General features: G+C 57.9%; 51 protein-coding genes and 1 tRNA gene (2 of these 52 only partly in view). 16 read left to right on the top strand and 36 right to left on the bottom strand.

The genetic code is table 11. The features are described from left to right. The 6 genes from GSQ91_RS10735 to GSQ91_RS10710 form a co-directional block, all read right to left on the bottom strand. Positions 1-742, bottom strand: partial view of an ABC transporter ATP-binding protein gene (locus tag GSQ91_RS10735; RefSeq protein ID WP_158821550.1) — the 5' portion only. The gene continues 191 nt to the left of window position 1, outside the view; 742 of the gene's 933 nt are visible here — the first part of the coding sequence; the start codon lies at positions 740-742; its stop codon lies beyond the left edge, outside the window. Beyond that, on the bottom strand, positions 739-1173 hold the full coding sequence (locus tag GSQ91_RS10730) for a GntR family transcriptional regulator (protein ID WP_158821549.1): 435 nt from the start codon (positions 1171-1173) through the stop codon (positions 739-741). The genes GSQ91_RS10735 and GSQ91_RS10730 overlap by 4 nt, the downstream gene beginning before the upstream one ends. A gap of 57 nt (positions 1174-1230) precedes the next feature. Then, on the bottom strand, positions 1231-2061 hold the full coding sequence (locus GSQ91_RS10725) for a hypothetical protein (RefSeq protein WP_158821548.1): 831 nt from the start codon (positions 2059-2061) through the stop codon (positions 1231-1233). 74 nt (positions 2062-2135) lie between these two features. Next, positions 2136-3227: a hypothetical protein gene (locus GSQ91_RS10720; RefSeq protein ID WP_158821547.1), complete on the bottom strand. Its 1092-nt coding sequence runs from the start codon at positions 3225-3227 to the stop codon at positions 2136-2138. Continuing rightward, a complete protein-coding gene (locus tag GSQ91_RS10715; protein WP_158821546.1) occupies positions 3224-4141 on the bottom strand; it encodes an ABC transporter ATP-binding protein in 918 nt (305 codons plus the stop codon). Before GSQ91_RS10715 ends, GSQ91_RS10720 begins: the two co-directional genes overlap by 4 nt. Continuing rightward, on the bottom strand, positions 4138-4572 hold the full coding sequence (locus tag GSQ91_RS10710; RefSeq protein WP_158821545.1) for a GntR family transcriptional regulator: 435 nt from the start codon (positions 4570-4572) through the stop codon (positions 4138-4140). Before GSQ91_RS10710 ends, GSQ91_RS10715 begins: the two co-directional genes overlap by 4 nt. 286 nt (positions 4573-4858) lie before the next feature. On the opposite strand from GSQ91_RS10710, the gene GSQ91_RS10705 reads away from it, so the two are divergent. Continuing rightward, positions 4859-5455, top strand: coding sequence for a YceI family protein (locus GSQ91_RS10705; RefSeq protein WP_158821544.1), 597 nt, complete (start codon positions 4859-4861; stop codon positions 5453-5455). Positions 5456-5568: 113 nt separating this feature from the next. After that, positions 5569-5796, top strand: a complete 228-nt coding sequence (locus GSQ91_RS10700; RefSeq protein WP_158821543.1) for a hypothetical protein — start codon at positions 5569-5571, stop codon at positions 5794-5796. Between the two features lie 277 nt (positions 5797-6073). On the opposite strand, the gene GSQ91_RS10695 is transcribed toward GSQ91_RS10700, so the two are convergent. After that, positions 6074-8917, bottom strand: a complete 2844-nt coding sequence (locus GSQ91_RS10695) for a TonB-dependent receptor (RefSeq protein WP_254064496.1) — start codon at positions 8915-8917, stop codon at positions 6074-6076. Between the two features lie 498 nt (positions 8918-9415). Beyond that, on the bottom strand, positions 9416-10384 hold the full coding sequence (locus tag GSQ91_RS10690; protein ID WP_158821542.1) for a quinone oxidoreductase: 969 nt from the start codon (positions 10382-10384) through the stop codon (positions 9416-9418). 201 nt (positions 10385-10585) lie between these two features. Here GSQ91_RS10690 and GSQ91_RS10685 point away from each other — a divergent pair. Together GSQ91_RS10685 and GSQ91_RS10680 are read left to right on the top strand one after the other, a co-directional pair. Further along, positions 10586-10661, top strand: a tRNA-Ile gene (locus GSQ91_RS10685). Positions 10662-10873: 212 nt separating this feature from the next. Next, positions 10874-11104 (top strand): hypothetical protein, encoded by a 231-nt coding sequence (locus tag GSQ91_RS10680; RefSeq protein WP_158821541.1) that lies wholly within the window; start codon positions 10874-10876, stop codon positions 11102-11104. A 201-nt stretch (positions 11105-11305) separates the two neighbouring features. On the opposite strand, the gene GSQ91_RS10675 is transcribed toward GSQ91_RS10680, so the two are convergent. Further along, positions 11306-11695, bottom strand: coding sequence for a hypothetical protein (locus tag GSQ91_RS10675; RefSeq protein WP_158821540.1), 390 nt, complete (start codon positions 11693-11695; stop codon positions 11306-11308). A gap of 165 nt (positions 11696-11860) precedes the next feature. On the opposite strand from GSQ91_RS10675, the gene GSQ91_RS10670 reads away from it, so the two are divergent. Further along, entirely contained in the window at positions 11861-12748 is an 888-nt protein-coding gene (locus GSQ91_RS10670) for a LysR family transcriptional regulator (RefSeq protein WP_158821539.1), read from the top strand. Positions 12749-12833: 85 nt separating this feature from the next. On the opposite strand, the gene GSQ91_RS10665 is transcribed toward GSQ91_RS10670, so the two are convergent. After that, the gene (locus GSQ91_RS10665; RefSeq protein ID WP_158821538.1) at positions 12834-13172 is read right to left on the bottom strand and encodes a P-II family nitrogen regulator; all 339 of its coding nucleotides are present in this window, start codon (positions 13170-13172) and stop codon (positions 12834-12836) included. 166 nt (positions 13173-13338) lie between these two features. Then, entirely contained in the window at positions 13339-14892 is a 1554-nt protein-coding gene (locus GSQ91_RS10660) for an ammonium transporter (protein ID WP_158821537.1), read from the bottom strand. Between the two features lie 488 nt (positions 14893-15380). On the opposite strand from GSQ91_RS10660, the gene GSQ91_RS10655 reads away from it, so the two are divergent. Next, a complete protein-coding gene (locus GSQ91_RS10655; RefSeq protein ID WP_158821536.1) occupies positions 15381-16625 on the top strand; it encodes a porin in 1245 nt (414 codons plus the stop codon). Between the two features lie 55 nt (positions 16626-16680). On the opposite strand, the gene GSQ91_RS10650 is transcribed toward GSQ91_RS10655, so the two are convergent. Together GSQ91_RS10650 and GSQ91_RS10645 are read right to left on the bottom strand one after the other, a co-directional pair. Further along, positions 16681-17184, bottom strand: coding sequence for a hypothetical protein (locus tag GSQ91_RS10650; RefSeq protein ID WP_158821535.1), 504 nt, complete (start codon positions 17182-17184; stop codon positions 16681-16683). A 24-nt stretch (positions 17185-17208) separates the two neighbouring features. Further along, positions 17209-17700 carry a YraN family protein gene (locus tag GSQ91_RS10645; protein WP_158821534.1) on the bottom strand — a complete coding sequence of 164 codons (492 nt, stop codon included), beginning with the start codon at positions 17698-17700 and terminating at the stop codon, positions 17209-17211. 177 nt (positions 17701-17877) lie between these two features. On the opposite strand from GSQ91_RS10645, the gene GSQ91_RS10640 reads away from it, so the two are divergent. Further along, positions 17878-19518, top strand: a complete 1641-nt coding sequence (locus GSQ91_RS10640) for a CTP synthase (RefSeq protein WP_158821533.1) — start codon at positions 17878-17880, stop codon at positions 19516-19518. On the opposite strand, the gene GSQ91_RS10635 is transcribed toward GSQ91_RS10640, so the two are convergent. Together GSQ91_RS10635 and GSQ91_RS10630 are read right to left on the bottom strand one after the other, a co-directional pair. Continuing rightward, positions 19508-19699 carry a hypothetical protein gene (locus GSQ91_RS10635; RefSeq protein WP_158821532.1) on the bottom strand — a complete coding sequence of 64 codons (192 nt, stop codon included), beginning with the start codon at positions 19697-19699 and terminating at the stop codon, positions 19508-19510. The two genes, GSQ91_RS10640 and GSQ91_RS10635, sit on opposite strands and share 11 nt — an antisense overlap. 221 nt (positions 19700-19920) lie before the next feature. After that, positions 19921-20166, bottom strand: a complete 246-nt coding sequence (locus GSQ91_RS10630) for a hypothetical protein (RefSeq protein ID WP_158821531.1) — start codon at positions 20164-20166, stop codon at positions 19921-19923. Between the two features lie 170 nt (positions 20167-20336). Here GSQ91_RS10630 and GSQ91_RS10625 point away from each other — a divergent pair, with 170 nt between their 5' ends. The 5 genes from GSQ91_RS10625 (at position 20337) to GSQ91_RS10605 (ending at position 29471) form a co-directional block, all read left to right on the top strand. Continuing rightward, a complete protein-coding gene (locus tag GSQ91_RS10625) occupies positions 20337-21152 on the top strand; it encodes a hypothetical protein (RefSeq protein ID WP_158821530.1) in 816 nt (271 codons plus the stop codon). Positions 21153-21249: 97 nt separating this feature from the next. Then, on the top strand, positions 21250-24909 hold the full coding sequence (locus tag GSQ91_RS26055) for a TonB-dependent receptor (RefSeq protein ID WP_256370374.1): 3660 nt from the start codon (positions 21250-21252) through the stop codon (positions 24907-24909). Positions 24910-25004: 95 nt separating this feature from the next. Then, the gene (locus GSQ91_RS10615; protein WP_158821529.1) at positions 25005-27218 is read left to right on the top strand and encodes a VWA domain-containing protein; all 2214 of its coding nucleotides are present in this window, start codon (positions 25005-25007) and stop codon (positions 27216-27218) included. A gap of 187 nt (positions 27219-27405) precedes the next feature. Beyond that, on the top strand, positions 27406-28452 hold the full coding sequence (locus GSQ91_RS10610) for a VWA domain-containing protein (protein WP_254064494.1): 1047 nt from the start codon (positions 27406-27408) through the stop codon (positions 28450-28452). A 113-nt stretch (positions 28453-28565) separates the two neighbouring features. After that, positions 28566-29471, top strand: coding sequence for a tetratricopeptide repeat protein (locus GSQ91_RS10605; RefSeq protein WP_158821528.1), 906 nt, complete (start codon positions 28566-28568; stop codon positions 29469-29471). Between the two features lie 75 nt (positions 29472-29546). On the opposite strand, the gene GSQ91_RS26050 is transcribed toward GSQ91_RS10605, so the two are convergent. The 9 genes from GSQ91_RS26050 to GSQ91_RS10560 all read right to left on the bottom strand — a co-directional run bounded on the left by GSQ91_RS26050 (position 29547) and on the right by GSQ91_RS10560 (position 40133). After that, positions 29547-29738 carry a DUF5522 domain-containing protein gene (locus GSQ91_RS26050; RefSeq protein WP_158821527.1) on the bottom strand — a complete coding sequence of 64 codons (192 nt, stop codon included), beginning with the start codon at positions 29736-29738 and terminating at the stop codon, positions 29547-29549. Beyond that, complete coding sequence (locus tag GSQ91_RS10595) at positions 29735-34387, bottom strand: DEAD/DEAH box helicase (RefSeq protein WP_158821526.1); 4653 nt, start codon at positions 34385-34387, stop codon at positions 29735-29737. The genes GSQ91_RS26050 and GSQ91_RS10595 overlap by 4 nt, the downstream gene beginning before the upstream one ends. A gap of 84 nt (positions 34388-34471) precedes the next feature. Continuing rightward, complete coding sequence (locus GSQ91_RS10590; RefSeq protein ID WP_158821525.1) at positions 34472-36055, bottom strand: sulfatase-like hydrolase/transferase; 1584 nt, start codon at positions 36053-36055, stop codon at positions 34472-34474. Positions 36056-36291: 236 nt separating this feature from the next. Beyond that, positions 36292-36540: a hypothetical protein gene (locus tag GSQ91_RS10585; RefSeq protein ID WP_174240674.1), complete on the bottom strand. Its 249-nt coding sequence runs from the start codon at positions 36538-36540 to the stop codon at positions 36292-36294. Between the two features lie 387 nt (positions 36541-36927). Further along, entirely contained in the window at positions 36928-37122 is a 195-nt protein-coding gene (locus tag GSQ91_RS10580) for a hypothetical protein (RefSeq protein ID WP_158821523.1), read from the bottom strand. Next, positions 37094-37699, bottom strand: coding sequence for an HAD family hydrolase (locus tag GSQ91_RS10575; RefSeq protein WP_158821522.1), 606 nt, complete (start codon positions 37697-37699; stop codon positions 37094-37096). The genes GSQ91_RS10580 and GSQ91_RS10575 overlap by 29 nt, the downstream gene beginning before the upstream one ends. A gap of 111 nt (positions 37700-37810) precedes the next feature. Next, positions 37811-38125, bottom strand: a complete 315-nt coding sequence (locus tag GSQ91_RS10570; protein WP_158821521.1) for a YXWGXW repeat-containing protein — start codon at positions 38123-38125, stop codon at positions 37811-37813. 184 nt (positions 38126-38309) lie between these two features. Continuing rightward, positions 38310-38861 carry a DUF6580 family putative transport protein gene (locus GSQ91_RS10565; protein ID WP_158821520.1) on the bottom strand — a complete coding sequence of 184 codons (552 nt, stop codon included), beginning with the start codon at positions 38859-38861 and terminating at the stop codon, positions 38310-38312. A gap of 93 nt (positions 38862-38954) precedes the next feature. After that, entirely contained in the window at positions 38955-40133 is a 1179-nt protein-coding gene (locus GSQ91_RS10560; protein WP_158821519.1) for a metal-dependent hydrolase, read from the bottom strand. A gap of 77 nt (positions 40134-40210) precedes the next feature. Between GSQ91_RS10560 and GSQ91_RS10555 the strand changes: the two genes are divergently transcribed. Continuing rightward, positions 40211-43111: a ribonuclease R family protein gene (locus GSQ91_RS10555; protein ID WP_158821518.1), complete on the top strand. Its 2901-nt coding sequence runs from the start codon at positions 40211-40213 to the stop codon at positions 43109-43111. A gap of 71 nt (positions 43112-43182) precedes the next feature. Here the strand turns inward: GSQ91_RS10555 and GSQ91_RS25870 are convergent, their stop codons facing one another. The 4 genes from GSQ91_RS25870 to GSQ91_RS10535 all read right to left on the bottom strand — a co-directional run bounded on the left by GSQ91_RS25870 (position 43183) and on the right by GSQ91_RS10535 (position 48587). Next, positions 43183-44568, bottom strand: coding sequence for a TonB family protein (locus tag GSQ91_RS25870; protein ID WP_254064493.1), 1386 nt, complete (start codon positions 44566-44568; stop codon positions 43183-43185). After that, on the bottom strand, positions 44565-44945 hold the full coding sequence (locus GSQ91_RS10545) for a BlaI/MecI/CopY family transcriptional regulator (RefSeq protein WP_158821517.1): 381 nt from the start codon (positions 44943-44945) through the stop codon (positions 44565-44567). Before GSQ91_RS10545 ends, GSQ91_RS25870 begins: the two co-directional genes overlap by 4 nt. A 133-nt stretch (positions 44946-45078) precedes the next feature. Further along, positions 45079-46563, bottom strand: a complete 1485-nt coding sequence (locus GSQ91_RS10540; RefSeq protein WP_254064492.1) for a serine hydrolase — start codon at positions 46561-46563, stop codon at positions 45079-45081. Positions 46564-46613: 50 nt separating this feature from the next. After that, the gene (locus GSQ91_RS10535; RefSeq protein ID WP_158821516.1) at positions 46614-48587 is read right to left on the bottom strand and encodes a 30S ribosomal protein S1; all 1974 of its coding nucleotides are present in this window, start codon (positions 48585-48587) and stop codon (positions 46614-46616) included. A gap of 427 nt (positions 48588-49014) precedes the next feature. Between GSQ91_RS10535 and GSQ91_RS10530 the strand changes: the two genes are divergently transcribed. Then, positions 49015-49593 carry an HIT domain-containing protein gene (locus tag GSQ91_RS10530; protein ID WP_158821515.1) on the top strand — a complete coding sequence of 193 codons (579 nt, stop codon included), beginning with the start codon at positions 49015-49017 and terminating at the stop codon, positions 49591-49593. A gap of 86 nt (positions 49594-49679) precedes the next feature. Further along, the gene (locus tag GSQ91_RS10525; protein ID WP_158821514.1) at positions 49680-50039 is read left to right on the top strand and encodes a hypothetical protein; all 360 of its coding nucleotides are present in this window, start codon (positions 49680-49682) and stop codon (positions 50037-50039) included. Between the two features lie 63 nt (positions 50040-50102). On the opposite strand, the gene GSQ91_RS10520 is transcribed toward GSQ91_RS10525, so the two are convergent. The 5 genes from GSQ91_RS10520 to GSQ91_RS10500 all read right to left on the bottom strand — a co-directional run bounded on the left by GSQ91_RS10520 (position 50103) and on the right by GSQ91_RS10500 (position 54810). Then, complete coding sequence (locus GSQ91_RS10520) at positions 50103-50618, bottom strand: nuclear transport factor 2 family protein (protein ID WP_254064490.1); 516 nt, start codon at positions 50616-50618, stop codon at positions 50103-50105. Positions 50619-50788: 170 nt separating this feature from the next. Next, a complete protein-coding gene (locus GSQ91_RS10515; RefSeq protein ID WP_158821513.1) occupies positions 50789-51076 on the bottom strand; it encodes a putative quinol monooxygenase in 288 nt (95 codons plus the stop codon). A gap of 201 nt (positions 51077-51277) precedes the next feature. Beyond that, the gene (locus GSQ91_RS10510; protein WP_158821512.1) at positions 51278-52603 is read right to left on the bottom strand and encodes an adenylosuccinate synthase; all 1326 of its coding nucleotides are present in this window, start codon (positions 52601-52603) and stop codon (positions 51278-51280) included. A 123-nt stretch (positions 52604-52726) separates the two neighbouring features. Then, on the bottom strand, positions 52727-53245 hold the full coding sequence (locus GSQ91_RS10505) for a DUF1572 family protein (RefSeq protein ID WP_158821511.1): 519 nt from the start codon (positions 53243-53245) through the stop codon (positions 52727-52729). A gap of 26 nt (positions 53246-53271) precedes the next feature. Continuing rightward, complete coding sequence (locus GSQ91_RS10500; protein ID WP_158821510.1) at positions 53272-54810, bottom strand: hypothetical protein; 1539 nt, start codon at positions 54808-54810, stop codon at positions 53272-53274. A 98-nt stretch (positions 54811-54908) separates the two neighbouring features. On the opposite strand from GSQ91_RS10500, the gene mutM reads away from it, so the two are divergent. Beyond that, positions 54909-55769 carry a bifunctional DNA-formamidopyrimidine glycosylase/DNA-(apurinic or apyrimidinic site) lyase gene (gene mutM, locus GSQ91_RS10495; RefSeq protein WP_158821509.1) on the top strand — a complete coding sequence of 287 codons (861 nt, stop codon included), beginning with the start codon at positions 54909-54911 and terminating at the stop codon, positions 55767-55769. 1 nt (position 55770) lies between these two features. Here mutM and GSQ91_RS10490 read toward each other — a convergent pair whose 3' ends face one another. The 3 genes in view from GSQ91_RS10490 to GSQ91_RS10480 are tightly spaced (at most 33 nt apart) and all read right to left on the bottom strand, a layout consistent with a single transcriptional unit that may run on beyond the window. Next, on the bottom strand, positions 55771-56097 hold the full coding sequence (locus tag GSQ91_RS10490) for a HigA family addiction module antitoxin (protein ID WP_158821508.1): 327 nt from the start codon (positions 56095-56097) through the stop codon (positions 55771-55773). 15 nt (positions 56098-56112) lie between these two features. Next, entirely contained in the window at positions 56113-56403 is a 291-nt protein-coding gene (locus tag GSQ91_RS10485) for a type II toxin-antitoxin system RelE/ParE family toxin (RefSeq protein WP_158821507.1), read from the bottom strand. 33 nt (positions 56404-56436) lie between these two features. Continuing rightward, positions 56437-57088, bottom strand: partial view of an ROK family protein gene (locus GSQ91_RS10480; protein WP_174240676.1) — the 3' portion only. It continues 293 nt past the right edge of the window; the window shows 652 of its 945 coding nt (coding positions 294-945); its start codon lies off the right edge, out of view — the gene reads right to left on this strand; it ends in the stop codon at positions 56437-56439.

Below are 57088 nucleotides of genomic sequence, written 5' to 3'. Positions count from 1 at the left end.
AGCTTGCAGGGAGATTCAAGGGAGCCGGAGAAGTGCCCGAGGGTGAGAGCGAGACCGTCACTTCACGGAAGCGGGCGGTGAGGGTGTCCAGAGGCTCGGTAAAGAGCAATCTGCCCTGATGCAGGAAGATGACGTGCGAGGCGAACGATTCGATCTCACCGAGATCGTGCGAAGAGATCAGGACGGTGGTGCCAAGGGGATCGCTGTTGTCGTTGATGCGGTCGAGCAGGGTTTCGATGAGCTGGTCGCGAACGAGAGGGTCGAGGCCGGAGAAAGGCTCGTCCATGACGATGAGCTGAGGACGGAAGGCAAGGATGCTGGCGAGAGCCGCCTTCATGCGCATGCCGCGGGAGAGATGCTTGAGCTTCCGGTCGGGCGGGAGATCGAGATCGGCGAGGAGATTCTTGTCATTCCAGGTGGGATAGAAGGGACCGAGGTAATCCATGAAGCCCTGCACCGTCATCCATTCGGGCATCTCCTGGTTCTCCGACACGTAACCGATGCGCGTGAACGAAGCACCGGTAAGCGCAGAGGCGGACTCACCGAGGACGGTTGCGCTGCCGCTCGTCGGCGGGAGGATGTTCAACAGCAGCTTGATGAGCGTGGTCTTGCCGGCGCCGTTGTGCCCAACAAGGGCGCAGACACTGCCCCTCGGCACGCTGAGGGAGATGGGATACAGTACCTGGGTCTTGCCGTAGGTCTTGGCGAGGGCCGTGGTTTCAATGGCAGAGGCTACGGTCATGACTTGGTGTCTCCTGTGATGAGCTGGAGTTCGGGAGTGGATTCTGGCGCGCGTTGGGAGAGGCGATCCCAATGGTTGGAGATAGCTTCGAGAATGTCTTCGCGGCGCAAGCCGAGGTGTTTGGCTTCGACTACCAGCGGCTCGACCTGCCGCTCCAGCAACTCACGGCGGGCGCGCAGAGTGGAGCTCTGCGGAGAAGCGACCACGGTGCCGACTCCGGGATGCGATTCCAGAAGGCCTTCGGCGAGCAACGCGGCGATGACCTTGTGCGCGGTGTTGGGGTTGATATGCTGTTCGCGGCTGAGGACTCGCACCGAAGGAAAGGGGTCTCCCGCGCAGAGCTGGCCGGAGACGATCGCACGCTTGGCTGCGTAGACGATCTGCTCGAAGACAGGAATGCCGGGCCGAAGTTGGATGTGGAAGGGCGTCACAGCTGTACTATTACAGATAGTACAGCTGGAGGACAAGAGAAATTTGCAACGTATGAATCAGAGTTCAACGCGCTGAAGGAGTTTCCAGGAGCCGTACAGCAGGACACCAGCGAGGGCGAAGTGGAGCATGATGCCGAGGTTCGACGGTAGATAGCTGAGGCTGCTGCCGGGCGGAGACCAAAGCAGGATCGCCATAGAAACGCTGCGGCTGACGATATGCCAAGCTGGAGTTACGATCACCATGAACACCAGGAACTGGAGAGAGCCTAGCACTCGCAGGCGCGGGCTAGGGTTGAGCAGAAGCCAGCGCTGCGCGGCAAAGAAGGCGTAGAAGCTCAGCTCAACGGAGAAGGCGGCGAGATAGCGGCGTCCCATGTTCAGGGCCAGCAGAAGCGCAAGGAATGATGGATGCGGGCCAAGATGGGAGGCCGACGGAACTATCTGGGCCAGAGCCGCGAGGTATCCGAGCGAAGGTGCGTGCACCATCTTCAACCAGCCGAGCAGAACGAGCCATCCTAGCGCGGGGAGAATCGCGAGTGCGCAGGCGACGACCAGGAGCGGCTGAAGGATAAGAGATCGGCGCGGCTGCGGGCGTGTCAGGAGGAAGAGAACATTCCCTTGAAGTCCGGGGGTTCTGGCCCCTGCAGCTCCAACAGACATGCCAAGAATGATGGAAAGAAAAAGAGAGGTGACGTTGAAAGACCCGACAAGCATGCCAGCGTTGCGAGGGTAAAGGGGACAGCCGCAAACATGGTGCCAGAGAACGCCGATATGGGTGAGGCTATCGGCAGATGTAATAAAGAGCACGAGGATAGCGCACAACACAGAGGCTATCGCGGCGACGATGAGGCGTTTGCGGTAGATCAGGAGATACGAACGGAGGAGCATGGACAATCCCCATACAGGTGGTTGCTTCGTGACGGAAGCCGCTTCGGGCAGGATCGTGGGCACGCGCGGCGCGATCAGGTTTCGAGACGTGTGGCCTGGAACTGTGCGAGGCAAAGGAACGCGATCGAGAGAAGGAGCGGAATAAGCGCGAAGGCATAGGGCGGTGGCGAACCGGGACTCGCATACAAGAACAAAGTTCGTGCCAAACGGGGTGAGGTTAAGCCCCCAATCATGACGGATGCTTCGAAGAAAAGCACGAGACACCAGACAAACATTATGGTGATGAGCTTGATGCGCTGAAAATGGCCACGCAATGTGATCAGTACTGCAACGATGCTGAAGATAAGTAGCGTAGTGGTAATCCCGGAGAGAAACAGGCGAAGCGGCGAGGTTTGGAGAGAGGCAACGAGGTGCATCGCCTGAATATGTCCGTGGCTACCGAGAAACACCATCTTCGTGCCAGCGTGTTGGACTGAGGTAGAGAGGATTACAGGGGCAAAGTTGGAATGCGCGATGTGTTGGACTGGAGGAGCCAGGGCTACGGGAACAGAGTTGGAATTCTCGAAGAGATGCTTCCATACCGGGCCGTAAAGGGCTAACAGCAAAAGGAAAGAGCAAGCTGCAGCAATAATGAGAGCGGCGAGAAGCGAGGCCAGTGCAGGACCGATCCTGGCCCAGAACAGGAAGCGGAGGGTCAGTGGACGTGTGCGAATAAAACTTGCCGAGGAGATCGATACCAAGTTTGAAAGCGCTATAAATGACGTGACGAGAGCGATGATACCGCAGACACCACCGACCGTCGCGAAATCGGAAAGATAGCTGAACCACACACGCTGTGGGAGACTTTGATCTATTCCGTAGCGGTCTACAGATTGGGGAAGCAGGCCGCAACTTAGAAGAACGAAGAAGATCCATGCAGCATAAAGCCCTCCGAAGCGAGCGGTTGCACGCTGCGCGCGGAGGTAAACGCGCTGAGCCTGATTGAAGCGACGGAGGAAGATGCCGGGCGGTGGTTCGGATGCGGGCTCAAAGGGCGGTGGTGGAACATCACCTTCCAGTTCCTGCTGACGGTTCTTGCGCCGGACTTTCAGATTGCTGACGATTATGAAGATAAAGATCGGAGCGAAGATTGCGAACACGAGGATGAGCTGAGACGAGAAACTCATACGAGCACCTCATCCCTGCTCTCGGCAGTGCGGCAGAGTTCGAGGAAGATCTCGTTGAGCGAGAGCGGCGAGGAGTCGACGATGGTTGCGCCGTTGCGAATGAGATCCTCGGTAAAAGCTTCAGGGTCGCGCTGGATGACATATTGCGTGGCGTGGGTTTCTCGCTTCGTGCTGAGAATCGATGGGCTACTGGTGGGCAGGGCCGATCCAGTGACGGTGAGGCGGCGGAAGTTGGCGCGGATGTCGTCGAGTGGGCCTTCGAGGAGGATTTTTCCGCGGTCCATGATGCCGATGTGATCGGCAATCTGTTCGATCTCGGCTAGCTGATGACTGGAGAGGAAGATGGTGCGGCCTTCGGCGGTGCAGTCTTCTACGAGCAGCCGGAGCAAGGCGTCGAGCGCGACTGGATCGAGGCCGGTGGTGGGTTCGTCGAGGATGAGCAGGCGCGAGCGCTGGGCAATGGCGCAGGCGAGAATGGCCTTAGTTTTATTGCCGAGTGAGAGCTTTATGGAGGGCGTGTCGAGTGGAAGCTCGAGACGCCTGACGACCTTACGGGCAAGGTCGTCGGACCAGGTATCGGGATAGAAGCTGCGGTTGAGTTCGAGCAGCTTGCGCGCTGTGCCACCTGCGGACGCCTTGCCTTCCGGCACATAGCCCACCTGCTGGAGCACGGTGACTCGCTCGGGATCTTTTGCCGGGTTGAGGCCGAAGACCTCGATGCTGCCCGAGGTAGGCCGGGCAAGGCCCATCGCCATGCGGATGGTGGTGGTCTTGCCGGCGCTGTTGCGGCCGAGCAGGCCGTAGATGGAGCCTTCGGGCACGTTGAGCGAAAGACCGTCGACAGCACGAATCTGCTTGCGGCCGAGACCGTAGGTTTTGACGAGGGAGTGGGTCTGCAGGGCGAAGGTTGTCATTGGTCTCCTTTTGTGTCGTCGGAAGTATGGGTGCGACGGGACTTCTCGAGTTCGTGGAGCGCGGACTCGAGAAGCTTATGGAGGTCGGCGGGAGCGAAACGCAACTGAGAAGCTTCGACAGCAAGCTGCGTCGCGAGAGGGCGCAGGCGACGAAGCTTTTCGGCCTTCAATAAGCCTGGGCCAAGAGCGGCGAGGTTTGCGACGAAGGTCCCGCCGCCAGGTACGGTACGAATGACCCCTTCGCGCTCGAGGTTCTGAAAGGCCCGGGCTACGGTGTTGGGGTTGATGCGAAGGTCGGCGGCGGTGCGGCGCGTGGAAGGCAGCGGGTCGCCAGCGCAGAGAACTCCTGAGGCGATGGCGTGCTTGATCTGCTGCTCGAGCTGCAGGTAGACAGGGACACCAGAACTCGCGGAGATGCGCAGCGACAGCATTACTGTACTAATACAACAGTACGGTAACCCTGGCAATCGATTTTTCACGCCGGGAGGTCACAGGCCGATTGTGTATAGAACGGTTCGCCGTTCGCATAAGGCTTCCTTCGACAGTTCCCCCCATTTGCCGACTCCGTTATGGCAGCAAAACACGGCAGGGACGAAATTAATCGACCAAGGGACAAACTTCTGTAACTCTTGGGTTGGAGACGCATCCAACTCAAGAAAGGCAACAAGTGTTGTATAAATACCAAGTGTCGCCTAATTACAGGGAGAGATAGAGATTATGAAGAGTTTTGGAGTGATGGGTTTGACCGCAGCAATCGTGCTGGCGGTGAGTGCGGGTTCGATGAGCGCGCAGACGACGTGGAAGATCGATGCGGCGCACTCGGAAGCCGATTTCGCGATTAAGCATATGGCCATCAGCACAGTGCATGGCTCGTTCCGCGGAGTTGCGGGAACGGTAGTACTGGATGAGAAGAACCTGACGAAGTCGAGCGTAGAGGCCACCATCGATATTGCGACCGTGGATACCGGCGTGGCGCAGCGCGACGGCCACCTGAAGAGCCCGGACTTCTTCGACGTAGCGAAGTTCCCCGCCATGACCTTCAAGAGCACGGGTGTCACCAAGGCCGGCGACCACTATGACGTTGCAGGGTTATTGACGCTCCATGGCGTGACCAAGCCGGTCGTGCTGGCGCTTGAGACGCCGGGAGCAGCTCAGAGTATGGATGGCAAGAGCTTGCACCATGGATTTACCGCGACCACGACCATCAACCGTCAAGACTTCGGCCTGACGTGGAACGGCACGCTGAAGAGTGGTGACAGTGTGTTGGGGAACGACGTGAAGATCGAACTGGATATTGAAGCTGTGCAGCAGTAAGAGATATTCAACTCAAGAGGGCAGATGCTTCGGCATCTGCCCTTTCTGTTTCAGGCGGCATGAGGGGTGGCGACGGCATCGTATGAGGCAGGCCTTTGGCCGGGAGGTTCGTTATGGGCACTGCTGATGAGACGAAAGAACAGCTGGGAGGAAAGACTCTGCAGGGCGATGGCGGAGACATGAAGGCGCAACAGTCGGGGCCTCGTGGGGATAACCCAGCCACCTCTGGATCCAAGGAGACACAAGTGACCTCGAAGACTCCTGAGAGTGCGGAGGGAGAGATCAATCCTTCGGCGCCGGGAGAGACTGGAACGACTCCGGGGACGAATGGGAAGAGATAGTTTGAAAACCGAGCTATTGGTTTCGGAGTAGCAAGGCCTTTTGCCTATGCCGACGAAAAGCTCAACTAATGCTGGTCACAGTTCCGCGGCCTAAGGCCGCTGCTACTCCCAAAAGCAACAGAAAAAACAACTGCAACGAAACGACTGCAAAGAAGGAGCGACTGCAAAACAGTTAGCCGCCTTTGGACTGGTTCTTATAGACCTATAACGCAAAGAGAAACCCCTCTTCATCGCACCATAAAGCTGTGCCATGAAGAGGGGTTTCCTGCTGGCCGGGTTAGTTATGCCTGGGCGAGAATCCGAAGATCACCGAGAACATAACGCTGCGACCGGGCAAGATGCTGACGGCATCCTGTCCATTGATAGGTGTGGGCCCAGCGGTGTTGAGCTGGTCGGGATAGGTAGTTCCATTCGCCACGAGGTTTGCTGCGGGAACTGCCTTACCGGCATACGAAATACCCGTGACATTGTGCTCGTCGAAGAGGTTATTGAAGCTCACGCGAAGCTTAGTCTGATCAAAGCGGCCGCCTGTGCGAAGGGTGTAGTTGATGAAAGCGTTGGTCAGGCTGAAAGGATCAACCGTTCCCTGATTGTGATAGGCGCCGTTGTCCAAATAAAAGGTGCCCACACGCTTGTTGAAGAGACCGAGGTCCCAAGCTTTGCGCTGATAGGTGAGAGCTTCCGTCTCAGTATCGGAGGACGTCTGCTGCACCCAGAACGTGTGGTTGGGGACGGGTTGGATTAGCTGCGGGGTTGAGCTACTGCAGGCGGGCGCTTTGCCGTTGCAGAGGTCGTACTCGTTGCCGGTGTAGTAGGCCCTGGCAACAGTGGCATTGAGATAGAGGCTGATGCCGTTGAAGAGATAGATATTGCTCTCAGCCTCAAAGCCCTTGGTAATGGAGGGAGGTTGAAGGAAGTAGACCTCGGCGTTGGCGTCGTCCTGATCGCTGCCGGAAGAGTAACTGTTGTCAAAGCGGACATGGTAGAAGTCCGCATCGAAGGTAGCACGCTTCAGCTTGAGGACCGTGCCGGTCTGGTAGGTGGTGGACTTCTGCTGCTTGGGCAGCGTCTCGACGGGGATAAAAGCAGCGCCGGGAACGGTCGATTGGGCATAGTCGAAGGTACTGCTGGGCGGAACGATGCTGCCTGTAGCGACCTGACCATAGACAGACCAGTTATTCAGGATGCGGAAGTTTCCGTCGAGCGCGGGGAGCGTCTTGTAATAGTTTCCGCCGTTGATGATGAAGGCGTTTGGATTGCCGGTGCCGGGCGTGCCGGGTGTGGGCCCAGTACCGAGGTTGCCGATCGTCTTGCCGTCATCGGCATACTGCTTGGTGGAGACGGTGTAGTAAGAGAATTTGGTGCCGGCAGTGATATCGAGACGTTTGGTAACGTGGAACTCATACTCGACATAGGGCTGATAGGAGTTGGTCACGAACTTCTCGTTGAAGTTAGAGAGCGCCTGATCGGACCAGTTGTTGAGCGGATCGGAGGGAAACTGGTGGCGGTTGGTGTTAGCCCACTCGTACCAGGCGCCAGCGCGGAAGATGCCGAACTTCGAAGTCTGACTCACCTGCCCAACTTCGCCGTACTTGCGATAGCTGTTGTACTTGTCGACGCCGCAGGGCAGTTTGCCTTTGACCTGCACGTTGCAGGGCGCGACGGCGATTCCGTACCAGGTCTTCGAATTTGGGTTGCCGTTGTAAGCAACTGTGGTGGACTCCGTAATCGGCGTGACGTTGGTGTACTTCTCAGAGTTGTCGTAGTCGTAGGTGTAGGGCTTGAAGTCGAGCACAATACTGTGGCCGAAGGTCTTGTTCACATCGACGTATTCGAAGTCGGTGGGCACATGGTAGTAGTTGTACTTGTAGTCGAGGTAGTCCACAGGGTCGGAGTTATTGGCGTTGAGGAACTTGATGCCCGCACCGGTGTAAGGGAGTAGCGTCGGATCGCTGGTCGAGGCCGAGCAACTATAAGTATTGGTTGTCGAGACACCGTACATCTGGCAGCGTGTGGCACTGAAGTTCGGGGTATTGGCATCGAGCCAGATCACGCCGGAAAAACCGGTGATGACCATGCTGTCGGAAGGCCGGTACTGCACCTGGATGGCTCCGGCGTTGCGGGTCTGATAGTTGAAGGTCTCATAGCCATCCGATTGCAGATGATGGACGTCAACCATCACATTGAACTTGTGGCCAGGACCAAATTGTCCGCTGTCATACTCCCCGTCATAGAGAAAGGTGTGGAAAGAGCCGCCGGAGAAAGAGCCGCGAATATTCTGAATGGGATCAAACGGCTTGGAGAGCAGGTGGATGGAGCCGCCGAAGGGCGTGGGCCCGATGGTGGAGGCTGTGCCGGGGCTGCGATCGAAGTCGATGCCGCCGAGCCACTGCGATGGAAAGAACGCCCAGGAGTGGTGGGTAGGGGTGTTGGTGTCGTAAAACGGAATGCCATCGAAGTCGATGTCGTAGAAACCATCGGGAAAGCCGCGGAAGTAGGTCTTCGACTGACCAAGGCCGACACCGTTGCCGTTGGTGGTGAAGGTACCGGGAGCCATCTCAACAGCCTCGCCAAAGTCGGCGACCGGCGACATGAAGTTCTGGATCGTGGCTTCGGTGATCTCAGTGCGGGCGGAGTGCTCGTCGAGCTTTGCATCCATAGGAGCAAGCGCAGCGGCGATGGAGCCGGTGGAGTCGGCGTCGACCGTGACCTCGGCGGTTGCAGATCCTATTTGAAGCGTGAGATCAACATCGTCTGCGTGGTCAGCGGTAACCTGTACTGCCTTGCGCGACACAAGCGCAAAGCCCGGAGCGGAGGCCGAGACCGTGTAGCTGCCAACATGCAGACCGGGGACGGAGAAATGACCCAGCGCGTCGGCGGTAACGGTTGAGCTGTGACCGGTGGTCTCGTTGCGGACGATGACCGTCGCGTTGGCGATCAGACCTCCTTTGGTGTCGGAGATGATTCCCTGCAGGGTCGCGCTGGTGGTCTGGGCGATGGCCGGAGTGAGCATCAGTACAGCGGCGAGCACGAACAGACAGGCGGTAACGGCGATCCGCAGAACTCGACTACGGAATTTGTTCGGCGTACTGGCTTCAAAATTGGCTTCAAAAACTTTCACGTGTTTTTCCTTCCACGGTTTATGGGTAAGTCAATTGGGACCCGGTTGGCGTTACGGCGGGCAACGGTGGGTACGGGATACGCTCGTTTCCTATGCGGGAATGCTGGAGACCGGAAGATGCACACAGCTCTGCCTGCATTCATGTCCGCAGACACGAATCTCTCCGAACCAACTAGCCTTGTTTCACTATTGAGAGTGAGTCCGCCGCGTGAATGACGCGTTAAGGGATCATGAATCTGCGTTGAATACGAGCCGCATGTCGCTGAAAATAAACAGTTTTCTCTTAAGAAAAACTTAAGGTTCGCTACCTATAATGCGATGAGCTTTGGAAGATTTTGAGGCCGTAGCGGACAGACCTGTAGCTTGCCTATGTAATATCACCTGCGCGGATAAACTGCAGGTCTCTCCACTCCGCATGACGATAAAACCATCATGCTACGGTCGAGATGACAGTTCTGTGGTGGTTCATCCTTACAGCACACTATTCGTGAAAATGCTCTAAGGCACTAGCAGGATCTTCCCTGTTGTTTTACGGCCCTCAAGATCGCGATGAGCCTGTGCGGCCTCAGCCAACGGATAGGTATGTTCCAACCGCAGCTTCAGCGTTCCCTTGGCGATTCCCTGAAGCACATCCGTTGCGCGAGTCTCCAACTCTGCACGGCTTGCCGTGTAAGCCGGCAGGGTTGGACGAGTCACGAACAGTGAACCCAACGATGCCAGCTTCATGACGTCGAACGGCGGCACTGCCCCGCTTGAACCGCCATAGAGCACCATCATCCCACGGGGACGCAATACCGAAAGCGACTGATCGAACGTGGTCTTCCCCACCGAGTCATAGACCGCGTGCAGACCCGCGCTCTGTTTCCGAACCTCCACCGCAAAGTCATCCGTCTGGTAGTTGATCACTACATCCGCGCCAGCTTCCCGCGACAGAGCAGCTTTTTCCTCCGTGGAGACCGTCGTGAAGACCCTCGCCCCCAACGACTTCGCCATCTGCGTCAACAGCAATCCAACGCCGCCTGCACCCGCGTGGATCAAGACCTCGTCGCCCTTACGAATCGGATAGGTTGCGTGGCTAAGATAATGCGCCGTCATCCCCTGCAGCATGGCTGCGGCAGCCTGTTCACTGCTGATCCCCGCCGGTATCGCAACGAGCCGATCCGCAGGAGCGACAGCGTACTCCGCATAGGTTCCGAGCACGCTGCACCAGGCCACACGATCCCCTGCCTTGACCGTTGTCACGCCATCGCCCACCTCGACGACAGTACCTGCGGCTTCCTGCCCTGGAATCAGCGGGAGCTGTGCCGGGTAGCGGCCCTCTCGAACATAGACGTCAATGAAATTTACGCCTGATGCTTCGATTCGAACCAATGCCTGCCCTGGACCGGGAACGGGCTTTGCTACATCACGAAGTACAAGGACATCCGGGCCGCCTGTTGCGGTAATCTCAATCGCTTTAACGCTCATACGCCTCCAACTATATAAGAACCGGGGAGGCGATCAGCTCGGTGCCGGATGAGCGTATCCGATCAATGCCCCAGACAATAGCTCTCGTATCGGGGTGTTCCGCAGCCAATGATTTATACGCTACTTTTTCCATAGAAAGCAGCAGGGGGCGACCTCCTCCGAGGCGCAGGGACAGGAGAACTGCTCTAGAATCTATGAAGCGGGCCTGTAGCTCAACGGTTAGAGCAGGGGACTCATAATCCCTTGGTTGGGGGTTCAAATCCCTCCGGGCCCACCACTGCTGTTTGCCGCGTTTGCGTCGGAGATAAATTCCCTCCGAGGCCGCTGGCCTATTTCTCCTACAACCGCTTCCCTTTTCGGCAACATTTCTTCTGCCGTCTGAGCCTACGAGCCGGACGAAGAGATTCTCTCTAAAATTGCGTCGATCTTTATGCCTTCCTGACAGGGGCGGCGGCACACTAGTGCCTCAAGCTGCTTAGCGAGGAGCCCATGAAGCGTGAGGAGATAGCCGCGTTTTATCGCGAACAACGAGCGTCGACCTTTCTCCGCTCCCTGAATACCTCGGTCGAGGAACTCAATAGGCTACGCACGCTCCATGCTGGGTCCGATATCGATGATCTGCCTGAAGCGCGCACCCTGCAGAGCGCGATCCGCTCGCTGCAAAAGCTGGTAAAGACTTTTGAAGCGCCGGCTGAGACCACGTCGATCAATGCGAAATAGCCCAAGTAACTGTTCGTTGGGCTATTCGGCGAAAGCTTCCTGAAGATTCCCCAGAGCGTAATGCATGGCTATCGGAGCATAAAACTTTAGCCGTCAACCCGGTGAAAAGCCGCGTATTTGCGGGATTTCACCGGGTTGACGGCGGGAGCCAACGAACTGTCAATTTCTACTTGCAGCGAGACGTTCTGAACGCCTCTCCTATCAACGTGTCTGCGCTGCGGCGCGGGCTTCGTACTCGGCTGCAGTCTTCGACATTTGATCTGCCTTCTGACTGTAGTAGTCGTAGAGGTAGTGCGCCGAATCGACGGGCCGCGGATACTTCTCAGCGATGCTTACCGTGATTTGCTGGCGACGCTCCCACTCAGCTTTTTCTTCAGCGGCCTTGGTCTTGTAAACCTGCTCTTGTTCGTGAAAACGCACGGCCAAGGCACGATAGTCGCTTGCGCTATGGGCCTGCTTCATCTGTTGGGCCAGGTCTGTCTGGACCATGACCGCATCGGGCGATCCAGTCATGGGGCTGGCGTAAGCCGAACAGAGCGGCATAACAGCAGATCCCACGAGAAGCACGACAGTAACTGCAATGGATTTCATAAGATACCTCCTCAATACAAACTCTATTTTTGCCCCGGAGGCACAAAGAAGGCATAAAGGCCATTTTGCGAAGACAGGCTCGGATGCCATGACTGAGAAGAGAGATGTAGGATGGATGGGCCGGATATCGGACAGAGACTCAAGCGGTGAACCGGCGGCTGGATCATGGATTTCGATCAACTGAAAACATTTTTAGAAGTATGGCGGCAGAAGAGCTTTTCGCGCGCGGCGGAGCAATTGCGTATTACGCAACCAGCCGTGTCGGCACAGATACGATCCCTGGAGCGCGAAATAGGCGAGCAACTGTTCGACCGCAAGGGCGGCAAAGTAACGTTCACAGCCACGGGGCGAGTCTTTGAGCCGTTCGCGGAGAATGCTTTGGCGACGCAGCGGCACATGCTGATGATGGTCGCCGAACAGCGTCATGCGGCCCGCGGCGAGATCGCGATCAGCTCGCAGGAGTCTGTCAGCCTGTATGTGCTGCCCAAAGTATTCACGGAATTCAAAGATCAGTATCCGAAAGTGGGCTTGAAGATCGTTCGCGCGGAAAAGTCCCGCACTCTTGAGGCCTTACTGAATCGAGAGGTGGACTTTGGGGTGGTTTCGCTGCCGGTGAAAGACCCAAGATTGGTAGTGGAGACCCTCCATCGCGATGAGATTGTGCTGGCGGTCCCCAAGGGACATCCGCTAACCCTGGCAACAAAGGCTGAACCAGCGGATATCGTAAAGTATTCCTTTTTATTGCCGAAGCAGGGCAAACAGCGTGATCTTCTGCTGAATATCTTCCGAATGCACGATGTCTATCCGAAGACGGTGATGGAAGTCGAGAGCCGCGAGTTGATGAAGCGGTTCATTGTGGCGGGCCTGGGCATCGGCTTTTTGCCGTCTATCAATATCGCAGAGGAGTTGGCTGCAGGGACCGTGCAAACTGTTCCAGTACTCGCTATTCGGACATGCCGCGATCTTGGATTGATTTACCTGAAAGACAAGGTCCTGACGCGCGCTCTCAAAGGATTTCTCGATGTCACCTTGCGGAGCGCGACAACGTCATAGAATCTGCGATGCGTTCAAGAGCTGAAAGGCCCGTCGAGAGAACTCTCGACGGGCCTTTGCTTTGGGGTGTTCGACACACGCTGACTCAAATAGCGATTTCACCGCGCTCCTGATTTCGGATACGGATAGCGTCCTCGGCTTTGAAGAGGAATATCTTTCCATCTCCGATCTGCCCTGTAGCCGCGGCGGCAATGATGGCGGCAACGATCGCTTCGACGCGATCGTCCATCACAACGAGTTCGACACGAAGTTTCGGAATCAGGCTGATCTCGTATTCGCGCCCGCGGTAGTTTTCGGTATGGCCCTTCTGTCGCCCATGGCCTCGTGCTTCAGAGACCGTCATACCTTCAACGCCTAGATCTGAAAGAGCTTCTTTGACTGCTTCGAACCGATTTGGCCTGATGATCGCTTCAATCTTTGTCATGATGTCCTTTCGTGCTTTCTCCGGTTGAATTGCAGGAGCTTCCAATCATCCGTGGTGGATAGCGAGGAAGCGCCGACTGACACTTCCCCGCTCTTTTAGAGCTGTTCCCCTATCGCTATCCCCAGAAAGATGAACACCGCTTTTCCTGGGAGGATAGGAGAACGCTTTAGTCCTTTGAGCCAGGGATACCGAGTGCGGAGATGACGTACTCGGGGTACGCGGAGATGCCGTGCTCGTGGAGATCGAGTCCATACAGCTCGCCTTCTTTCGACACGCGAAGCGTCCCAGTGAGGTTGACCAGCCACATGACCAGCATCGCGACCGCGAAGGTGGAGACTGTAATGATGGCGCTGCCGATGAACTGGGCCTTCAGCAGAGTGATGCCGCCGCCATAGAACAGACCTTTCAATGGAGCACTATTGTCAGGAGCGAGCGGTCCGGTAGCACCGTACTTGCCGACCGCGAACAGGCCCAGCGACAGCGTTCCCCAGATACCGCAGATTCCGTGAACAGGAACAGCGCCGATAGGATCGTCGATGCGGAGATATTCGAGCAACTCTACACCGGCGACGACGATGACACCGGCAATTGCGCCGAGGATGATAGAACCGGTTGGGCTAACCCAGTAGCAGGGGCAGGTAATCGCGACCAGGCCGGCCAGGAAGCCGTTGACCGTGAAGCTGATATCCCACTTCCTGCTCATGAAGTAAGCGGTGAACATGGCAGTGAGAGCGGCAGCGCAGGCTGCAAGCGTGGTGTTCGCAGAGATGCGGCCAATCCCCTCAAAGTCCATGGCGGAGAGCGTGCTGCCGGGATTGAACCCGTACCAGCCAAACCACAGGATCAAACCGCCGGCGGTCGCCATGGTGAGATCGTGAGGCAGCATCGGTCCACCACCATCACGCTTGAACTTGCGGCCGAGCCGCGGTCCAAGAACGAGAGAGCCGGCCAAAGCGATGAAACCACCGATGGTATGAACGACGGTCGAACCGGCGAAGTCGTGGAAGCTTTGACCGAGGTTGGGAAGGAAGTATCCGGGAGCACCCATGGTGGCGAGGAAGCCGTCCGGACCCCATGCCCAGTGACCGATGATGGGATAGATGAAACCGGAGACGGCGAGCGAGTAGAGCAGATCGCCTACGAACCCGGTACGACCGATCATGGCTCCCGAGGTGATGGTCGAGCAGGTATCCGCAAACGCGAACTGGAATATCCAGAAGGCGAGGAAGCTTACGCCGGTGGCCTCATATGTCGCGGGAATGTCGCGCAGGAAGAACCAGTGATACCCGATCCATCCGTTACCGTGGCTGAACATGAACGAAAAGCCGATGGCATAAAAAAGCAGGCCGCAAAGAGCGGTATCTACGACGCACTCCATCAGTACGTTGACCGTCTCTCGGGATCGACAAAAACCAGCTTCCAGCATGGTGAAACCAACCTGCATACCGAACACCAGGAAGGCTGCAATCAACGTCCACGCTGTGTTGACCGGATTGACGATGTCGGCGGCCTTAACCCCTGGCGTATCGGCTGCATGCACAGTCGTAAAGAGCAGTTGCGTCAGGAAGGCTGTAATCATCAGCACGCCAACTACGCCTAAGACCTTTCCTCCAAGCAGCGTAAATCCGTAGCGGCGCCATTGCGCGTCTTTGAGCCGGCTACCGAGCCGGTTGAACTTCTGCGAGAACGATAGCGTTGATCCATCCACTGTTCGTGCCATTCAGAGGAACTCCTTATTGGACATGTTGAGCGTCGCGGAGGCGACGGGAGGACAAGTCATGCCGAAAACAGGTACACGCCCACGGCGCCACGTATGTCTTGGCATGAAAGAGTGCCCGATTGCTATTGCGGTAGTTGTACGGTACACAGCCGGGCGGGAAGCATCAAGCATCGATTGCGGGTAAAACAAATATTTATCCGCCGCATCAGCATTTCCTAGTCGGCGCGGCTGCATTGACATTCCAGCCACTCACAGCTTGAGGTCGAAGCAGCAGCGCGCATAGCGTTCTTTCATGCTGTCTATCAAATCTGTTGATGCATGTCTTTCGCACTAGGAAAGGCATATGTCCGGATGCTATACCCCAGATACACCACAACCTGGTTCGACTTATTCGCTCCACTCCATGACCTTCGGGCCACAGGAACACCTGCGTCGCAACGAGAGGGATATCTGCATTTCCACACAATCCCATCTGAAAGGAACACTTAATGACTGTTGTCCGCAATAGCTCTGTGAAGATCAGCCTGCTCCTCCTGGGATGCTGTGCAGCATGCTTTGTCAGATGCCAGGCACAGACTCAGGAAGGAACGTCGCCAACTCCTTCGTCAAGTTCCACGACTGCGGCTACGCCAGCAGTACCTGCTGCGACCACACCGGCAGCAACACCGGCTGCATCACCCACAGCCTCTGTGTGGAGTGTCGGACCCATCGACTTCAGTGGACTGGTAGATGGCTACTACAACTTCAACGCGAACCATCCGGCGGTCAGTTCCGACGGCAATCAGTTGCGTAACTTCGATTACGATGCGAACACCTTCAGCCTGAATATGGCGAAGTTGACCATGTCGCACGATCCCGATCCTGTTGGGTTCCGCATCGATCTGGGATTTGGCAAGACCTTCAACACCATCATGGCGAGCGAGCCGAACTTCAAACACCTGGAGCAGGCCTTCGTAAGTTGGAAGCCCACCAAGGCCAAAGGATTTGAAGCCGACTTCGGTGAATTTGTAACTTCAGCCGGCGCTGAAGTAATCGAGACTAAAGACAACTGGAACTACTCACGTTCCCTATTATTTTCCCTGGCAATCCCGTACTACCATGTAGGTCTGCGAACCTCGATGCCAGTGACCAAGACCTTTACCGGCGGTGTGCAAGTAGTGAATGGCTGGAATAACTTCTCGGACAATAACAGCGGAAAGACCGTTGGTTTTACCGGTGTCTACACCAAGACCAAATACACATGGTCGGGAAACTTATACACCGGGCCGGAGAATACAGGCACGAATAAGGGCTTCCGCAACTTACTCGACACAACCTTGCTATTGACGCCGACTGCGAAGTTCAACGCCTATATCAACTACGACTACCTTCAGAATCGCAACGCGGTTCTTGTAGCTCCATCGATCTACACGACGGGCAGCCTTGACCACTTACAAGGCATCGCCGTAGCAGCACACTATCAGGCTACGGGGACGCTCGCGGTTGCAGGCCGGTATGAATATCTTGCAGACGGCACGAGCACAGGATCCGCTATTGGGACGGGTATACATCAGAAGCTGAACGAGTTCACGGCGACCGGTGAATATAAGATTCCCGAAGGCCTGCTGGCGCGACTGGAATATCGTCGCGATGGATCCGATCAACCTTACTTCCACAAAGGGACCTCAAAGCTGGTCGAAGGCCAATCCACTGTCGAGGTTGGTGTGGTGGCCTTCTTCGGTCCAAAGCGCTAGATCCCTGCACTTGGGCCAGGGTGGGCGATCTCGCATCGAGATCGCCCACCTTGGCTTAGTTATCAGAACCGTATCTGAGTTCGTGCGGAGCGGGCCAGGTCATGGTGCCATCGGCGCGGGTCACATACATGAAGAGCTTGTGGTCGCCGTTTACCCGCACGGCGACGATGATGCCTGTGCCAAAGTTCCCTGAGCCGTCGGTCTTCGAGATATCGACGTGGTGCGAGACGATGGGCCCTTTCACGGGGCTGTCGATCGTCCAGTCTTCGGTGAAACGCTTAAGGGGATAGCCAGAGTATTTTTCGGGGTGTTGCTGCCAGTCGGCATCATTGTTATAGATGCCGAAGGCCTTGGAGTAGTCCTTCGCCTCGAGAGCGTCGAAGAAGTTATTCACTTTGTGTTCGGCGCCGAGGTTGGAGAAAAGCCATCCGTGACCCAGGAGGTACCCGCCAAGCGTCAGCACGATAGCGAGCACAAGGAACACTCCGCCGGCGATCAAAAGGTTGCGGTTACGGTTGTCGCGGCGTGGATCGTAGGCAGGGGCGTCCATCAGACTCATGGTTCGGTTTCCTCTTCTGGAATATTAGACACCGAAGCGGCGTAATTCGGCTTGGTAGGCGAAGGCATCGCGGAAGTGTTCGAACTCGGCGCCTCCGGGCAGGAGGTAGACCGAGAGTATATCGAAGCGGATGGGGACACGATCGCGATGGTGCTCAGGAATCTGCCGGAGATAGGCTGCAGCCATGCGGCGGAGCGTGCGCTGCTTGTAGAGGTCGACTTGGGTTTCGGCAGCGGCGAGGTCACGGGCGGTGCGGGTCTTGACCTCAAAGACCACGAGCGTATCTCCGTCCCAGGCGACGAGGTCAAGGTCTCCTTTGATGCGATCTGCCCGCCAGCGGCGCGCAACGACCGTGTAACCGAGGGAGCGAAGATGGAAGTAGGCTGCGTCCTCGCCACGTTCGCCAGTGAGGAGGTGCTGAGGTCTGGGGTTTCGGCTGGATCGGCGGTCTGCCAGGTGTTGGAGAATGAAGTAGACGCGGCGTTCCATGGCGAGCGAGAGCTTGGCGAGGCCCATGCGGAGAGAATAGCGTGAGAATAATGTTTATGGGAGCCCAATCTGCCCCCAAACGCTGTAAAACCGACCTCTGCGCCCAATATAACGTCCCCAGGACGAGTCTTGCACAGGATCAACGATATACTTGGACGTGCACACCAAGCACAACCCAAATCACCATTTGAAGAGGTCGCGGCTATGTCAGCAAAGTACATCTTTGTGACCGGCGGTGTTGTGTCATCGCTAGGTAAGGGGCTCGCTGCAGCCTCCATCGGGTGTCTGCTCGAAGCGCGAGGACTACGCATCAACCTGATGAAATTCGACCCGTATCTGAACGTCGATCCGGGCACCATGTCGCCGTTCCAACACGGCGAGGTCTTCGTCACCGACGATGGCGCGGAGACCGATCTCGATCTCGGCCACTATGAGCGGTTCACGCATGCGAAGTTGTCGCGCGACAACAACCTGACCACAGGCCGCATCTACGAGCAGATCATCACCAAGGAACGGCGCGGAGACTACCTGGGCAAGACGGTACAGGTGATTCCGCACGTGACTAACGAGATCAAGAATGCGGCGAAAAAGATCGGCGCGGACTGCGACGTCGCCATCGTCGAAATCGGCGGGACTGTCGGCGATATCGAATCGCTGCCCTTCCTGGAGGCCATTCGTCAGATGCGGCAGGAACTGGGGCGCGACAATACCTGTTTCGTGCATGTCACGCTCATCCCATGGATCGCCGCCGCACAGGAGCTGAAGACCAAGCCGACACAGCACTCCGTGAAGGAGATGCTGAGCATCGGTATCCAGCCGGACATTCTGCTCTGCCGCGCTGACCGAGCTGTGCCGCAGGAGATGCGGTCGAAGATTGCGGCCTTCTGCAATGTGGAAGAGGCCGCTGTGGTGGTCGCGCGTGATGTGCCGTCGATCTATGAGGTACCCCTGAATCTTGCCGCTGAAAATGTCGATACGCTGGCGATGAAGTATCTGCGCCTGGAGACGAAGGTGCCGGACCTTTCGCAGTGGGTCGACATTGTGCATCGGGCCTACCATCCGATAGATGAGGTATCGATCGGCATCGTCGGGAAGTATGTGGAGTATGAGGACAGCTACAAATCGTTGAAGGAAGCGCTGGTCCATGGAGCTCTGGCCGAGAACCTGAAGCTGAAGGTGACGTGGCTCGAAGCCGAAGGCCTGGAAGTTGAGGACTATGCGTCGCAGTTGACGAGCTTCGATGGAATTCTGGTGCCGGGCGGATTCGGCAAACGCGGCATCGAAGGCATGCTGAATGCTATTCGCTATGCGCGAGAGAACAAGGTGCCGTACTTTGGCATCTGCCTGGGCATGCAGACGGCGTGTATCGAGTATGCACGCAATGTGTGTGGTTTGACGGACGCGAACTCCGGCGAATTCGACCCGGCTACGCCGCATCGCATCATCTATAAGCTGCGCGAGTTGATTGGCGTAGAGGAGATGGGTGGAACGATGCGCCTGGGGGCCTGGACCTGCGTGATGGAGAAGGATTCGCTCGCCGCCAAGGCCTATGGCACTACAGAGATCTCAGAACGGCATCGGCATCGCTATGAGTTCAACCGCGAGTACGAGCCCATTCTGACTGGCGCGGGGCTGCGGCTGACAGGAACGACTCCCGATGCGACGTATGTTGAGATTGTGGAGATTCCAGAGCATCCGTTCTTCCTCGGCTGCCAGTTCCACCCGGAGTTTAAGTCGAAGCCGTTGGAGCCACATCCGCTGTTTCATGAGTTTGTGAAGGCCAGCTATGCGAATCGGGGTTTGCTAAAGGCGCAGAGCGTGGTGGAGACAGAGGTCAAGGCCTGAGCAGGATGGATGAGGGCACACGCGCAGCGAGAGCGCTGTCGAAGGTGACAAGGGTGAGATTGGCGGAGAGCGCAAAAGCGGCGAGATAATCGTCGGCCCAGCGTTTGGGTGAGACTTCGTCGCGGAACGAGAGGCGACGAAAGATTTCCTGCAAGCCATCTGGCTCATCAATAAATGTCATTCGCGGATCTGCAAGAAATGCTTCATAAAGAATCCAGGCTTCGGCTTGCGTGAGTCCTGGGGGTACCGGGCACTGCTTGCAATGTTAGGACACGAAGCAGACCGAGTTGAGTCTGGCGACAGAAGGACAGTTGCTCTCGAGGCCCAAGCTGAGCGAGCCACTGCTGAGCCGGGAAATAGTGAGGGTGGGTTTGAAGGGCAAGGCTCACCCATACATTCACATCAAGCAAGTTCATCGTCGGCCGCAAACATGATGTCGTTGAAACCGTCTTCGGGTATCTTCATACTGCCCGGGCGATCACTCTTAATCAGCGGATAGCGGTCTTTCATACGCTGCCTAAACTCCTCATCGGTCTCACTACGGAGGGCCTCTGAGAGCACGACATCAGCTACAGGGCGGTGCTGACGAGCAGCCCGTTCTTCGAACTCACGGTAACGGGCTTCCGGAATGTCGAGAGTCACCTGCATAGTTTGATGTTAACGCAGAATTCGGCTGTCAGGAAGAGATCTGAAGCCACTTCGATCCGAGAACACCCTAGACACGATCACGAATAATTCTGTCCACTCCCGCGTCTTCCGCTGCGGAAACCCGTCTCTATCGATAGGGTTGCCCAAGTAAGAGGCAGGAGGTACGGACAATGCGGCGACAACTGGTCAAGGTGACAGCGTTGGCGATGTTTGTGAGCGGGATGCTCTTCCCTGCCTTTTCGGTACAGGCGCAGGAGTCGGCTGAGCAAGGCGCTGGTGGGGGCCAAAGAGGACAGTTTGCTGGAATGCAGCGGGTCGGAGGCGAGGTAACCGCTGTAGGCGGCACAACAGTAACCGTGAAGGCCGAGGATGGCGGGACGTACCAGATTGTAACTACCGCTAACACTCGGCTGATGAAGGGTCGCGGAGTCACCGTGAAGCTCACCGACGTGAAGGTGGGCGATGGTGTGATGGCAGCCGGTAATCTCGACGCACCCAACAAGACGCTGCACGCAGCGATGTTGTTTGTTACTGATGCTGCCCAATTGAAAGCGCTGAAGGAAAACCTCGGAAAGACCTACATCGCAGGCAAGGTAACAGCAATCGACGCGGACAACGCGAAGATGACGGTGCAGCGGCCCGACGGCGTCGCACAGACCATCGGCTTCGATGAAACAACTTCATTCAAGCGTGGACGCATAGGCCGTGGACCAGGGATGGGTGGCGGAATGGGTGCGGGCGAGGGTACAGGCGGCGCGGCTGCCAGCGCCCCGGCCTCTACGGGAGAGAGCATCACGCTGGCCGACATAAAAGTTGGCGACAATGTGGGCGGATCCGGTTCAGTAAAGGGAGGGGTCTTTGTGCCAGCGCAATTGACGGTGGCCACGCCCGGTCAGGGACATCGACGCAACGGTGAGGGCTCCCCCAACGCCGCACCGGCGGCCAGCCCTTCCCCGGCAGGGACAGCCGGGCCAGGAACCAGGTAGCGTTCGCGCGACAGTCGTCCCACTTGTTGGAGATTAGTTGGCTTGTGATCAGCCGAAGCATTCGGTGGCATAGGGAGTGTACGTGGCGGCTTGGACGATGAAACGACAGACGGCAGTGGGATGTGCGTCACTGATGCTAGTGGCTATGGCGGCCCAGGCACAGAGCACCGCTTCGCCGGCCGCGAACAGCACAAACACCCAGACGATTCCCGCGTCAGCAACGCCCAGCACGACTGCCCCACAGAGCACCGCAACCGCAACACAAAGCACCCCTGCAACGCAGGGAGGAACGATTCACGGGACAGTGGTTGCCGGAACAGCAGGCAAAGTGGGTGGCGTTCCATTGCCAGGAGTCTCTATCACCGCGACCAATACGTTGACGGGGAAGAAGTACACAACAGCGACCGACATCGACGGTGCCTATGCGATGAAGATTCCTCGCAACGGACGCTACGTGGTGCGCGCGGAGTTGGCTGGATTTGCCACGACAACGCTGGAGACCGTGCTGACTGGGGTGGAGACGCAGGCAGCGCAGCAAGGGATCGCCATCGTGGAGAAGCCCACCGACTTCGGCATGGAGTTAGCCAGCCGCGCTGAGGCTGCCGAAGCGAAGCAGGCTGCTGCAACCACAAGTGCAAATAGCACGGGCCTGACGCGCGGAGTACAGAGCCTTAGCCTCAACGCGGGAGAACAGGACACTACGGATGTAACAGCCAGCGGAGGCAACACGGGTACAAACCTGCCAACACTGTCGGGACTGTCGAGCGGCGACAATGGTGTGGCAACGGATTCTGTCACAGTCAGCGGCCAGACTGGGCAGACGAACGGACTCGCGAACTTCAGCGAAGATGAGATTCGGCAGCGTATTCAGAATGCCGTGGCACAGGGCCAGGCCAGTGGATTGATACCGCAAGGAGGCGATCCCACCAACGCTATCGTGGGCATGCTCGGTGGCATGATGGGCGGCCCGGGTGGCGGTGGTGGTGGACGTGGCGGCGGTGGTGGTGGCGGAGGAGGACGCGGTGGTGGCGGAGGAGGGTTTGGGAGTGGAGCGTTTCGCAACTTCAATCCCTCGCAGCCGCACGGCAGCATCTTCTACCAGAGCACTAATCTAGCGCTGAACTCCGCGCAGTGGCAGCCAACACTGTTGCCGCAGACAAACCCGTCGGGATACACCAACAAGTATGGACTGACCATCGGAGGCTCACCCTATATTCCAGGACTGACCCGAGCGAATTCGAAACAGTTTGTCTTCCTCAACCTGACAGGGCAGAAGGACCTGAACGCGTTTATCGGGGGGCCATCACGCGTACCGACGATACAGGAGCGGGATGGAGACTTCTCGCAGTCGACACAAGAGGTCAGCGGCGTGGCCCAACAGGTCGAACTCTATGACCCCAAGACGGGCCAGCCGATCGCCAATAACAATCTGGCGAATGCGAGCGTACCTATATCATCGATCGCGCAGGCGCTGCTGAACTACTATCCCGCCCCTAATATTCCGACGAATGCGCAGGGATATAACTATCAGACGATCTCGAACGAGGGCAGCAACAATGTCGCCATCAACACACGTTACGTGCGAACACTCGGCTCCGCGACGAATACGCCGATAGGCCGCTTCGGGGGTGGGGGTGGGGGTGGGGGCGGAGGAAGACGCAGCGGCAACTCGAATGCACCACCCGCTCTGCGGCAGAACATCAATATCGCGTACAACTACTCGCACACGGCGAACGATCAGCGGAATATCTTTCTACCGCTTGGAGGAAAGACGGAGAGCGATGGCAATTCGTTGAATGCGGGCTATACGGTCGGTTACGGACGGCTCTCCAACAATGCCAGTTTGAACTGGAACAAGTTGAATTCGCTAACACGCAATTACTTTACCGATACTGAAACCGACCCATCGGCCGAGGCCGGACTGAGTATTCCCAATCAGGCCGGCGGCTTTGCCGATCCACGCTTCTATAACGGCCTGGCTTCGTTGAACATTTCAAACTTCGCAGGGCTTTCCAACACGACGCCTAGCCAGACGATCAATCAGACGATCAGCTTCTCTGACTTTGTGGCCTGGCGGCGCAAGAAACACAACATGCGCTATGGGCTGGATATCCGACGTGTGCATACGGACTCCATCGGCGGCAACAATCCACTGGGCTCCTACACCTTTACCGGCTATGCGACGGCGAGTCCCGCCGATCAACTAGCCGGAACCGTAGGACAGACGAGCGGCAACGGCTTCGCAGATTTTCTGCTCGGCCTTCCCGAAAGCACAAGCCTCCAGGCGGGGCTATACAAGACTTATCTGCGCGAGAATGTTTACGACGGATATGTGACCGACGACTTCCGGGCACTAGCGAACGTGACCATCAACTATGGCGTGCGCTATGAGTACTTCGCACCCTACACCGAGAAGAACAACCGGCTCGTAAATCTGGCACATGACGATACGTTCAGTGCGGCCTCGATCCAACCGATAGAACCGGGCGCACCCGGGTATCCCACCAGCCTCGTGAACCCCGACCGGACCATGTTCGCTCCGCGTTTCGGCATTGACTGGAAGCCGAAGTTCACCAAGGACACCGTAGTGCGCGGCGGTTACGGCATCAACTACAACACCGGCCAGTTTGCGACCTTCGCGAAGTCTCTCTCCCAGCAGGTACCGTTTGCCAATACGCAGACGAACGCTGTTCCTACCCCCACTACGACCAACCCGACTCCAAGTCCTACAGGTTGCACCACGCTCACACCATCGACACCAAATCCGACCCTTACTTTGGCAAATGGATTTGGATGCTCGACGGACAACACGATCCAGAACAACTGGGCGGTGGACAAAAATTACCGGCTGGGTATGGTGCAGGTCTATAACCTAAACATTCAGCGCACCTTCCCACTCGGCATTGTGTTCAACCTCGGCTACAACGGATCCAAGGGAAGCAATCTGGATGTCGTTGGCTCTCCGAATGGAACGCCTTCAGGTACCACCACACCGGGTATTGCGCCGTTCGATTATGAAGAGTCGGCTGCTGGGTCGCACTCCAATCAGTTAGTTGTCAGCGCGCAGAAGAGGCAACAGAAAGGCATCGCGCTGGGCTTTACCTATACCTATTCGCATACCATCGACAATGCGTCTGGAGTAGGCGGAGCCGTCGGTCCCCCCGTACAGAACTTCTATCGACTGGATCTTGAAGAGGGCAACTCGAGCTTCGACCAGAGGCACAACCTGACGGGCAACTGGGTCCTTGAACTACCGTTCGGACCCAACCGCGCCTTCTTCAATAAAGGTGGATTGTCGTCCAAACTGCTGGACGGATTTTCGTTGAGCGGCACCTTCACCTTCGCGACGGGAACCTATTTCACGCCGACGTACACCGGCAACCAGGCAGAGGCCTCGTCAGGCAATACCATTACCCTGCGGCCGGATCGCGATTTCACGCAGCCACTGAAAGGCCCGGGAAAGGTTGGTGAGTTCTTCAATACAGCAGCGTTCGTAGCCCCGGCATCAGGCCAGTACGGAAACGCCTCACAGGGATCGATCGAAGGCCCAGGAACGGTTTCGGTAAATACCTCGCTATCGCGTACGGTTCAGCTCGGAGGCACGAGCTCGTTTGAAGCGCGGGTGACGGCGAGCAACGTCTTCAATACGGTGCAGTACAGCGGCATCAACACGACACTGAACAACGCTAACTTTGGCGAGGTTTCAAGCGCCGCGGCTATGCGAGCGCTGCTGGTGCAGGCTCGATACAGATTCTAGGACTAGGAAAGAAATAGTTCGAGGCGAACCCTTTGTTTCGTCAAGTTTTGAGGGATGAGTTAGCGAGTTTTGAGTGGTTGGTTAGGAGTTTCAAGATGCGGCGTCTTGTAGCGGCTTTGACGGTGGTTGTGCTCGGGTTAGGAAACCCGCTGGACGTTGCTGCGCAGAATGCAACGCAGGCCCCGACAGTGCGGGGGCAGGCGGCGAATACTCCGCAGCAAAATGCTCAGGGCCAATACACGATGACAGTGAATGCCAACATCGTTTTGAACAACGTTGTGGTGCGCGACAAGAAGACCGGCGAGTTGGTAAAAGGCTTGAAAGCCAGTGATTTTCACATCGTCGAAGACAAGAAGCCGCAGACCATCATCAGCTTCGACTATCAGAACGTCGACCAGGCCGCAGTGCTCGCGGAGAAGACGACGGCAACAGGCAAGGCATCGATCGCCGACCTGCTCGAGAACAACTTTGCGGCCAGCCCAAAGCAGCTTCGCGACCATCGCCTGATCGTGATCTTCTTCGACCTGAGCTCAATGCAGGATGAGGACATCGACCGCGCGGTCGATGCCGCTACCGACTACGTGAACAAACAGATGCAGCCAGCCGATCTGGTCGCACTGGTAAGCATGTCTACCGGCTTGAACATGGATCAGGACTTCACTAGTGACAAAGCAGCGCTATTGAAGGGACTCGCGAAGTACAACGGCAGCGACGAGACGGGCTTTGCCAATGGCGGCACCGGAACAACCGACGGCACCAGCGACGACACAACGCAGTTCGCGGCCGACGATACCGAATACAACAGCCTGAACACCGATCGCGAACTGTTGGCCATACGCGCTATTTCGAAGAGCCTGGAACGCGTGGACCAGCGCAAATCAATATTGTACTTCTCCGGCGGGCTGACACGCAACGGCATCGAAAACCAGGCAAGCCTGCGCGCGGCCACCAATGAAGCCGCAAAGGCGAATCTCGCGATCTATAGTGTCGACGCGCGAGGACTGCAGGCATTGCCACCGGTTGGCGACGCCAGCAAAGGTAGCCTGCGGGGCAACTCAGCCTACAGTGGCTCTGCGGTAACGGCGCAGTTCAGCGCCAACTTCAATTCGCAGGAGACACTGGCCACACTGAGTACGGACACGGGCGGCAAACCGTTCTTCGACTCCAACGATTTTGCGCCTGCGTTCCAGCAGGTGCAGCACGATACCGAGGCTTACTATATTCTCGGCTTTCACTCGACTAACCAGGCTCACGACGGAACGTTTCGCCACCTGACTGTTACGGTCGACCGCAAAGATGTGAAGATCGATTTCCGCCCGGGGTACTATGCCCCGGCCGACTTCCAGCACCAGAAGACCGAAGACCGCGAGCTCGCGATGACCGAGCAGATGCGCAGCGACCTTCCTGCAACTGATGTTGCGGTCTATCTACAAGCACTGTATTTCCGGCAGAGCGAAAACCTGTTCTTCGTTCCGGTAAGCCTGATCGTTCCGGGATCGCAGATTCCGTTTGTGAAGAATGGCGATCGCGACAAGGCGAGCCTCGATATTCTTGGCCAGGTGCGGGACGCGCAAGGGCTCGCCGTGGGGAATGTGCGCGACACGGTGAAGCTCGCGCTCGACCAATCGCAACAGGTACAGCGGAAGAACATCCAGTACTCGACGGGATTCTCACTCGCACCCGGCAAGTATCACCTAAAGTTTGTGGTGCGCGAGAACCAGAGCGGCAATATGGGCAGCTTTGAGACGGATATCCGCGTACCCGATCTGAAGAAGGTCCCGCTAAAGCTGAGTTCTGTTGTCCTTGCGAGTCAACGCACACCCAACACGGCGAAGAACTCCAATAACCTCTTGGTGCGGGATGGCCTGCAGTGGGTGCCCAATGTCGCGCATGTCTTCCGGCAGGACCAGCACCTGTACTTTCTGTACGAGGTCTATGACCCCTCCAAGCAGAAGGGTGCAGCGGAGCCTGCGACTTCTCCGGGACTAGGGCGGCGCGAGGGCGGCCCGGTGCATGTACTGACCAGCATCGAGTTTTTGAGCGGCGGCACAAAGGTCTATGAGACGCCGCTGGTGACGGCGAATGTCATCAATGTGCCGGACCGCGGAGCCGTGGCGTTCCAGTTCGATGTGCCGCTCGCGCAGTTGAAGGCTGGAACTTACATCTGCCAGGTGAACGTGATTGACGATGCGGATGGAAGCTTTAGTTTCCCGCGGATGGCTCTCCGAGTGACTCCAGCAGCGGTAACGGCGGCTCCAGCGGGGACACCGCAGGCAACTCCGGCTGCCAGCCCGGCACCCACACAGTAGTGTTGGCTAGGGGGTGTCGAGAGCTGTTCTGCCAGCAAAGGCGTTCCAAGGACAGCACATCCGACAGCAGTGAGCATTTTCTTAGAGACTCCACAGCCGCCGATAACGTCTAATTCTTCCAGACCTCGCACGCATCGCACCGCTGAGGCGAATCGATCAGAATATCTTCGGTCGAACGAAGGGATCCATGTTCATCCAATCACGTTCCGGTCTCGTTTTTGTTGCTTCTCTCCTATGCCTGGCAACAGCCTCTGCCCAGCAACTGCAGCCACCTTCCGCCAAACCCGCCAGCCGCACGATCCATCTCGACGTCGTCGTCTCAGCGAAAGGCGGACCGCCGGTCGGCGGCCTTCAGCAACAGGACTTCACGCTTCTGGACAACAAAGCTCCACAGCCAATCACCTCTTTTCGTGCGGTGAGGGAGAACGATGCCCCCGTAGAGATCATCCTTCTGATCGACTCCGTTAATACGACCTACCAGAACGTCTCCTTCATTCGTGACCAGGTCGACAAAGTTCTGCGCGCCAACGCCGGCCATCTCGACCACCCCACCTCGCTCGCCTTCCTATCGGATGATGGAGCCCATATACAGAAGGGCTTCACCAAAGACGGGAACGCACTGAGTGCCGACCTCGATAATTACACTGTCGGACTGCGAAGCATTCGCCGATCCTCTGGGGTATACGGAGCCGAGGAACAATTTCAGATCTCGATCACCGCGTTGCGTCAGCTTACGGCGCATGAAGCAACCCTTCCCGGACGCAAGCTTATTTTGTGGATCTCACCCGGATGGCCGATTCTCTCAGGCCCACGTATCGAACTCGATAACAAACAAGAACAGCAGCTCTTCTCCGAGATCGCGGATCTCTCCACACAGCTTCGTGAAGCCCGCGTTACTCTCTATGCAGTCGATCCGCTCGGGGCTGGCGCGTCCGTCGGCCGGACCAACTATTATGAACAGTTTCTCAAGGGAGTCAGCAAGCCCAGCCAGGTCGAAATTGGCAACCTCAGCCTGCAGGTCCTCGCCGCACAGAGTGGCGGCCTCGTCGTCAACCCCAGCAACGATATCGCCTCCCTGCTCAAGGAGTGCCTCGCGGATACCGCAGCCTACTACGAGATCACCTTCGAAGCGTCGCCGGCGGAACATCGCGACGAATACCACCACATCGAGATCAAGTTGACGAAACCCGGGCTTTTCGCTCGTACTCACGACGGATACTACGCACAACCCTGATTCGGCAGCAGATCGTCCGACTTCAGAGAAATACGCTTTTCTGCAGCAGCCCCTTGACGGATTCCAGATTGCAGGTCCAAAATGGAAGCCGCTAAAAAAGGAGGGGCTCCGTGATGCGTCTGCACACTGTAGCTCTTATTTCTCTCTTGACCGTGATGTGCCCTGCGGCCTACACCCTCGCCCAACAAACTACCCAACTTAGAGATGCGCCTATAGCCTCTCCGGAGCAGCGTGCGTTGATGCACAGCGGGCCGGAATGGGCATTGATTGCACCTCATCTTCCCAACCCTGAAACAGCCAGCGCAGCGTCCCTCGAGACTGCGGGAGATGTGCTGCGTGCTCGACGCTTTCCTGAAGACGCACTGGACTACTACGGCTACGCGATGGCTCGCGGCGGCGACGTAAGCGAGTTGCTCAATAAGATGGGCGTCACGCGGCTGGAACTGCGCCAGAACGCGATGGCGCACGAGATGTTTCTACGCACCGTTCGTCTGCACAAGAAAGACGCCATTGCGTGGAACAACCTCGGCGTAACCGAGTACGTCGTGAAGAACTATATAGCGGCGATCGGGGATTACAAACATGCGTCGAAGCTGGACAGGAAGTCGGCGGTATACCACTCGAACCTTGGGATGGCGTACTTCGGGAGCAGAGACATCGATGGGGCTCGCAGACAGTTTGCGACAGCCATCGAGCTGGACCCGGGGATTATGCTGGAGCGCGATACCGGCGGAACAACCGCGCATATCGTGGGCACAGAGAACTACAGCGAACTATGCTTCGAGATAGCCAAGCTGTATGCGCATGAACACAAGGATGCCGAGACACGGTTGTGGCTGGCTAAAGCCTACGAGAACGGCTACGATGTGCGCGATGGCTTACGCACCGATGTTCTGTTGCAGGCCTATCAGAAAGATCCCCAGATACTCCAGATGTTGAACGACACCGATCAGCTAAAAGCAAAACGAACAGGCACGATTGCACCGAGCCTGAGAGAGACATCGATGAACTTAAATTGATCAACGTCAATCTTTGAAACCGGACGGCACACCACACCCGGAGGGGCATGTATGAAAGCATGCCCCTCCGGGTTTCTATTTGTAGGGACAATGCCGGCAGCTGGAGTTACAGCAGTAGCCACGGCGGAGATGATAAGCCTCCGTAAAGACCATGTACGGGCCCTCCATGTAGAAGTCTTCCGGGCGAAGGAGGTCGTTCTCTGCCGAGGAGTTGGCCGTCTCGAGGGTTCGTTCCGTTTCGAGTTGCGAGTCGCGCGGGTCACTCATGGGAAGAGCCCTGGTGACACTACTACCTGTGCCGTGCGTGCAGGAACAGCGGCAGCGCGAAGCATGTCGGCGATAGAGCGTTTGCGTTTCGGAGAAACGATAGCGGGTATGGATGCTTCGTCTTCGACGACTGCCCCATTGAGGAATTGAACTTCACGGCCGGGAACCGCAGGCACGCGCTCACCGGGAACGGTAATGCCTGCAAGGTTAAGCGGGTCGGCGGCAGCCACGGTAATCGGCGATTCGTTAGCGCGCGTAGCAGCTTCGCGGCGAGCAGCGCGGAGTGAATCAACGGCTTCAGGAAGGGCATACTGCTCGCCGAAGGGGCCGCTCACGAAACGCCCCCCACGGATCTCGCCGCGAGCTTCGAGGCGGCGCAGCACGGGTAAAAGATCGCGCCACTTGGGGGCGTTCGACTCTCGGGTGAGCAAGTCGCGAAAGAGGACTCCGTAACGGCAGAGCAGGATGCGGGCGTGAGCGTCGAGCGCAACGGCATTTTGTTTGGCACGAGCGATAGAAGCTTGCGGCCCAGGATCTATGGGGAGACAATCTATGGGGAGACCAACGGTGGGTTCACAGAGAAGCGACCAACGCCCAGCAGTCGTGCGGGCAGCGGCACGCTTGCGCAGGCTGACTGCCGGTGTCTGCGCGACAGCGGCGGACTTGCGGCGCGGGTCCATCATGGCACGGAGTTGATCGAAGCCGTCGGCGGATGCCAGGCCTGCGGTGGCGAGCTCCCAGAGCGCTGTCGTGGTCTGCAGCTTCGTGAGACCGCTAAGACGTTGCAGGTCGGCGGTAAAGGCTGCACCACGTTCCCCGAGTAGAGTACGAAGTTGCTGCGCTTCGGGCGAAAGAGATTGTGCCAGGACCTTTTCTTCGACACACTTCGCTTCGAGTGCATGATGCAGCCACTCGGCGGACTCGCGCAGAAAGAATGTTATCGGAGCGGCTGTCGTGGGAATTACACGGCGGGGAGCGGATGCGTCGGTCGTTGCAAGCCATGCAGGATGCGGAGAGATGCGTCCCCATCCAATGACGCCGGCGAGACAGAGATTGTCGAGCCAGCGAGGATCGTAGTTTGCGATGCGAGCAGGCAACAGTGTGCGCTCCCACTCGACGGCTGGAGCTTCGAAGCCTTCCAGCTGTTCGATCGCCGAGAGGACTCCTTCTTCACCGGCGAGTTGCGTCTGGGGTGCGAGATGGTGCCAGTCCAGCAGCCAGCGCATGAATATATTGGGAGCAACGGGCTCAACCTGCTTGCGCAGTGTGCCGAGCGTGAGGCGATGGATGCGCTGCAGGATGCGGCGCTCGCACCATTCGATATCGTGCGGTGCCTCGTCCGCAGGTTTCGTGCGTTCGAAGACGCCACGCATCGCAAGGCCCTGCATCTCCATTGCGAGCAGCGCCTGATGCAGCGAGCGCGGATGCAGGTGCAGGAGCGCGGCAAGGTGTGCGGCAGTGGTGGGACCGAGGAGTTGTAGCCAGCCCTGGGTGAGTTGGGTCGTTACAGCATCGCGGGAGTTAGCTGTCTTGATCGCAGCGTTGGTGGAAGACACAAGGTCTGGCCAAAGCAACATGGCATCAGCGAGGCGCTCCGTAGCGATCCATACGGGAGCACTGTCAACTTCGATGACCTGCACGCGGCCCTTTGCGGCAAGACGTTCGAAGTACAGCGGCCAGTGCTGCGCGGTCTGTGGCTTCCCTGCTGTTTCGACAAAGGCAAGAGGAAGCGCGACCAGCGAGAGCAGGAGATCGTGCAGTTCATGCTCGTCCCGGATGTCTGGCCAGAGCTGCTGGCGTACCGTATCGATAGCTGCTTGATCCAAACGTCCTGCACCGTCGGCAACGGTATCAGGCAGCGCCCGGCGCATCATCACAGCTCGCGCGCGACGTTCTTCAATACCTGCGTCGTCAAGGAAAGCGTACGGCATTGCGTTGATGAGTTCGTGGGCGAACTGCGACGGAGCAGGCGTGTCGATGGCGATGCATTGAATCGTCCCCGACTCGATGCCGCGCAGAATCGCAAGCAGGCCTTCGAGGTCCATCGCCTCGCCAAGAGTGTCCTTCATCACCTCGCGAACAAGCGGATGATCGGGGATTTCGATGTCACCGACCATCGTCTCGGGACAGGCTGATGCATGCGGAAAGACGCTCGCCAGAAGATCATCAGAACGCATGCGCTGGATCTGTGGCGCGACGCGCTTCCCTTTCTGCATACGCAGCAGTTGCAGCGAGCGGCCTGCGGCCCAGCGCCAGCGATTCTTGAAGAGTGGCGACGGTATAGCCGCCTGCTCCAATAGCTCTTTGGCCGTGTGCTCGGTGAGGAACTGGAAGACATCCGCGAGTGGGAAGCTGTGCTGCTCGGCGAGCGAGATGTTGATGCCGTTGTCCGTAGCTGCGGCCTGCAGTTCGAAGTTGAAGCCTCGGCAGAAACGCTTGCGCAACGCGAGGCCCCAGGCCTTATTGATGCGGCCACCGAAGGGTGCGTGCAGGATGAGCTGCTGGCCACCCCCTTCGTCGAAGAAGCGCTCAGCAACGATGGTGGTCTTGGTCGGCACAGCGCCCAACGCCGTGCGGCCCGCAACGATGTATGCGGTGAGCTGCAACGCGGCGGAGTCGCTGACGAAGCAGTTCTGCTTGAGCCAGATGATGCAGTCCGCGACTTCTGCGTTTGCAGCGTGTACGGTGCTCGGAGTGACGCCACGGGTGCGCGCATCTATCTCTCCTCGAAGATCGCCGACACCATCGCAGAGAACGGAGGTACGCTGTGGGGCTTCGCCTTCCCAGAACGGGATGCTCGGAGGCGCGCCGTGTGCATCTTCTACCAGCACCTTGCCTGCGGGATCGACGCGCTGGATGCGCCAGCTCGTATTGCCTAACAGCACAACGTCGCCCGGGGATGAGTCGACGGCGAAGTGCTCATCGAGCGTAGCGATCTGCACGTTCTCAGGTTGTAGCATCACGCTGTAGAGCGCGGTATCGGGGATGGCGCCGCCGTTGGAGATGGCAATCATGCGGGCGCCGCGGCGGGCATGGAGTTGGCCCTGCACGCGGTCACGCAGCAGGTATGCGCCATAGCGTCCGCGCGAGCTTTCGATACCGTTATGCAGCAGCCCGAGAAGTTCGTCGTAGTGTTCGCGCGTGAGGTTGCGATATGGCCACGCGCGGCGCACCACATCGTAGAGTGCGGTCTCGTCCCACGACTCGGCACCACACGCCGCGACGATCTGCTGCATGAGCACATCGATGGGAAGCTCGGGAACCTCGAGGCGATCAAGTTCGCCGGCGACCATCTTGCGCAACAGGGCGGCCTGCTCCAGCAAATCATCACGGGTCGTCGCGAAGAAGCGGCCTTTAGGTATGGCTCCTCGCCAGTGACCTGCGCGGCCAACGCGCTGCATCGCGACCGCAACGGCGCGGGTTGTCGCAATCTGGCAGACGAGGTCGACGCTGCCGATGTCGATGCCGAGTTCAAGCGACGCGGTGGCGATGAGGATCTTGATCTCACCGTTCTTAAGGCGCTGCTCTGCATCCAGACGCAGAGCGCGGGATAGGCTTCCATGATGCGCCGCAACAGCCTCTTCGCCGAGACGCTGGGTGAGCTCGAAGCTGATCTTCTCGACGAGCTTACGTGTGTTAACGAAGACCAGCGTCGAGCGATGTTGATTGGCTAAGGCCGCGAGTTTATCGAAGATCTCGCTCCACATCGCTGTGCTGGTAATGGAGCCGAGTTCATCAGACGGCACTTCAAGAGCGAGATCGAGCGTGCGGCGCTGGCCTACCTGGACGATCGTCGCGGGTTTGCGCATTCCCTCAGGGGCTAAAGCCCCTTGCCCTTTGGGCAAGTCAACGGACGGGCTGAAGCCCGTCCCCTTCAAAGCGAAGCCCGAGTTCACATCAGTGCTCGAGTTCACTCCGACTAGAAAGTTCGCGACGAGTTCGATGGGATTCTGCGTCGCCGAAAGACCGATGCGCTGCGGAGCTTTCGGCAAACCGGTTAGAAAGGCTCCGGGCGACAAGCGATTCTCTCCGCAGACCAGCGCGGCCAATCTCTCCAGAGACAATGCGAGATGCGCGCCGCGCTTGTCATCGGCGATGGCGTGAATCTCGTCGACGATGACCGTCTGCACGCGCGTAAGGTTCTGACGAGGCTTGCCTGCAGTAAGCAGAATATAGAGCGACTCGGGCGTGGTGACCAGGATGTGTGGCGGATGCTTGAGCATCGCCGTACGATCTTTCGCCAGCGTGTCGCCCGTACGAACGCCGGTACGGATCTCCGGGCAGAGATAGCCGCGCTGCATGGCCAGTTGCTGAATCTCCGCCAGCGGCCCGTCGAGGTTCTTCTGCACATCATTCGAGAGCGCCTTGAGTGGCGAGACATACACGACCTCCGTCTGTTGCGGGAGGCGGCCTTCGATAGCTTTGCGCAGCAAGGTGTCGATACAAACCAGAAACGCAGCGAGTGTTTTACCAGAGCCGGTGGGTGCTGAGATCAGGGTAGCGTCGCCGCGCAGAATGCTGGGCCAACCCGCAATCTGCGGCTCGGTGGGTGAGCCGAATTTCGTGAGGAACCACTCCTGCACGACCGGATGCGCCCAGGCTAGGGTGTCCTGTGCGAGTTCGGGTTGCGCGAGGGCCCCGGTGTGCATGGGGATATTGTATCTCTTCGCAGTTTGTTCGCTTCGACAAACTCATTGCCCAGCCTTCACGGAGGCTCGCCGGACGGTTGAAACTTAGTGCGCCCGCTGTGCCCAGGTAGATAGATCTTCTGTAGACCGTATGTTTTGTGTGAGTAGGGCGTCCAACAGCTTGCGGGTACCCAATGCGTGGAAGGGTGTGTCTATGCGAGTACCCATATGTTGGCCCGCGAGCTTCACGATGTAGAGTGGGCGATTGTCGAACTGCCCGCCCAAACTTGCGCTCTGTTCCTCAGCTGTCCAGTCAGAGGTGCCATTCCAATCCATGATGCGCCAACTGTGATCTCCCATAATCACCACGGTAGAAGAGTCCCACTGCCCGCTTTGCTCAAGGGTTGATCGAACATGAGCAAGATACTTGTCCGCAAGCGCCAGATTATCAATGTAGGTGGATGAATCCGTAGTCAGTTGGCCAGTCTTCCTGTTGTAGATTCCACTGGGATGAGGAATCGGAAGATGCAGAAAAACAAAACCCGCGGAACGATCAAGAAGCACCTTATCCGCGGCATCCGAAATATTCCTATAGTCCGCAATATGAGGGTTCGTGTCGACGGAGTCTTTTGGCAGAAACTGCTTCAAGGCCCGGGGAAGGCCGTGCGACATCACGACCGAGAGAATCGGCTGCGGCAGGTTGGATGCCAGTGTTCCGCCCGGAAGCATACCATTCTGTGGATTATCCCAAAATGTCCAGAAGCAATGGTCAAGAACCGCAGGCATGAGGCGGCAGTACGGGTTATACCAACCCACGAGAGCAGTACTGTAACCGGCGCCCAGAGCATCCTGGAAGACGGTATCGTGTTGATCGAATGGCTGCCATGCGTCTGCATCCGGAATGTGCATAGACAGTTGTCCTGCCGGCGTCGAGTGCAGAGCGTCCACAGGTTTACCGGTCAGCAGCGAAGGCAATATTTTCTCAGTCCTTATATTCGTATCGATCGGTATGCTGGCGGGTATGGGATGGGTGAACAACGTTGCCTCATTCGCGAGCGCATCGAAGGTGGGAAGCTGAAGGCCCTGGAAGCGGTTCACATATACCTGCTGATACGAAAGCTCATCCAGCACAATCCAGATAATTCGCGGCTTTGTTTCGGCAGTCGGCACAATTTGCGAATGGTGCAGCGGCAACTGGTCATTGAGCGACCTTGCCTGCCAGCCGAACCGCACAAGTTGGAAGAAGAGTATCCCCCCGCTGATTGCCACAAACAGCAGCACCGTCGATGCAAAGCCAATCACGTGCTCGAATCGCTCTGCAAACGCGGGACGCCAAAGCAACATCAGGAGACCATAGGCGACAATTGCAAAGCTGATGAGAGCCAACCGCTCCCAATGGGCCGGCGTAAAAGACGGGAGAAGACCCAGGTCCTCAAGAACAATCGAAGGCGTAAAGAGTATGATCGCGCCCCATACCGCAGCGCGTGTTCTTCCAGGAGTTTGCACCAACAACAGCAGCAGCGTCAGGACTGCCCACACGACAAGAAAATTGAGAACGATCGGGCCGAAGAGAACGAGTGGACGACCGCTCCAGTGATAGATAGCCATATGGTTGGCATCTACAAGAGGATCTACGATCCGTATCACGTAGATCGTCGTCAAACCCAGCGCGACGCCTGCACTTCGCATCAGCCTGTTCATCGGCCCACTGTGTAGGCGGCCATGGTCCATGAGATTTCTTTCGCTGATAGCAGATCCCCTATAGGTACAGCAGAGAGCCACGGTCTACAGACCGTGGCTCATCAAGAAAGAGTGATGTTATTGAATGACACCGAAGATGCGAAGTTAGAGGGTAATGCTATCGCCTGCTCGCACCACATGGGGAGCTACAAGATTTGCCAGGAAAAGATAACCACTCTTTGCTTCTAGCTCAGTTTCTCGTCCATGACAGCTTCCGAAACTTCCGTGGGAGTTTCCGTAGCCTTGTATCGACGGATGATGGCACCCAACCGTCTCCGAAAGTAGTACAGAACCCCTGCAAGAGCGGTACCGATGCTCTGAACTATAAAAAGCCCGGAACCGGGATCGACATACGCATAAGCCCGATGCTCAAAGCTAAGGCCAATTGCAACCAGCAAGGCACACGTGACAAAGAAGCGAACTAGTCGTAGCACAATGACCGCCTTTTTTCGTAACAGGGATATGTATATATGATTATTTTTGTTTTGGCACAACTTTAATTCAAAAGTTTTGGACATTTATAAGAGTCGCCACGTATCAAAGGAGAAAATCAGGAGAACCATGAGCTGTCAGGCAGATATAGACTCTCCTTTCGAGAGTCTTCTCAATGAAAACTCGACCAGCAAAGACAATAAAATCAATAATTTCCGCTCTTGCAATGAATCAAGACGGCCGAAATATCCGGCGTCGACTGATTCTGCTGTCTGGGTAGATGGGGGCAAGGATGTGCGAAAAATTCTAGGCTGTGTCCCGCGCGCCTGAGTTTGAGATTGTCGGCTAGCACACGCCGCGCACCCCTGCAGGAAGTCGCATCCGGGGATTCAGTGTGGATCGATGCCGGAGAGATTCACTGGCATCGATCCGCCCCCGGACGCACCATGGTTCACCTTGCGATCCAGGAGACCGATGAACATGGTGTCGAGGTAGTGTGGATGGAATATGTCGGAGAGCAGCAACGAACAATCAGCAAACAGCGAGACGCGCCAGCTACATGTTGCCAACACCAATGTCGGCACGGCGTGACTCCGGATTGTCGGCATCGAGATACTGCTCAATCGTCTGATCGAGAATACCGCGGGCGTTGAGGATGAAGTCGATGGCATCGCGGCCAGCGCCGAAGCCTCCAGACGTTGGTGTCGTGTAATGCGCGGCTGCCTTTACCTGCGGACGTGCATTGGCTGTTGCGATTGCGAGACCTACTTTACGCATCACAGGCAGGTCGATAATATCGTCGCCCACATAAGCCAGATCATCGAGAGTGCAATCCTCAGCCACGAGGATCTTCTCGACAGCCTCCATCTTGTGAGACTGCCCCTGGTAGAGATGGTCGATCTTGAGATCGCGCGCGCGGATAGCCACAACCTGCGAGTTGCGCTTGGTGACGAAGCCGATCTTCAAACCCGCAAGCCGCGCCAGAGAGATTCCAAGACCGTCATGCGCGGAGAAGCTCTTGACCTCGGTACCTTTGAGCTCTGTGTTTGGCGGCGCGCTGGGAATGATCGTGATTTCGCCGTTGGTGAGGACACCATCGACATCGAAGAGCAGAACTTTGACACGGCGAGCGCGATCTTCAGGGGAGAGTGAAGCAGACATGTGGCGATGATACAAGGAGAGCAAAACAGGAAACAGGAAACAGATAGAGGCTAAATACTCGTTGCTGTTTCCTGTTTCCTGTTTCCTGTTTGCTGTTAACTGTTTCCTGCACTAGTGGCGCCAGTGTCCTTCGACCCAGACATAGCCGCCACCGCGGTTGGCCCAGTGGCCGGGAACCCAGTGGGCATGCTCGTAGGGCGGCTCAACGTAGCTGCCGGGAACCCAGACATACGCGTGGCCATCCCAGCGGTGATAGCCCTCGTGCCAAGCCCAGCCCGGATGCTCATGGGGCACGGGCGGCACAACTTCAACCGGCCGCGGCGGAGGTGGGCCGATACGTACAACAATCTGCGCTCCCGAGGAAAGGGTCGCAGCCAGCATAAGACCGCCGACTGTAGCGAGTAAACACTTCTTAGCCTTGCTCATGTTGAAACTCCCGGCGAGGGATGCCCTCGCTCTTTTCTTCAATCAGACGCCAATGCGCAGGGGAAGTTGCGGAGAGAAAGCGGAATGTTGCGAAGCAGATACGCCCCGTCCCCACCCTAAAGAATTCAAAACGTCCGTCGGAGACTCGACCGTCACCGCGAGAATAGAGTAACTCAGGCTATGCCTAGGCCAGTGGCTGATTCTGACGATGGGATGCGTGCAGCAGCTCCGTCATGCGCGCGGCGAGCACGGGAAGTCCGAACAACGCAGCGGAAACCAAACCTGTCGAGGCAAGATCATTGGCATAGAACGGCAGGCCAGCAGCATAGCAAGCGCTCAGGCCAGCGAGGCTGTGTGCATACATGCCGGAACCGATCCACACCACAAAGTTGCTCAACAGGAAGAAGCTTGATGCTGAAGCGAAGACGCCTGCAACGACACGCAGTGCCGTCACTTTGCGGAGCAGGCCGCAGCCGATGAGGCAGACTGCCGCGTACCACGCCCACGTCACAAGATAGTCGTTGACGTGAAACGGGAGACCGTAGACGACCTTCGTCAGGTAAATATCGGTCAGTGCCATGACTGCGGCGGCGATGCCAGCCTGCCAGCGAGGACGACGCGAACCAAAGAAGAGCAGTCCCGCACCCACAGCTGTGAAGTTCAGCCCCACGCCGTGCATCGCGTGCGGAAGCAATCGACTAAACGCGGCGAGCAAGAGAACGAGGATGGCAAGCATGGTTGACCTTAGGAGAAAGAAGTTGGCCCAAAACAGCCTGTAAATCATTGTAATCCAGCGGTGAACAGCGGAGATCAACTATCTGGAGATCAACTATCTATCGGGCGATTGTTGCACAGGTCCATCCATGGCCTGCTGAATGACGTGGTTGTCTGAGTCGAGTTCGACTGTCGCCGTAAGCGGTGTTGTGGAGTGTTCATGCAGCCATCCCCCCATAAAGCGCGGGTCGCGGAAGGTAACTACCCGCGGCGCACCGGGTTCCGGTGGGCTGGTCTGAACCAGCGGCATCGGCGACCAGTCGATGAAAGCGCGGCCCAGCGTGCTGGACTCTGCCGCCAGCACAGCGGCACTGCGACTGGGCTTGAGCAGCGTATGGTAGGCAGCGCTAACCGACCCATTGCGGGTATCGATCTCCGCAAGCTGGTAGAACGGGCCGTAGTCCGTCGCAACGGACCAGTGAAAAGGGCTTAAGGGGTCGGGACTGGCAAGGACTCGCTGTGGCGTGAGATAGGTTTGTGGCGGAGGCTCGCTCGGTGCAGCAGCGTCAGGGGCAGACGCGTCCTGTGAATCCGAGGGAGGTGCCGAGAGAGCTGCGATACTCTGCGCCTGCGCTAGCTGTATGGCACGGCTATGCTCGACCGCGCGAAGAGTCCAAAGGGCCACGATACCGAGTAGTGCAGCGATGGCCAGACTTCGGCCACGGAACGGCTGACGTCGCGCTCCCACCTCCGAACCGACCAGGCCAAAGATTGCCGGGAGCACGAACGCAGCCAGCAAAAGCAGAAAGATCAAGGGATCGAAGATGAAGACGATAGAGGCTGCATACCAGTGTGGATTGAACGGGAAGAACGGCCGGATACCGTAATTGTTGGTGTAGTCCAACAACAGGTGGCTCAACAGAGCGAGCAGAGTAAAGAGATAGAGCAAGCCCCAACGGACCGGTGCAGCCGTCAAGGGATGCGGCGCAGGAATGTGGTCGTCCTGCGAGTCGTGCGGCAGGGGGACGGCTCGCTGGGCCCTCGCGGTTCGCCAGCGATGCAGACCGTAGATAGCTGCCACCACGAACGCGGCCTCGAAGGGAATGCCTACAAAGGTGTGGGTAATGCCGCGGTGGTGCTGAAAACCAGCGACCGAGCCCCGCAGGCTCCAGAGCGTATCGATGTCGGGAAGTTCAGCGGCGATAGCCATAGCCAGCGTCGTATAGGCAGCTCGGCGGTTGAGGCCGGTGCGCGACAGACAGGCTCCGGTAAGGATGTGGGTGACCGGCTCCATTCGCGAAGTCTATCTTGGTCTCGCTCTCGAGGGAAGAGGCAACATAGAGCCGGCTCCGAGTATGCTCATGGAAGACGATGGCCCGCACCCCTCAACCCCGCAGTGACCGAGATCTGCTCGCCAGGATTAGCCGCTCCGCCGGCGGCAAGGCAGGCTACAAACAGCTCATCCGCGAGCTTGGACTAGGCGGCGGCCGCGAACGCAGACTGCTCGTAGAACAGCTGACGAGCATGGTGGCACGCGGCGAACTGGTGCGGCTCAGCGAAGAGCTGTGGGCTATCCCGAAGCGCGAGAGCACTGCAACGCCCACAGAGCGTCCGGGTTCTCGCGAATCCAGAAGGTGGGACGGGATGGAAGCCGCCGCTCGATCGGGGCGTGATCGCCTGATAAGCGGGCGGCTCGATCTGCATCGCGATGGCTTCGGGTTTGTCCGACAGGAAGCCGGCTCGGGAAGTGTAAAGCTCGAAGACATCTTTATTCCGCCCAATGAGATCAATGGCGCCATGCAGGGTGACCTGGTGCTCGTGGACGAGGCTCCTCCGGGGCGCGATGGACGGCGCTCGGGCCGGATAGCGCGCGTACTCACGCGGCGCAATCCGACCGTGGTGGGGATCTTTCACTACGCACGGCCAGAAGGTCGGCACAGCGGGCGTGGCCATCAGGATTTTGCCGACGCGGGCATGAGTGAGAACTACGTGACGCCACTCGATGAGCGCATCAGCGGGCTGATCGCAATTCCCGACGGCGCTGAAGTAGTAGCGGTGACGGCTGATTCACCCCACAGGATGCTGGGAGATGAGGCACGAAAGCAGGCTCTGGAGTGGAGTGGCGGCAAGGGCGAGAAGCAGATTCCCTCCCATTCGACTGCGCTCAGGGCGAATGACAACAAGAAAAGCAACGGCAATAAAGGTAAGGGCGAGTTCGATGCGCGGTGGCCACTCGAGGGGCTCGCCGTCGATGTCGAGATTACGAGCTTCCCTGCCCCCGGAAGGCCAGCACGAGGACGAGTGATCGAAGTGCTGGGACCTCCCGATGCCTTTGGCGTCGATGTCGAGATCATCATCCGCAAGCACCATCTGCCGCATGCATTTCCCGCAACCGTCCTGGCTGAAGCCACCGAGCGCTCTCAGGAGACAGTTGCGGCTCTGCCCGCTGAAGACCTGGACGTCCGCGAGGATTTTCGCGGCCTGCCCATCGTTACCATCGACGGCGAGACGGCGCGCGACTTCGACGACGCAGTACTGGTGCACGATCTGCCGAATGGCAACACGGAGCTGCAGGTACACATCGCGGACGTGAGCTGGTACGTGCGACCGGGCTCCGCGCTCGACACTGAAGCCCGGCTGCGCGGAACGAGCGTCTACTTCCCTGACCGCGCCGTGCCGATGCTGCCGCATGCGCTTTCGAGCGGCATGTGCAGCCTGCTGCCGAACGAAGATCGCCTCGTCCTGAGCTGTGTCATGGAGATCGACCCACGCGGCGAGATTGTTGGCTATCGCGTGGCGGAGGGAGTCATCCGCAGCGTGCGGCGCATGACCTACACGAGCGTGCAGCACTGCATCAATGCTTCACCTGAGTCTTCGCGCTGGAACGAGGGCAAGCAGATAACGCCGGTAGCTTCAGCAGAAGACATCGCTGAGCGCGAGCGAATCGCGGCTGAGCAGCCGGAGCTTCCAGCAGCCTTTGACGCGATGCTCGAACTCGCTCTCAGACTGAATGCGAAGCGTGTACGGCGGGGATCCATCGACTTCGACTTGCCCGAGCCCGTCGTCGAGTTCGATCCTGACGGCAATATGCAGGCCATCGTTCGCTCGGAACGGGGATGGTCGCACCGGTTGATCGAAGAGTTCATGCTGTCGGCCAACGAGTGCGTCGCAACCTGGCTGGAGCGGCAGGGGATTCCATCGATCTATCGCATCCATGAGATGCCCGATCCCAAACGCATCGTCGAGTTTGAAGAGACGGCTGCTGGGTTTGGGCACTCGCTGGGGCTGGGCAACCTGCCAGTGCGTAAGCTCACCATGAAAGCCGACCGCCGCGATACGCAACGCAAGAGCGCACGCGGTCGCGATTCGCGCTCGCCGCAACAGCACGAGATTCCCGAGAGCATCCCGGTAACGCCGCAGATGTATCAGAAGCTGGTACGACGCATCTCCGGCACGCCGACTGAGCGAATTCTTGCGTACCTGATGCTGCGTTCGCTCAAGCAGGCTCGCTACTCCGAAAAGAACGAAGGCCACTTCGCGCTGGCGTCACCTTCCTATACGCACTTCACATCGCCGATTCGGCGGTACCCGGATTTGATTGTGCATCGGCTGATGCGTGCGATGCTGCGGCGCGGCGCGGATGCTCGGGGAGCAGCGATTACATCGACCGATGCACAGCCCTGGACGACAGAGCTGGAAAGATCGCGGGGAGCAAAGAGCAGATTCCCTGCGGGAATGACAGAAAGAAAAACAAGCGCCGAAGGGCCAATTGCCGCGGAGGAGTTGAACGACATCGCCGTTGAGAGCTCGCAAGCCGAGCGACGGGCCGCCGATGCGGAGCGCGAGCTGATCGAGTGGAAGAAGATGAAGTTCATGGCCGACAAGGTCGGTGAAGACTTCCATGCCGTAATTTTGTCCGTCACGAAGTACGGTTTCTTTGTCGAACTCGACGACATGTTCATCGAGGGATTGGTGCCGCTCGCCTCCCTCGTCGGCGACTTCTATGCCTTCCGCGATACCGATCGCACCATCTGCGGCGCACGCACGGGTCACTGCTTTGCGATTGGGCAGAAGGTCGAGGTGATTCTCGACCGCATCGACCGCCAGCAGCGGCGGCTACAGTTCGCACTGCTACCAGGGACTGAGCCAAAGGTGACCTCGCTGCGTACGCGAGTAAAAGCAGAGCCGAAGGCCGATAGAGCACTGTCGCCGAAGCGGAGTGGCAAAGCAAAGACGCGAGCGCGGAACAAGAAAAATAAGGGACGGCACTAGAGTGCAGATTCAGCGAGGCACTCATGCGCGATGATACGGCGCATGAGTGCTTCACAAGAAAGCAAATCCAGTTACTGGTTCGGAGCTGACCCGGGTTCTGGTGTTGATCCATTCAAATTGAAGTTAACCATGATCGTGGTATCCACTTCGGTTGGCTCACCGTTAAGCAGGTAAGGCTTATAGGTCCATTGCTTGACGGCATCATATGCAGCAGGCGCAAGTTCCTTTGGCCCAGAAACCAGCTGTAGCGCCTGGATACTACCGTCCTTGCCGATGATCGCGTGCAGCACAACCGTACCGCTGATTCCCGCGTCCCTAGCCTCTTGCGGATAGACCGGCGCTACCTTGTTTAAGATGTTGACTGCCATAACACCAGCCGAAATCCGGACTCGAGCGCCAGATGCCGACTGCCCCCCGTCCTGTACTGCAGGCGACGACACCTCCATCCGCAATGCCAGTGCGGAGGCACAGGTTCCAAGCCCAAACACCACACACGCCGCTACCGTTGCTATTCGCCGCGCACCTCGTACTTGCATACTCTTCTCTGTCAGGCTCATAACTCTCCTCTCAAAAATGTTGGCATCGAATATCCCAATGGCGTGAAGTGTCCTGTCCGGCGTCCCCTGCACAAGCATGGATGCAAGCCGCAACAGCGATCGTGCATACTTCTCTCGTCCTGCGACAGCCTCCGCGGCCATCGCATCGCACACGATCTCCCGGCTCTCTGCGATGCGTGCGCGTGTCAGCCATAGCAGAGGATGGTAGGCAATCGGCAACGACAGAGCCTCATACAACAGGTTCTTTGCAAAGTCCCACCGGCGCATGTGCGCGAACTCATGAGCGATCACCGCATCGAAGTCTTCGTCCGACAAGCTCATCTGCAGTTCCATCGGCAGCAGAATCGTCCTGCGACGAATACCCATCGTGATGGGCCCGGAGACATCGCTCGCCACAGCGATGGCTGCGTCATACACGCCGAAGACGCGGCAATATCTCTCCCAACTCCGGCTCGCCTCTCCTGTCAGAGCCAATCGCTCTGCCTGACGCCGCAACAAGTCCGTCCGCAACAATCTCCATCCCAGCCGTCCGGCGAAGTAGACCACGATGCCTCCATACACAATCGTGATTCCGGCCAGCAATTCCAATGGCAGTTTGAGCGCTCCATGCCCATAGCCATCGCCAAACACGACCGCCACTCGGCCCCTGCCATTCGTGGCCTCAGATCCCCAAACCCGAAGCAGTAGTTGCCACATCTCGCGTAACAACTGGACAGGCTGCACGGAACACGCTGGCAAAAAGGTTTCGAGTACCAGAGCGCTTACCCATATGCGGTGCTGCATTGCCACTCCGCTCCGCCGCACCGCGCGTGTTGCAACCCAGGCTGCAGCAAAGATCAGCGGAACCTGCCACGCCGAGTTCAATAGATACGACAGAATCCAGGCTTCCAGATCTTTCATACATCGCCGCCTTTCTCCTCCAGCCTCTTACTCAACTCCGCGACCTTTTTCGCATCGATCTGCCGGCTCTTGATCAGGCTCATCACCAGGTCTTCGCTCGATCCTCCGAACATCCGATCCACTAGATCCTTGACCGCATGACCCAAGGCCTTGGCCTCGGTGACTGTTGCGCTGTACTCAAACGCTCGCCCTCGCAACTCTCGCTTCAGCTTTCCCTTCCGCTCGAGGATGTTGAGCATCGTCTGCACAGTGGTATAGGCGAGGCTCTGCTCCAAGCCTTCCTGAACCGAGCTCACATTACTGGGTCCTCGTTTCCAGATCACCTGCATAATCTGTAGTTCGAGTTTGGTCAGCGCGTTCTTCTCTCGTTTTCCCAAGGTCCATCTCCTAGATGATTAGGACAGTACGCCGCACCGAAAGAACTTGTCAACTAAATTCTTAGGACTTGCAGACATAAGGAAGAGGGCTGTTCGTGGGACAGGAGGTTAGTAGAGGCGGATAGCTCTGGCGCTATAACTTGCCGATAACCAACAGCTGCTCGATCTTGCCATCGGGCTTGAGGTATACGTCGACAAGAAGCGTCGTTCCACCCGAGAATGCCACGCGATATAAGCCGTACGTCATGCCTCCACGCAGCGCGGTACGTTCCGGCATAACAGAGGTGATCGTTCCTAGAGGGGCGAGCGTGGATTGGAAGTCGCTCAGAGCGTCCTTATCAAAGTACGCATTGCAGTTCGAGGTAAAGAGCGAGCGGTCGATCTGGCTGGTCTGGAAGCCGGTGAGGATCGTCTTCAGCGGAGAAGCGAAGGCGGCAACAACATCAGCCGAAGGACCGGGCTTGGCGGTGGACAGCGAATTCGTAAGGATCAGTGGCTCGATGGCGGCGGCAATCTCCGAGGCCGCTGAAGAGGCGACTTGGTTCGTGAGCACCACGACAGCGGCATGATCGTCAGGGTAGACGACGTTCTCTGCGACATAGCCTCCGACTTCACCACTATGCTCGAACTTGAGCCGTCCGTTCTGCGTACGAACGAAGATGCCCAGGCCATAGTGCGAGTCCGTACCATCCTTCAGAGTGAAGGGTGTTTCAAGCTGCTTGTAGCTGGCTGGCGTGAGCAGGCTCTGGTTGACGATGCCAAGATCCCAGGCGAGCAGCGTCGCAGCCGGCATCGCGAGATCGCCGTCTCCGAAGTACCAGCCCGTCGCCTCCAGAGGTTGCACACGCGGGGGCGCCAACGCATTCGACACGTAACCTGTGACCTCCAGCTTTTCGCGCTGCGTATAGGTGTTGAAGACCCCCTCAAGATGCAGTGGGTCGAGCACGCGTTCGCGAATGAACTTGTACAGGGGCTCTCCGCTCACCTTCTGCACGATGAGGCCGAGCAGAACATAGTTGGTGTTCGAGTACTGCCACTGCGTTCCCGGCTCGAAGTCCAACGGCTTCTCCGCCCACTCATGCACGTTCGCGAGTGGGTCGATCGGCTTGTACCACGCGGGGATAATGTAGTCCTGCGGCGCGAAGTCCTCATAGCCTGAGGTCATGGTCATCAGGTTGCGCAGTGTCACGTCATTGGCGCGCGTGAGTTCAGGGAAGTACTTGCCGACCTTGTCATCGAGCGAAAGCTTGCCCTCCTGCTGGAGCAGCAGCGCGGCTGTCGCGGTGAACTGCTTGCTGATCGAGCCGATGGGATATGCGATCTCCGATGTCGCGGGCTTTGCGGGCTGCAGGTTGGCGGATCCGAAGGCGTGGGTGTAGACGACGTGGCCGTTCTGCACGATGCCGACCGAGGCGGATGGAACGCCCGTGTCGTGGAGAATCTTTTCGGCGGCAGCAGCAACCTTGGCTTCGGTATCGGCAGGGAGCTGGGCTTGAGCGGCGGAGGCGAAGAGGAGAGTGGCGGCGAGAAAGAGGCGCATGGCTGGGGGAAGAATAGCAGCCCCACCAACCAACAGCAGATTCCCTAAGGGAATGACAACCAGAAAAACAAAAGCCACGAGAAAGGCCGCCCCGTTGGGCGACCTTTCTTGTGGCTCGATGGTATGAGCTAGTTGTTGTCTTCGTTCTCGGACTGCTTCCACTTGAGGAGGTCGCCGAGGGTTGTGGAGGACGACGAGCCTGAGCTGCTGCTCTGGCTGCTGCCCTTGCCACCCTTGCCCTTGTTCGACTCCTTGTAGCTCTCCACCTCGGCGCGGCTGGCTTCTTCGCCAACTGCCTTGATCGAGAGGCCGACCTTCTTCTCTTCCTGGTTCATCTTGACGATCTTGAACTCGTGCTCGTCGCCGACTTCCAGGTTGATCTGCTTGCCGTGCTCGTCCACCGCTTCGGAGATGTGGCAGAGGCCCTCAACTCCTTCAGCGATCTCAACAAAGGCTCCGAACTGCGCCGTGCGCAGAGTCTTGCCCTTGATGACGTCGCCAACGCGGTGCTGCGCGAAGAAGGTGTCCCAGACGTCCGGCTGAAGCTGCTTGACGCCGAGCGACAGGCGGCGGTTCTCGGGCTCAACACCCAGAACGATCGCCTTGACCTTCTCACCCTTCTTCAGAACCTCGGAGGGGTGCTTGATGCGCTTGGTCCAGCTCAGATTCGAGACGTGAACCAGGCCATCGATACCGTCTTCGATCTCGATGAAGGCGCCAAAGTCGGTCAGGTTGCGGACGCGGCCTTCGATGACAGCACCGATTGGGTACTTGTCCTCGAGAGCTTCCCAGGGATTGTCCTGGAGTTGCTTCATGCCGAGCGAGATGCGGCGGTCATTCGGGTTCACACTCAGGATGATGGTGTCGACCACGTCGCCGGGCTTGACCATCTTCGAGGGGTGCTTCATCCGCTTCGACCAGGTCATCTCCGAGACATGGACCAGGCCTTCGATTCCCTGCTCCAGCTCAACGAACGCGCCGTAGTCGGTGACCGAGAGAACACGACCGCGAACCTGCGCACCGATCGGGTAGCGCTCGGTAGCGTCGAGCCATGGATCAGGCGTGAGCTGCTTGAAGCCAAGCGAGACGCGCTGCTTATCCTTGTCGAACTTGAGGACCTTGACCTGGATCTCGTCGCCTACGTTGACGAGGTCGCGGGGATGGGTGAGCCGGCCCCAGCTCATATCGGTGATGTGCAGCAGGCCATCAAGGCCGCCCATATCGACGAATGCGCCGTAGTCGGTGAGGTTCTTGACCACGCCGGTGAAGACCGAGCCCTCTTCGAGAGTCGAAAGAGTGACAGCCTTCTTGGCGTTCTGGTCTTCCTCGAGCAGTTCCTTGCGGGAGATGACGACGTTGCCGCGCTTCTTGTTGAGCTTGATAACGCGGACTTCGATCTCGGTGCCGATGTAGCCGTCGAGGTTGCGCACGGGGCGCACCTCAACCTGCGAACCGGGCAGGAATGCCTTGATGCCGATATCGACCGTCAGACCACCCTTGACGCGGGCAAGCACCATACCCTTAACGGGAGTCTTGGTGTTTGCGGCTTCTTCGAGCTTGTCCCAGACCTTGTGCCGGAGGGCCTTCTCGTAGCTGACGAGATAGCCGCCTTCCTGCTCTTCGCGCTCGACGACAACCTCAACCTGATCACCGACGTTGAACTTCGGCGTTCCGGTATGGTCCAGCACCTGGTCCAGGGGAATAAGCCCCTCGGACTTGAGTCCGATATCGACAACTGCATGCTTGTCCGTGATCTTGACGATGGTACCGGTAACAACGGCTTCCTCGGCAGTCAGGGACTGGGCAGCGTCTTTTTCGGCTGCCTGTTCGCGGTCGAAGCTCTCGAGCGCGCGGGCAAAGTCCTCAGCATCGTACTCGGGCTCGTCCGTCTCCGCAGGTGCAGCGACAGCAACGGCTGTCGTCTCGGGTACGGTCTGCTCGGTCTGTTCGACCTCAGCGGCAGCCTCTTGATGCTGGACTTCAGGGTTGGGGGTATGGTTGGTTGTGGCCGTCAACTGCTCGGCCGACGTCTCGGGCGCGGTGGGTTCCAATGTGGTGTTCAGGGCTGTACTCTCGGGGTTCGAAGGATTGTGGTCGGACATGGGAATGCGTGTGCTCCGGGATCCAGTGATTCACTTGTCCGGCTTCGCGGCTGGATAGTCGTCAGAGGCGGCGAGTCGCCGTCTACTGGGGACGTATTCCTAGTCGATGATGTCGGATGGAGTGAGGTAAAGCATTTTCAGAAGCCGCCGTGACTGGTTCCCGCACACAGTAGCTCAATTGGAAGTGTAGCAGTCGCACAAGGTGGGGTCAATGAATGATAACGATGATCGGACAATCGTAAGACGTTTGGCCTTCGCCCAGATGAAGTTCTCGTGAATGGACGAGTGGAGTACAGGGAAGAGTTTCAGGATCACCATCGTCTCAGAGGGGCAACAATTTCAGCTTTCGACTGAAACTGAAATTACGCCTTTCCTAAGAGGCGCCAGGAGGCTCCAACACCCAGCTCCGGTCGCCTATACTCTGGAGATGGAAAGGCTCTGGACGCCGTGGCGCTACGCCTACGTCACCGGCAAAGATAAAGGAACGCCCAAAAACGGCGTTCCGGCAGCCCTGGCGGCATGGCCGGGCGAGACGCACTGCGTCTTCTGCAATATGCTCGCGGCCGTAGAATACGGCGTCGCCCATGGCATGCCCCAGGATGAGGCCGACGCCGCAGTCTACATTCTTGAGCGCGGACGCACCTGCTTCCTGGTACTTAACGCCTTTCCTTACAACTCCGGGCATCTCATGGTGCTTCCCTATCAGCATGAGGCGAGCCTGGCGGCTCTGCCAGACGAGACGGCAGCCGAACTCATGACGCTGACGCGGCAGGCCGAGCGGCTTCTGCGCAAGGTGTATCGACCCGATGGATTGAACCTGGGGCTGAATCTGGGCGAGTCAGCTGGAGCGGGCGTGGCTGAACACCTGCACCTTCATGCCGTTCCTCGCTGGTCGGGCGACAACAACTTCATGAGCGTCCTCGGGGAAACGCGAATTCTTCCGGAGATGCTTACGGAGAGCTATCGGCGGCTGCGCGAAGCGCTAGCCACCGAACCTGCAGAGTGATTCGACGAGCAGATTCTTTATACAACCCGCTTTCTGTAACCGTCATCTCACGAGCAGGTGTTACTTCTGCCTGAGGGGTCGTACTAATGAGACGGTCGCTTTCCAGCTTGAAAAACATTGAGATTCCGTGGAGCCGCTTTACCTCTGCGTTTCGGCGCAATGGTCATGGTGGAACTCCCTGGTCCAGAACGATGGAGATGTCCCAGCCGCAGGATCAGGATGATCTGGTTGGAGCACAGACGCGCATTACTGAAATCAGCGCGCGTCTGCATCGCGGACTCGTTGAGACAACCGGCGTTGTTCTGAATGAGCCTGAAGATGCGCATATCACCGGGGGAACAAGGTCTCTGACCCGTCGGCTGACAGGATTGAACGTCCTTCCACGCACAGAGCCAAAGCCCGTTCAGCGAGTTGTACCGGCAGCGAGCCAGTCGCAAGTTGCATAAATAGTTGAAGCGGCGGTGAAAAAGGGGCCTTTGGGTTCCTTTTGTTTTGTGCCGAAAGCAGGATTACTTCGGGCCGGGCGAGTCGCCTTTGTCCGTGGCAGCAGGCATCTCCGCAAATCTCTTCCCCGAGACAATGCGTGTCGCTTCAAAACTCGTAATCTTCCATGTTCCACCGGGCAGCCGCTGATAGACACGCGTGTAGCGGAAGCTGCCGTTCATAGAATGGCCATTAATCGATCCTTCGAGCTGGGCCAAAGAGTTGACGATGGCGATCTGGCCGATCAGCTTGACCTTGATATCGGAGATATCGAGCGAAGTGATTACCATCTCACGCGAGCGCATATGGTCGAGTTGCTGGGCCTTGGTGACCACCTCACCAGTTCCGAGAATGCCCAAATAGTCATCGGAGAGCAGCTTATCCATGGCCGGGATATTGGCATTCAGCTCAGCCACACGCCACTGTTGCTCCAACTCGATGATCTGTTCACGGGTTACGTGCTTGTGTTGGGGCGCAGCTGCCAGTTGCAACGGCATCACTGCCGCGAGAAGCAGGAAGAGTGCAACAGATCGTTTGCGCATGACTTGGCGACGCATGGACGTACCGGATAGTAGACCGGAGATCAGGCAGGAGTCAAAGGTGACGGTGCGCGAAAGCCTCATGAGAGGTTGGACGTGTGCAGTGGGGGTAGCGTGGGAGCCGTTTGATGAAGATTGTTACTGCAGACAAAAAGAGGCCGTGTCAGGTACCGTCAGGCGATAAAGGTCAGGGTCTCGACCTGGCGTTCGAGCATCTTCTGATACAGCCCCCCGATGGCGAACTGCGCAAAGTGCGGCGTCGCACGATGGTGCTCTACTGCGGCCTCGTCGCGGTACTGCTCGTAGATAACAACCGTATTGGCATCCCCATCAACAAAATGAGGAACATAGCTGACACAGCCCGGCTCGAGACGCGATTCGCGCGTAATTTCGCGCAGAACGTTCTCGATATAGTCGTGGTCTTCTGGCAAAAAACGCATACGAACGGTAAAGCTGATCATCTTGTACTCCCAATTGGCCTTCCAACATTGCCAGTTCTCAGTTGTCAGTTCGTGGAGCCTGACAACTGAGAACTGTTTTCTGAGAACGTTAGAGCGGTTTCACAGTTACTGTGATCCAGCAAAGATTGTGCAGTGTGGTTTTCCTTGGGAGAAAACCACGCAAACGCCTTCCGCTCCGCTTACACCCACTATGAACCCGCTCTAGCCGAGCGCTTCGTCGAAACCAGGCTGCGTCATGGTCTGTACGCGATCGGGGCCGGTGGAGATCATGCCAATCTTCGCGCCGCTCTCGCGCTCGACGAACTCCAGGTATTCCTGCGCCAGCTTCGGCAGCTTGTCGTACTCGGTGATGCCTTCGGTCGGAGCCATCCAGCCCTTCAGCGTGGTGTAGATAGGCTCGATCTTCTTGAAACCGCGAACATCTGCCGGGATGATGTCGGTGACCTTGCCGTCGATCTTGTAGCCCGTGCAGACGGGAATCTCAGGGCACTCGTCCATGACGTCCATCTTGGTAACGACAAGCCACTCCGTCGAATTGATCATGTTGGAGTAGCGGAGCAAGGGGAGATCCAGCCAGCCGCAGCGACGGGGACGGCCGGTGACAGCGCCATACTCCTGACCACGGGCACGCAGCAGTTCGCCGGAAGCATCGGAGATCTCGGTTGGGAACGGGCCCTCGCCGACGCGCGTGACGTAGGCTTTCGTGACGCCAATGACTGTGCCAATCTTCGTTGGGCCGACGCCGGTTCCGGTGACGGCGCCGCCGGCGGTAGAGGACGAGCTGGTGACGAAGGGGTAGGTTCCGTGGTCGATGTCGAGCAGCGCACCCTGCGCGCCTTCAAACATCACATTCTGCCCGTGCTCGATGGCGTTGTTAAGCAGATAGGCGGTGTCGGTGACGAAGGGCGCTATCTGTTCCGCCAGGCGGGCATACTCCTCGTACATCTGCCGGGGGTCGAGCGGCTCGGTGCCGAAAAGAGCGTGCGCGATGGTGTTTTTCTCGTGGCAGGCGTTGTTGATGTGTGTGCGCAGTAGCGACGTATTCAGAAGATCGACGACCCTCAGGCCGTTACGGTGGATCTTGTCCTCGTAGGCCGGGCCGATGCCGCGGCGCGTGGTGCCGATGGTCTGGCGGCCGGGAGCAGTCTCCGCCGCGAGTTCGATCATGCGGTGGTACGGCAGAATGACCTGGGCGCGGTTCGAGACGAAGAGCTGGCCGTCGACAGGAAGACCGGCCTCGCGAAGCTTCTTGACCTCGTTGAGGAAGGCTTGCGGGTCGAGCACGACACCGTTCCCGATGACGCCCTTGCAGCCCGGACGCAGCACGCCGCAGGGAATGAGCTGCAGGACGAACTTCTTGCCGTGGATGATGACGGTATGGCCGGCATTATGGCCTCCGGCGTAGCGGGCGACGATATCGAACTTCTCGCTGAGAACATCAACGATCTTGCCCTTACCTTCATCGCCCCACTGGGCTCCTAGAATGACGGCGGACGGACGGCGGCTCTTGCTCTGGGACTGGCTCACGGGGTGGTTGCTCCGGGTGTACTGCTGAGGGGAAGTGCGCGCGCGGGGTTCAGCTCACGCCCATGAGTCATTTTATACCCGTGAGGCCTGGCAGCGGCGAGTTGCCGGCTAAGTGGGCAAGCCTTACCGCTTGCGCGGCATGGAAAGATCGAGATCGCTGGCTAAAAGCTGCTTGGTCAGCAGGATGATCTGACCGGTGTGCAACTGGATGTGCCCGACGACCTGAAAGATCGCCTCCAGGATGGTCGGGTTGCGCAAAGTGCCGCCAGGCTGCGGGTCGATGACCGTAAGCAGCCGTTCCGGGGAATCATGGCGGAGCGCGTCGATCACCGTGCGGACCTCTGCGAGCGTTGCCGCGAACCGCGCGCGGACTTCGGCTACCGCAGCCGTGGGCTGTAGCGAGAACTCGTCGTCCCGCTGCCTTACATCGGGCTGGCCGTCGACGCCGTGTAGTATCCACTGGCGCATATTGCCTTCGAGGTGCAGCAACAGATTGGCGATGGAGTTCTCGTAGTCCCCGCCACGGTGCCATATCTGCTCGGGCGAGAGCTTATCAAGACATCGATCGATGTCCAATTCCGAGAGCCGCATGCGTTTGACGGCGAAGGCGAGAAAGTTTTCAGCTACGGCGTTCGTTTGCATCTTCCCATCTTAGCGACTGCCTAACTTCAGGCGAAGCGCTTGGTGAAACGTCCCATCATGCTGGAGAAGACCTCCCTGACGCGGAAGACCTGCCAGGAGATCCCCCCAATGACCAAGGCAGCGAGGACGGAGATAAGTGCCTGGGTGATCAGTGGCAGTGTTGCAGAATGCCGTAGAACCGCAAAAGTAGCGAATAGCCCTGCGAGGCTGAGGACGGCCAGCCTAGTGATGTAGACCGTGTCGATCTTCTGTATGTGCGCGAAGAGCTTTTGATTCAGCCCGACGAGGCGCACGACCTGCAGGGTCTCGATGGCCAGCCAGGTCCACAGGAAGCCGGTGACGCCGCCGTAACGGATAGTACCCACGGAGACGATATCCATGGCGAGATAGCTCAGGAACATAATCTTCGCCAGCTCAATATGGGTGTTGGTGGAGAACTGAAACTGAAACTTGTGCTCCTTGAGGCTGATCACGATAGAGAGCGCCGAGGACAAGACATAGGGGTATAGCGAGAAGAGATCACTGACGTTGTGGTGCGGTGCGCCCGCGACAGCCTTCTTATGCACCCAGAGCGTAATGATGACCGGCGAAAGCATAAGGACGCTGAGGTTTATCAGCGAGATAAGAAAAAAAACCAGCCGTTCAGAGTAGTCGTAGAGTTGTGAGAGAGCAGGCCAGTCACGGCGCCCGACGAGGTTGGTGATCTCCGGCCCCATGGACTGAGTGAACATCGCCAGCACCTGCCGGCACATGGAGAAGATCGTCCGCATGAGACCAAAAGCAGCGACGGCTTCGGGACCGACAAAGAGGTTCAATAGCAGCGACGGTGCCGAGTAGGTGAGAAATGTGCTCATCTCGATGAGGCCGAAGTAACCGCTACCCTTCAGGATGTCTCTGACCGCAGGACCGTCCCAGTAACGAAGGCTGGGAAAGACCTGGGGGGCGGTGCGACGGAGATCGATGAGCACTCCCATGGAACAGATCAGGAGACACGCGAGCTGTATTCCGGCAAGCGCCGGAAAGGGAGCATGGAACAGCACACCTGCGAGCAGGCCTCCCGAACTGGCTAAAGCTTGTGCATTGTTCCAGTGGGCTCCGCGATGGGCAAGAGCCACCCCCATGAAGATGCCGCTCAGATATCCGAACAGAATCATGAACAACACTTGAAGGGCGAGGAGATAGAGCGTCCACTGCGCGGCAGAGCGCGAGATGTGGAGCTTAAGCCTCACGTCGAAAGGAATGACGAAAAAGATAAGCAGCAGAACCGCCGCCGCAGCGACGACGCCGAGGAGAAGCCGCAGCGCGGTGGACTGGCGAATATGGTATCCCTGGGTCTCGCCTCGCTGAAACCGAACGGCGAGGTCCTGGTTCATGTAGGTCTGGACGCCGAAGTTGAGCATCCCCAGTGCAGTGACCGATCCGGAGAGGACGAGCCACTCGCCATACGCAGCGAGGCCGTAGAGATAAATGAATATAGGGGGGACTATGACCTGTTGAATGATGGAGATGAGCTTGCCAGCGAACATCGCACCCAGATTTTTGAGGATTCGCTGAAATGGACCCATCGGGGTTGAGATCTCCGTCGCTCTTCGGGCAGATCGTGGTTGTACTCAGCCCACGCTAGTTTATCGCGGGAAGTCCGCTGCCGCTTTACTCTGGAGGTATGCCAGAACTACCCGAGGTCGAAACCGTTGCCAATGGTGTGGATGCGCGTGTGCGTGGACAGCGGATCGTGCGCGTCTGGACGAGCGGAAAGCCGCAGACGTTCAAGTCTCCCGAAACTGAGATCGTCGAGACGCTGACCAACGCGCGTATCGAGCGCGTGCGACGGGTGGGCAAGTCGATTGTGATGGATCTGAAGCAGAAGCAGATTCCCTCCGGGAATGACAGAAAGAAAAACAAGAGCAACGACAAAGACCGTCCTGCACAATTTCTCGTCCATCTTGGAATGACCGGGCGGCTGCTGGTGTCGCAGGCGGAAGTTCCGCTACCGCCGCATACGCATGCGGTGCTATCGCTCGCGGATGGGCGCGAGGTTCGGTTTGTCGATCCGCGGCGGTTCGGGCGGCTTTCGGTAGTGACTACGGCGGAAGGCTATACGGGGCCGGGCGTCGAGCCGACGACTGTCAGCGCAGAGGCGTTCGGTGGGCTGTTCAAGGGCCGCAAGCTGGCGATCAAAGCTGCGCTGCTGAACCAGTCGATCCTGCATGGGGTTGGGAATATCTATGCAGATGAAAGCCTGTTCCGAGCGGGTATCCGGCCGCGAAAACAGGCGGGGAAACTAACACGCGCGGAGCTTGGACGCCTGCACGAGGCCCTTCAAAAGGTGCTGGCGCATGCAATCGAGCTGGGCGGATCGTCGGTATCGGATTACGTCGACGCAGATGGCGTGCGCGGGTTCTTTCAACTCGAGCACAAGGTCTATGGACGTGCAGGCGAGGACTGCACAGACTGCGGGACGGGGCTGAAGAAGATTGTGGTGGGTGGACGCACGACGATGTATTGCCCGCACTGCCAGCAATAAATCAAGCCGCTTTTTCGTGATGTCCTTTGGCGTGAAGAGGAAGAGCCCGCGCGATTCGTTCCGCCCTTCTGGGTGTATTCAGGGCCTCCCAAAGGTCGATACGTCGCTGCGTATTCAGCCAGAAGTCCGCAGAGTTGCCAAAGACCTTCGCCAGGATAAGTGCCGTATCGGCCGTAATTGCTCGGCGGTCGCGGCAGAGTTCATTCACATGCTTTCGTGGCAAGCCTGAACGCTCGGCCAACTCGGTCTGGGTAAGACCCAGCGGTTCGAGGAACTCCTCTACAAGCAGTGTCCCCACAGATACCGGCTTCCTCTTCGTCAATAACATCGCTTCTCCACGTCTTTATCTATAGGAATGATCGTCTAGATAGATATCGCGTGCTTCACTACCATTCCATCGAAAAATCAACCGCCATCGTGTGTTTACGCGAATGGAGTGCCACCCCTCGAGCGAACCGCTCAATCGCTCAAAATGATTGCTCGACGGAATACGAAGATCAGCGTCACAGGTCGCATCGTCGATCATCTGTAGTTTGCGAAAAACTCGATCCCGAAGGTCGGGTGGCAGCTTTTTCGCATAGACATCCTGCAGAAAGAAGTCACGAAGCCACTCGTCCCGCCAACTTTCGATCATCGAAATCAGTGTACCACTGTGCGGTACAGCGACCTATCGTCCGACAGCCTGTTCGGCAGCCACCGCTGCTCCAATGACACGGGTCATCTGGTTGTCTTCGACGACCTCCAGCATGTAACCCTGCAGAGGACTCATCTTCACCATCTGGTGCAGATAGTCTTTGAGCATGTTCAGGTCGAGAAAGCGAATGTTGTAGCCGGTGATGAAGAACCTTCCCGGGCCCCTGAAGTGGATCGAGGTGGCCGTCGCCGCAGCCAGAGCCTTGTGCCACAGATGCTTGAACTCGAGGCAGCGCGGATCGGGCTTTTCGCGGCGGTTCGCCGCTTCAAAGACCTCTTCGGGCTCCATATCGAGGAACCGAAGCCGCATGGAGCGATGGCCCATGATGCCTTCCAGATGCCCCCGGCCCCCGCAACCACAGTAATTTTCCTTGGCGTCGAGGGTAACGATCGAGTGCCCGCCCTCCCCGACGCTCTCACTGAACGGATACAACCCGTAGCCAATGCCAGTACCCAGCGTCCAGACGCGAATAAAGTGGTCGAGCTTATCGTGCTGCGAGGCCAGACCTGCGGCCATAGCATCGGCGTCGTTCAAGATGCAGACCGATGCTGAGATGCCGAGTGCAGCAAGCCCGGTCGAAACCCGTTCCTGAATGCGTGCGCCCTTGAGCTGTGGAAGGTTCGGC

It is taken from the genome of Granulicella sp. S156 (assembly GCF_009766105.1).
Classification (GTDB): Bacteria; Acidobacteriota; Terriglobia; order Terriglobales; family Acidobacteriaceae; genus Granulicella.
The sequence above is the reverse complement of the archived record's forward strand: the minus strand, read 5'-3'. Positions and strand labels throughout refer to the sequence as shown.

Bases quoted from the DNA above. Each gene is read 5' to 3' on its own strand.
- GSQ91_RS10630 (WP_158821531.1), bottom strand. From the start codon at position 20,166: ATGCAGGTGACTCTCGACATTCCGGAAGCCCGTTACCGTGAGTTCGAA.
- GSQ91_RS10520 (WP_254064490.1), bottom strand. From the start codon at position 50,618: ATGCGCAAACGATCTGTTGCACTCTTCCTGCTTCTCGCGGCAGTGATG.
- GSQ91_RS10525 (WP_158821514.1), top strand. From the start codon at position 49,680: ATGAGACGGTCGCTTTCCAGCTTGAAAAACATTGAGATTCCGTGGAGC.
- GSQ91_RS10535 (WP_158821516.1), bottom strand. From the start codon at position 48,587: ATGTCCGACCACAATCCTTCGAACCCCGAGAGTACAGCCCTGAACACC.
- GSQ91_RS10490 (WP_158821508.1), bottom strand. From the start codon at position 56,097: ATGTTATTGACGAAGAGGAAGCCGGTATCTGTGGGGACACTGCTTGTA.
- GSQ91_RS10705 (WP_158821544.1), top strand. From the start codon at position 4,859: ATGAAGAGTTTTGGAGTGATGGGTTTGACCGCAGCAATCGTGCTGGCG.
- GSQ91_RS10675 (WP_158821540.1), bottom strand. From the start codon at position 11,695: ATGAAATCCATTGCAGTTACTGTCGTGCTTCTCGTGGGATCTGCTGTT.
- GSQ91_RS10640 (WP_158821533.1), top strand. From the start codon at position 17,878: ATGTCAGCAAAGTACATCTTTGTGACCGGCGGTGTTGTGTCATCGCTA.
- GSQ91_RS10575 (WP_158821522.1), bottom strand. From the start codon at position 37,699: ATGTCTGCTTCACTCTCCCCTGAAGATCGCGCTCGCCGTGTCAAAGTT.
- GSQ91_RS10635 (WP_158821532.1), bottom strand. From the start codon at position 19,699: ATGACATTTATTGATGAGCCAGATGGCTTGCAGGAAATCTTTCGTCGC.
- GSQ91_RS10605 (WP_158821528.1), top strand. From the start codon at position 28,566: ATGCGTCTGCACACTGTAGCTCTTATTTCTCTCTTGACCGTGATGTGC.
- GSQ91_RS10645 (WP_158821534.1), bottom strand. From the start codon at position 17,700: ATGGGCCTCGCCAAGCTCTCGCTCGCCATGGAACGCCGCGTCTACTTC.
- GSQ91_RS10690 (WP_158821542.1), bottom strand. From the start codon at position 10,384: ATGAGCGTTAAAGCGATTGAGATTACCGCAACAGGCGGCCCGGATGTC.
- GSQ91_RS10565 (WP_158821520.1), bottom strand. From the start codon at position 38,861: ATGCTTGCCATCCTCGTTCTCTTGCTCGCCGCGTTTAGTCGATTGCTT.
- GSQ91_RS10610 (WP_254064494.1), top strand. From the start codon at position 27,406: ATGTTCATCCAATCACGTTCCGGTCTCGTTTTTGTTGCTTCTCTCCTA.
- GSQ91_RS10710 (WP_158821545.1), bottom strand. From the start codon at position 4,572: ATGCTGTCGCTGCGCATCTCCGCGAGTTCTGGTGTCCCTGTCTACCTG.
- GSQ91_RS10500 (WP_158821510.1), bottom strand. From the start codon at position 54,810: ATGGGTCCATTTCAGCGAATCCTCAAAAATCTGGGTGCGATGTTCGCT.
- GSQ91_RS10625 (WP_158821530.1), top strand. From the start codon at position 20,337: ATGCGGCGACAACTGGTCAAGGTGACAGCGTTGGCGATGTTTGTGAGC.
- GSQ91_RS10530 (WP_158821515.1), top strand. From the start codon at position 49,015: ATGGAAAGGCTCTGGACGCCGTGGCGCTACGCCTACGTCACCGGCAAA.
- GSQ91_RS10650 (WP_158821535.1), bottom strand. From the start codon at position 17,184: ATGAGTCTGATGGACGCCCCTGCCTACGATCCACGCCGCGACAACCGT.
- GSQ91_RS10615 (WP_158821529.1), top strand. From the start codon at position 25,005: ATGCGGCGTCTTGTAGCGGCTTTGACGGTGGTTGTGCTCGGGTTAGGA.
- mutM (WP_158821509.1), top strand. From the start codon at position 54,909: ATGCCAGAACTACCCGAGGTCGAAACCGTTGCCAATGGTGTGGATGCG.
- GSQ91_RS10680 (WP_158821541.1), top strand. From the start codon at position 10,874: ATGAAGCGTGAGGAGATAGCCGCGTTTTATCGCGAACAACGAGCGTCG.
- GSQ91_RS10505 (WP_158821511.1), bottom strand. From the start codon at position 53,245: ATGCAAACGAACGCCGTAGCTGAAAACTTTCTCGCCTTCGCCGTCAAA.
- GSQ91_RS10485 (WP_158821507.1), bottom strand. From the start codon at position 56,403: ATGATCGAAAGTTGGCGGGACGAGTGGCTTCGTGACTTCTTTCTGCAG.
- GSQ91_RS10670 (WP_158821539.1), top strand. From the start codon at position 11,861: ATGGATTTCGATCAACTGAAAACATTTTTAGAAGTATGGCGGCAGAAG.
- GSQ91_RS26050 (WP_158821527.1), bottom strand. From the start codon at position 29,738: ATGAGTGACCCGCGCGACTCGCAACTCGAAACGGAACGAACCCTCGAG.
- GSQ91_RS10595 (WP_158821526.1), bottom strand. From the start codon at position 34,387: ATGCACACCGGGGCCCTCGCGCAACCCGAACTCGCACAGGACACCCTA.
- GSQ91_RS10515 (WP_158821513.1), bottom strand. From the start codon at position 51,076: ATGATCAGCTTTACCGTTCGTATGCGTTTTTTGCCAGAAGACCACGAC.
- GSQ91_RS26055 (WP_256370374.1), top strand. From the start codon at position 21,250: ATGAAACGACAGACGGCAGTGGGATGTGCGTCACTGATGCTAGTGGCT.
- GSQ91_RS10715 (WP_158821546.1), bottom strand. From the start codon at position 4,141: ATGACAACCTTCGCCCTGCAGACCCACTCCCTCGTCAAAACCTACGGT.
- GSQ91_RS10665 (WP_158821538.1), bottom strand. From the start codon at position 13,172: ATGACAAAGATTGAAGCGATCATCAGGCCAAATCGGTTCGAAGCAGTC.
- GSQ91_RS10720 (WP_158821547.1), bottom strand. From the start codon at position 3,227: ATGAGTTTCTCGTCTCAGCTCATCCTCGTGTTCGCAATCTTCGCTCCG.
- GSQ91_RS10560 (WP_158821519.1), bottom strand. From the start codon at position 40,133: ATGGAGCCGGTCACCCACATCCTTACCGGAGCCTGTCTGTCGCGCACC.
- GSQ91_RS10655 (WP_158821536.1), top strand. From the start codon at position 15,381: ATGACTGTTGTCCGCAATAGCTCTGTGAAGATCAGCCTGCTCCTCCTG.
- GSQ91_RS10700 (WP_158821543.1), top strand. From the start codon at position 5,569: ATGGGCACTGCTGATGAGACGAAAGAACAGCTGGGAGGAAAGACTCTG.
- GSQ91_RS10590 (WP_158821525.1), bottom strand. From the start codon at position 36,055: ATGCGAAGTGCAGGCGTCGCGCTGGGTTTGACGACGATCTACGTGATA.
- GSQ91_RS10725 (WP_158821548.1), bottom strand. From the start codon at position 2,061: ATGCTCCTCCGTTCGTATCTCCTGATCTACCGCAAACGCCTCATCGTC.
- GSQ91_RS25870 (WP_254064493.1), bottom strand. From the start codon at position 44,568: ATGAAAGATCTGGAAGCCTGGATTCTGTCGTATCTATTGAACTCGGCG.
- GSQ91_RS10660 (WP_158821537.1), bottom strand. From the start codon at position 14,892: ATGGCACGAACAGTGGATGGATCAACGCTATCGTTCTCGCAGAAGTTC.
- GSQ91_RS10555 (WP_158821518.1), top strand. From the start codon at position 40,211: ATGGCCCGCACCCCTCAACCCCGCAGTGACCGAGATCTGCTCGCCAGG.
- GSQ91_RS10570 (WP_158821521.1), bottom strand. From the start codon at position 38,125: ATGAGCAAGGCTAAGAAGTGTTTACTCGCTACAGTCGGCGGTCTTATG.